Source organism: Selenomonas sp. FOBRC9 (assembly GCF_000287655.1).
Lineage (GTDB): Bacteria > Bacillota > Negativicutes > Selenomonadales > Selenomonadaceae > Centipeda > Centipeda artemidis.
This window is the reverse complement of the sequence record NZ_ALJR01000047.1, coordinates 1-45563: the sequence shown is the minus strand read 5'-3', so window position 1 is coordinate 45563 and position 45563 is coordinate 1. Positions and strand designations below refer to the sequence as shown.

Below are 45563 nucleotides of genomic sequence, written 5' to 3'. Positions count from 1 at the left end.
ACCGGTGGATAGGAGGGCAAAAATTTGTCCGCGCCGATATGGGTCTAGGTGTTTATATGAGCGCGTGGTTGTGGTAGAATGAGTATGGGACATGGCAGCACCTTCTGTTCTGTTTTTGTGGTGAAAACATTGTAACACATTGAGCGCTGCCTGTCCTTTTTTTCTGTCCCACTTCATTTTACCATGAACCCTCGGCTTCATCATGCCTCAAAGGCGCCCTTAATATGGCGCACCCGCCAATCGCCGTGGACGGCATATACCTCTATCACGTCAAAACGGCAGGGACGATCGTCGATCTGTCTCTGCCGCAGATACCAATATGCTGTTTGGACGATTTTATTTCTCTTGCGGAAGTCCACTGCCTGCGCCGGAGTGCCGTACTGCGTTCCGGTGCGCGTCTTCACCTCGACGAAGACCAGCGTGCCGCAATCGTCGGCGATGATATCGATCTCCCCTGTCTTCACACGGAAATTGCGCTCACATATGGTGCAGCCGTGTTCCGTGAGATATTCCGCTGCTCGCTGTTCGCCCTGCGATCCCAGTATCTTATTTCTCACGCTTATGAACTCCTGTCCCCCATATGCCGGTCAATTCGATAAACATGTGCGAGCACCTCTGCGATAGTGCGATAAAGTTCCGGCGGGATCTCCCGGTCGATCTCGAGCGCCATGAGCATATTGACGAGAGATTTATTTTGATAGACGGGAATGCCGTTCTTCTTTGCCTCGGCGAGAATGCGATCCGCGACAAGCGAACGTCCCTTTGCCGTGACGCGCGGAGCTCGATCTTTTTCCACATCGTAGCGAACCGCGACTGCTTTCTGCTCCTGTTCCTCGGACAAGTCGTCTGCCGGCGGAGCGTCCATCATCCAATTTTCCGGCATATCTCACCCATCCTTGCGTTGTAAATCCAATTGATATTATACGCCGTGTGTTCTTTTTTCGTCAAGACGCCGATATCGGCAAATTACAATGCTCCCCGCATTTAATTTGTAAAGAATCGCCGCTCGCCGATCGCACCAATCTGAATGCCCTCGATGACGATCGGCGTATCCTCGGCGGAGGCTCGAATGTCGTCCAGATGACTGCGGAACTCCCATGCGGCGTCCGGATCGGAGAAATAAAGCCGCATATCGACATGTGTTTCCTCATAGATGCGGTTGATCAGCTCCACCGTACCGATGTGATCGGTGAGCACACAGATGCGCAGCCACGTTTCTTTTTTGATTTGCTCGCTGCCCTCATCCTCGTGGGATTCGTCATAGACGTGGATATACGCGGGATACTCCGCCTCGCCCATGAAGAGCGGCATCACAAAGTTCATGGAGCGCTGTCCCGGCTGAGGCGCGGCGTTCTCCCCCTCGAGTGCGCCGCGCATGGAGAGCGCAAGCGCCGCGACGTTCCTGCCGGCGCGCTTATACTGCTCAGCGTTCATCTTGCGCGTGGTGACAATATCCGCCGTCTGCATGAACGCCCATAGGCGCGGCAGGTCGGGCATACGCTGTTCTGCCGCCGCCTGCCGAACCGTCCCCGGGACGTTCTGCTGCACGATCTCTATAAGCTGCTGCAGCTGCTTAGCATCGGCGTCGCTCAGCGTGCTGTTCCGGCTGTTCACGAAATTTTGCAGGAGCTGTACTTCCCGTTGGGAGAGATTTTCGTTTTGATAGAGCAGTGTCTGTGCGGCGGCGCGCATGGTCTGCATCGTCTGCGGCGTATTCTCTAACGGCTGCACCTGTGTGCCTGCGTTCGCCTGCCCGCCGGTCGTTTGTGCTGTACTCTGCGTGCGCTGCGCCGTCCGCTGCTGTGTCGTCACCGCGTCTTGGCGCCCGTTGGTCTCAGGGGCGGGCGTTCCGGCAGGAGACGTATTATCTTTCGGCATTTGCCGGGCAGTCTCTGCTGTCTGTGGACTGCCTTGTGTGCCCTGCTGCGCCGTCTGCGCGGCGGGGGCGGCGTTCTGTATGCTCGCCTGCGGACGCCCGTCCTGCATCCCGGGCTGTGCGGAATCCGTTGGAACTTGCGCAGCTCCGCGCGCGGCTGTACTTTGCTGCACGGGGGAGCCGTTTTCCGGCGTACCTTGCGGCTGTGCAGCTTGCCTAGAAGCCTGCCGCTCCCCCTGCTGTGGTTCTGTACGAACGGCTCCTTGTGCGGCGGCTTCTTGTCCTACGACGGATTGGCTAGGTGTTTCCGGTGTAGTCTGTCCCGCAGCAGTGCCTTGTGCGGAACCGCTGCCAGTTTGCACCTGCGGCGCGGGCTGCGCGCCCTGCTCTGCCTGAGATGCTGCGTTCGCCGACACTGTCGCGGGATTTGCCCCCTGCGACGCAGGTGTCGGCACTGTATTCGCCTGTGCCGGCATTCCGCTCGCACTCTGCGCGTTCCCGGTCTGCGGTGCGCCGGTATTCGTCCCCATAGGCTCACGCGGCATCAGGGACTGCACGAGGCGGCTTAGGAAGCCAAGCGGCGCAGCGCCGGATGCCTGCGTTCCCCCGGACTGCATATTGCCCCCCTGTGCGGACTGCATATTAAGATTTTCGAGAAATGCGCGCAGTTCCTTCGGCAGGAGCTGCGCGTTCCCGGTATCGAGCAGTTGAAACGCGGCTTTGGTCAGCATGACCGGCTCGAACGTGCCGCCCGTTTCCCGTGCAATCGCCGATTTCATCTTTGTCAAAAGAGCCGCAAGCTCGTCGCTCACCTGCGGCGCCGCCCCTGCCTCCGCGAGATTGCCCAGTTGATTGAGCATCCGCGAGAGCGTCGTCAGCTGATCCGTTGAAAACCGCTGACTTGCCGCCGTGCTGCCAAGCCCCTGCGCCAAGGTTGTCTCAAGGGAAAAGGACTGCCTGATGATATTTTGAATCACCGCCTTGAGCTCCTGCGGCATCTGCTCCACGCTCGACTGTTGGCGTCCGCTGATTTTCGACAGAACGTCTGCCAATGTGTCGATCGCCGTTTCAATCGACACGTTTGTCCGTTGACTGAATGCCGCCGACAAATCCCCGCCGCCGCGCTCCTGCACGCCCTGCACCGGACGCCCGTCCGAGATGCGGGAGGGCGCCGCGGGCATCACCGCAGAGACTGCTGCGGCATTCGCTTCCATCGGCATAACGGACACAACCTTCCTAAACTATATTGATTCCATCACCATAGATCGTATCGGTTCGAATGTGCGGCGGTGAATCGGCGTCACGCCCAACGCGCGAATCGCAGCGATGTGCTCCGCCGTCCCGTATCCTTTGTGACCGGCGAACCCATATCCGGGGTATTCCGTATCGTAGCGCTCCATCAATCGATCGCGCGTTACCTTTGCCAGAATCGACGCCGCCGCAATCGATGCGGACTTCGCGTCTCCCTTGATAATGGACTGCGCGGGCATCCTGAGCTGCGGCAGCTCCACCGCGTCGACGAGGACTTCCTCCGGCGCGGGCATGAGTGCCGCAATCGCTTCGTACATGCCGCGGCGCGTCGCCTGTAAAATATTGATGCGGTCGATCTCCGCAGCATCGATGAGCGTCACATGATAGGCAATCGCCTTCTCTTTGATCTCTTCAAAAAGTTCCGCGCGCACTTTCGCGCTGAGTTTTTTGGAATCATTCAGACGCGGTAAATAGAGTTCCTGCGGAAGAATCGCGGCGGCAACCGCCACGGGACCCGCAAGAGGTCCGCGCCCCGCCTCGTCCACGCCCGCGACAAGGATGTGCCCGCGCGCCGCCGCCGCACGCTCATACGCGTACATCGCGGCAAGACGTTCCCGCTCCCGGTACATACGCTCATAGCGGTGCAGGAGAGTTCCGACGGACGTTCGCGTATCCGCGCGGCACGACGCTAAAAAATCCTCCGTCACATCGCCGTGCAAAAACACGCTCTCTATTTCTTTTATCGTCAAATTCATCAAATCCTTCACCGTATACAGTCGCTTGAAGTATCTGTCGTCTCCGCCTGTATCGGCGAGTCAAGCGTCACGCGCCCGAGACGTCCGCTGCGAAAGTCCGTGAGCACAATCTGATCTGCCTTTTCATAGTCGATCCTGCCGCCGCGCACCAAACAGCCGCGTCGCCGCCCGATCTCCTCTAACAGTTCCACGCCCGTGGGCAGATTCTCTGCGAGACCATACCTCGCTCGCAGCGTCGCCGGATTATCCGCATGGAGAACCCGGAGGAGCTGCAAGACGACGCCCCCTACGTCGTAAACCGTATCGCTGATCGCCCCGGTGAACGCAAGACGGAGCGCGGCGTGCGCATCTTCGAATTTCGGCCACAAAATGCCCGGCATATCAAGCAGTTCGAGCTGTGCGCCGATACGAATCCACTGCTTTGCCCGCGTCACGCCGGGACGGTTCTCCACCTTTGTCCGCGCGCCGCCGGAAAGACGATTGATGAGAGAGGACTTCCCCACGTTTGGGATGCCGAGAATCATACAGCGCGCGGCACGCGGCTTCGCTCCGTGTTTTGCGAGCTTTTCCGTACGCGGCGCGGCAAGTTTTTGAATCGCCTGCACAAGTTCCTTCGTACCGCTCCCTTTCACCGCATCCACCGGCACGGCGACAATATCCTGCGATGCAAAATACTGTACCCATGCGCGCGTCGCCGTGGGATCGGCAAGGTCGGATTTGTTCAGCACAATAAGACGCGTTTTCCCCGCGACGATCTCACGCAGCACGGGGTTCGCCGAGCTCATTGGAATCCGCGCATCGAGCAGCTCCACCACCACATCCACGAGCTTCAGATTTTCCTTAACAAGCCGCTCCGCCTTCCGCATATGCCCGGGATACCATTGCAGGCGCGGCATATCGATTGTATTGTTGTTATCAGTCATTATGTGTATTCCTTCCGATGCCTGATTTCACTGGATTTTATCAGCATACGTAAATGTATAGAGCGAGAAAATCATAATTCATCATTATCAGTACTATATCATATTTTAAGTGAAAATCCCACAAACGGGAGACAAATGGGAGACGAGAGCGCAAAATGGGAGACAAAAAAATAAACCCCGAAGCCGAAGCCCCGGGGCGATGAACTACCACTCTATGATATTGTATGTGACGGTCGCGCCCTTGTAGCGCGAGCCGTCAAAGTGTGCAAGTGCCTCAAACCTGCCTTGCTCGTACCCAATCGACATGAGCGCCTTGCCGTCAATCACGGATGCGCCCGCCTTGATGCGGTGGTCTTTGCGCAGGTTGATTTTATACACGTCAACTTTCTGCTCCTCCGGTGGGAGGGGTTGCCCGTCCTTATCCTGCGTGATCGGCGTGACCACAGTCCGATCAGACTTCTCCCGTGCTGCCCGTGGCAGTGTCGGATCATCCTCCTTGATCTGACGCTCAACCACCTGCGCAGCACGCTCCACCGTAGGCGCTGTGACATGGTACGTCACCGTCGGCGCACGCTGTCCCGCTTGTACGTCCGCAAGACGCCGCTGCAGTGTCTCAGCGTTGCTCTTGGAGATGTCGAGCTGCGCCCGCAGTGCCTTAACGTCCTGCGTCTGTTCCTGCGTCATGACAGCAGGTTTCTCCGCCGCCGTCTGCTCCGAGGCGAAACTCCGTCCGAGCGCATACGCAGCGCCGAGGAGCACCACACACAGCATCACCAACAACGCCGCCCTGTATCTTATAACGACAGCCTTCGCCCGATATAGCATGAGCACCCACCCCCTACACATACACGCGCTCCACACCGTACGCGACCGCCGCCTCATGCTCGATACGACAACCGCGTGCCTCTGCATACCCCTGCACGAACACAGCAACATCCGCATCCGCGAGCAACATAAGACCCTTTCCAAGATATGCCAGCGCAACATTCTTAAAACCCGCCGTATGGAACTCATTGGGAAGAAAACTCTTGATCTCCTCTACATCCTCCCCATAAAAGCGCTCCGTAATCTGCGCCAAAATTGCATCACGTTCCGCACGAATCTCTTCATCCTTACGCCCACGCATCGGTTGCGAAATAAAAACCCTCTTCATAATTTTACCTCCAATCAATTACTGCGCCGCATAAAACGCTGCCTTGCCGACAATCGTATCCATCATCTCATAGAGGTTCTCCCCCGGACACGCCGTCGACATGAGCTCCCGATGCCCGACGATGTGATCTCTGTCAATCGGCAGTCCGTAGTCCGTACAGAGGTTGGCAAGCAGCATCGCCGTACTCTCGATCTGCGCATCCGTCGGCTCTGCCTCCTCGAAGTTCCCGCATACGTGGATGCCAATGGTGTGACTGTTGTGCCCGTAGGCATGTGCACCGACCGTCCAGTGCGGTCGTCCCTGCTCTACCGTGCCGTCCTTACGGATGACGTAGTGGTAGCCGATGCACGTCCATCCCTGCGCCTTGTGCGAGGCATCAATCTCTGCCGCCGAGAGGTCGTCATCCGTAGGATTGCCCGTGTGGTGGATGACGATCTGATCGGTCACGCGCCGCGTGGTGAGCTGGTTGTGGTCGATGTCCAGATAGGTCTCTACGATAGGGATGCGTTCCATGTTATTTTTCTCCCTTCTCATCGGGCTTATCGCCCGAAGATTTCACGATGCCGCCTTTGCGGCGTGCCATATCAACAAGTGCCCCCGCTTCCTCAATTCCTGAGTGCTGCATATTCTCGAGGATTGAGATAAATTCTGTGAGTGAGAGATATCCGATCACGAGCGTTGATGCGAACGCCGGGGCATGTGTTTTGAGCAAGATGAAGTCCAACGTCACCGCTGCTGCAACGACAGCGAGATAGGTCAGGATTTTCGGCACAAAACGCTTGCGCATCATATCGCTTTTAATGTATCCCTTACGCCCAGCGTTTCTGATGTTCCAAAATGCTTGCCAAACGGAAGGCTGATCGTTCCCCATATCAACGAGACACTTGCGCGAGAGTGACAGCCATTTTGTCACGAGATCCAGACAGACGAGCGCGACAAATGCGGCGAAGATCTGCGCATGATCTTCGTAAGCTATGGTAAGAGCAACAGACAAGCCTACCTTTGCCCCCCATCCCTCCGTAAGACGCTGAATAACCGGCATAAAATCCATACGTTATCTCCTTTCCGTGCACAGAAAAAGCCGCCACGTATTATGACGGCTTTTCTGCGCTCTTTGTTATCCTGCGGTGTGCTCCACAAGGTAGGCGGCTACGTCCTCACGGTAGACCTCGGGGACGACCTTCTGCCCTTCCTTCTTATCCTCCTCGGAGATTGCCCACGTTCCGCGACGTACGAGGTAGGCGTAAACGGGAATCATATAGCTCCACTTCTTCATTTCCCTTCACCTCCTTTCAATGTGGCTTCGAGCGCGGCGATACGTGCTTCCTGCTCCACGAGCCGCGCTTCCTGTGCTGCCGTCGCCTCAAATGCGGCAAGACGCTCCTCGTCAATAGGCGGCTCCTGTGGTGCTTCTTCGACAACAGGGGCTGGGGGCGCTGATACAGGCTTACCCGTCACGGCATCACGGATGTACCCCGTTCCGTGCTCCCCGCCGCCGCGATTGCCGACGTAGTGATGGTAATCCTCTTCTGTAATCGGGACGTAGCCGCCATCAAGATAGGATTGCCGCTCTTCGTCCGTTTGATAGTGGACGCCTTTGCATACGGTCGCAGTGCGGCGTCCTGCGTCGTCAAATTTTGCTAGATATTCCATAACTGGGTCCCCCTCCTTGTTAGTGACCTATCGCGATAAACTGAACCGGGTTTCCGTTCTGTGGGGTGCCAAGCTCGTCAGGCCACCACGCTGCAACAAACTGGGCATTTGAGGCAGTTTTAAGCGTGACCCCATATTCGTAGCTTACGCTACCCCCCGTTATCATGAATGCTTTATTAGGAAACTCAATGGGGAACGCATAGGACCTAGCGGCACTTGACAAGCCGTCAATCGTACCCCACTGTATGATGAGCCCATTTGCGAACTTGACCCAGCCATTCTGGGCGATCGAGCTTGCCACGATGCCACCCGTATTCTGTGCAGTGATTTTTCCGAGGATGTCAGCGAGCGACTTTCCACCAAGCTTGCTGGCATTATCGGCTGTTCCATTGAGGTTCCCTTCTACTCCTCCTTTTGTAATCACCTTCCCGTTCGTGAGGTAATTTCCCGTACGTGTGTCGATCCCGCAAGATACCTGCTTGTTACACATGTCGTAAAATCCAATGCCGAACCAACTTGCAATAATGAGATTTGCATCCTGTGCAGCGATCGGATCACCTACATCTTTCTGCCCGGGCCAAATCCCAGCGCTTGTAACCCCTCCCGTGAAATTTAGAGCTTTGCCCAGATTGAGGTTCCCGCTCATCGTGTCGCCGCTCTTGCTTACCTTCTCGGCGATCTTATTGAGGATTGTCGTCGCAAAGTTTGGATCGTTCCCGATTGCCTTTGCAAGCTCCTGCAAGGTGTCAAGCGCTGCGGGACTGGAGTTCACGAGAGCTGCGATTGCTTGTGCCACGAAGGCAGTGTTTGCAATCTGTGCGGTGTTCGTTCCACGTGCGGCGGTCGGTGCGGTCGGCGTGCCCGTGAGAGCAGGGGATTCGTACGCATCCGCATGCAGGTGCTTCTTGTGTACAGACTTCTCTGGATGATCGAGCTCGGCGGCGGTACGGTGATCATTTACCATTTTCGCCGTTGCCAGCCCCGTTGGCGTAATCACCGCCGTAACATTTGCAGTGTTGCTCGTTACGATGTCAAATTGATATGTCAGTGTAACGGGCGAGGCGACACGCTTATTCGGCATGGTATCCGGTACAGAGTCGATACACACAAGATACAGGATTTCGCCTATGTCTGGATCTGTTGCATAGATCCCCATCTCAGATACTAAAAAACTGTTTTCGACATTGGTCGATGATGCAATTCCGACCGTTTTACAAACAGTGCTGTCCTCCTCGCTGACTGTACAAGAGCTGATACCAAATACAAGCTGCGGGTTTTTGAGATCAGTCATACGATCAACCTCACCTGGCGTTACGCTGCCATTCCCAATTTTCATTTTTGTGAGAGCTAGCTTACACTTGCCCGCCTCGACTTTTGCGCGCAGCTCTGCCCCTTTGCGCGTGAATTGTTGTTCCGACCAATTACTCATGCAGTATGACCTCCTTATAAACTGACACCCCTGCACCGTGATACGTTCCACTACGGATGACCGAATCTTTTATGCGTGGCGGCGTGATGTTGTACACCTTGTTTGTTGAGATTGCTGCCCCATGGTACAAACCGATTTTCGCGGGGCGCGAAAATCCAATGCTCTCGAGCCAACTTCTCTCATTTTTGACAGCGTCGACAATGCGGATTACACGGTCAATATCCGCTGTGCGAACAATCGCCGGTCGCACGAAATGAATACGGAAATAATACGGTCGCCCTCCGTACTCAAACCACTCGCTGACCTCACCGCTCGCATAAACCATCCGCAGCGCTATCATGACCGCTTTTTTTGTTCCCTTGATACGATGCATCGCAATCGACTGTTTGACCGCACGCCGTTTTTCGTCAAGGTTCAATTCTACATCGTAAAAATCAACGCGCCACTGCCATGCAAGCATATCAATGATATTTTCCGGCAATTCGTCGATATGTGCGATGATCGCATCAAGGCGAAGTGTATTCGCAATCCCTTTCAACTGCGGGGCGATAGCCCTTGCAGCGGCCCTCACAGGTTCATGTTCCAACAGGTTCGATGGCATGATGTCGGAGAGACTTGTGTTTCGCACGTTTTTATCCACGCTCAAGTCCTCCATACGTTATTTTCTTTGTTCCGACGACTGCGATTGCCGTCTCAGTGACCGCCGCAAATTCAGGTGCCGTTATGACAGCTCTCTTCGCTCCTGCCGCACGAATGCAATACTGCAGTTCGGTGGGGTTGATATCCCGCCCAATCTTAGAGCGCTGCCAAACAACATAGTCCTCAATGGACTTCTCCACCTCGGACTTGATTGCGGCCTCACGCGCTGCGTCTGCCTCGTCAATGTAGTATGTGAGCTCAAGGTTATAGCTGATCGTTGTCGGTGCTGACACAGTGACCTTGTCCGTCAGCGGCCGTACATCATCGGTGTCAACAGCCTCTCGTACTTCGCGCAGCACCTCGTCCCCCGGCAGGGTTCCTTTCTGTAGGATTGGGTAAATATTGACCTCTCCCGGCTTCGGCGATGTTACAGCAACGTCAACAATGAGCGCCGATGCAGACTTTGTAAAATACGCATACGCCGCAGCTGGTCCCGCAACACTAAAATGTTCTGGTGCTTCCTGTATGCGCGTACGGAACGCCTCATCATCTTCCACATCTGCACCGCCCTCCGAGGTCGTTGTGTTGACGATAGTCTGCACATATGGCACAGGATCGACAATCGTTTTGATTTCCCCCGGGGCATAGCCATTGCCGCCCTCCCCTACATTGGCACACGTCCCGCTCACCGTCGCCGCAGTCTCCCCTGCAAGGATAACGATGTCTTTGTCCAGTGCAAAAAACACGCTCTCCGATGCGCTGATGCGCGTCCCCTTCGGGACAGTGACCGCATTCGGACGTGCCGCCGAGAGTGTGATCTTAAATTGTGCTGTAGCCGCCACGGCAGGAATCCGCCATGCCCCGACCAAGATACCGATATGATCGAGATATTCACCACGCGAATACAGAAGAAGGTTCATCTTCCCTGTATAATCGATGAGCGTCCTCTGATGCGCAATCACGCTTGCGATGCTCTCCAAAAAGAGCCGAACCGGATCGCCATGTGCGAGCGAGCGTTCCGCCGCGCGCTCATATTCGGCGATGACTTCCGCTTTGACCGTTTCGGTATCCGTCTCGACAAAGTCAATATCGCGAATACTCATACATGAATCACCACCTTTACACGAGGAACAATAACGCCCTCTACTCCATCTCCCGTAAAGTCTACAGAAACAACCTCGGCGCGCGGCTCATATCGTTCGACGTTCTCGATAATCTCCGTCGTGAGGATCGCATGGATACGGTTCACAGGTTGGTCAACAATCGACGTATCCATCCCAAAATTGCGGTCAAGTGGTACGGATCCGCGCCGCGTTGTGAGGATTGTCCGCACATTCTGTATGACCTCCTCTGTCTCGCTCCTCGGAGCAAAAGTGATGCCGGGCGAACCTGTTGCAATGATCTCGGCGATCGTCATAACTTACCTCCCAGATGTTTTTTTATAAGTTCAGCGGACTTATCCTCAATGACTTTCTCTATGTTGCCGTACTGCCTGATAACATTCGTCGCCTTTTCAATGAGCTTTCCTGCATCATCGTAGTACTTCACAGCTTTCTTGACCGCATCCATGAAGCGGTTTTTCTTTCCCGCCTTTTTCTGCTCCTGCGTCTGTTCCTCAAGTTGCTTGGTCACAACATACTCTTTCAGTGTCAGATCAACCTCTGTGGCAAGAATATTCCCGTGATTGTCGTAATACTTGATAGCTTCGCCGACAGATTCGACAAGCCACTTGTTCCTGCCCATCTTCTGCCCACCGACGGTAAAGGTCAGTACTTTCCCGCTCTCACAGTATTCAATCAGCTGTTCAACTTCCTCGCGCGGATTTACCCCTCTTTGCGCGTGGAGTTTGATCTTTAGGCTCAGCGTCTGGAGATCGGGACCGAGATATTCTGTGAACGGCTTCTGCCCGATAATCTCATGTCCAGCCGTCCGATTCTTTGCACTACGTGTGAGGTCGTCAAATGTGTGTACGTCATTCCACGCCGACACGCGAAAAGATATGTCGCCCAACGTACCGAGTCCGCCCGATTTTGCAATTGCAGTTCGGAGGGCAGATTGCAGCGAATCCCATATGCTCATCACTATCCTCCTACAAACACATTCCCGCTTCCCGTCGTATGACTTCCTGACTGCCCGCATGACTGACAAGTGGTTGCATCGCCAATACGTATCACAGGCTGACCATTGCAAAACACAGACGCGCTACCGACAACGCTCTCAAAGATACCTCCATGCAGGCAGTTCGTCGGGCCCGTGTCATGCAGACGATGCAGCCCCTTTCCGTTGACGAATACATTGCTGCTCGTCACGCTCGCTGTACCAGTTCGGCCATGCGGACAGCACGGCAATCCCTTGTTGCATACGCCTGTTGTCTCATCTCCGTCTCTTACTGCTGATGGCATTGCATTACCCCCTAGTTCAACGAGATTGTCCGCCCGTTGACGACAATATCCCCCGTACACCGGATGGTCAGGCCGCCCGTCGCACGGTCGAACTCCACAAAAGAACCGTCGCCGAAATCAATGCGACGTTTCTGCGCGTCGGCAATTGTCGGAGGATCACTCTCAGAATAGTACGAGCCGAGACAGATGCCCGCATTATGTCCGTTTGGCAGCATGAGACAGCAAACCTGCTCGCCCACATCCGGCAGCCAATAGTCGCGGTTCCCACTGCTCCCACGCACGAGCACGGGGAGCATGTCGGAAACAAGATTATCCTTGTCTTCGAATACGACCTTGACCGCCATCTCCGCCGGATGTATGGAAGATACGCGACCCATACGGATGAGGTTTTTGATATGCGGATCAGTAGCCATTCAGACACCTCCTTAGATCCACGCTCAGCCCGTAACCTCCGCCGATGCTGTGGCTTCCCTTCGTGATGATGTATTTACCGTCGACGGCGTGAAACCCCTTGAGTGTGACGGTATTGCCCGCCAAGAGATCGAACGAACCCATGAGCGTCAGTCCGATGGTTGTCTCCTCACAGTTCTTCTCGCGCAGTTTCTTTTTTGCCAGCTTTTCGGCGGCGGCGATGCTCTCCACCTGCTCATTGACCTGCAGCACCTTCCCCGTCTTTGACGCATCGGGGGTAAATGTATATTCAATGTTGATGCCCTTCTTCGGGTTCGCATACTTGACGCGGCACGCTTTATAGATATCCCGCGTCTTGGAGCGGATTTGATAGCTTTTGATATTCGAGCCCTCGCGTTGTATGGTTGCAATAGGCTCCTGCTGTTCATACTCCGCCTCATCGAACACGACAATCTTGCCATCCGTGATTTTCAGTGCAAGCCCTGCATCCTTGCAAAGCCGCAGGAGAAACGCAAGATCGGATTCCTCTGTCTGCTCCGCGCGGTCAAGTTCTGGGTCATCGTCAACACCATAGTACGGCTCCATTCCCGCCCCTGCAGCAACGTCGCGCAGGATGACCGAGAGTTTCGTCTTTTCCCAGCTCCGGTTGCGCTCAACGCCGCGCAGTGTGTTATTGTCCGGCACGGATACCGCCTTGATTTTGACCTCATGCGGCACCCCTGTCATCTCGATCTCGTCAATCTCAAAGATGCCAAGGTCAAGCTTTTTCTCGCCCTCATCATCCGCCGCCCAATTCTGCGAAATGAGGCTGATGGTGAGCGTCGCCCCTTTCTCCGGCAGCCAGTCGCCCTCCCAGAGCTCTGTCATGTCCTCGAGTGTGAGGCTTACATCGTCTGCGCAGCCACTCATAACGTCGTTGTAGGTGACGGCTTTCAGATATTTGGCGAGGTCTTCCGATATATCCTTTGCGTTGTAGAGTACCTTCACCTTGATGTTGCGCGCAATCATACAGCTATCTCCTCCACGGCGGCAGGCTACTCGGTATTGGTGTCGTGACCTCGGGAATAAGGAGAGTGACCCCTGCCGAGAATATGACGGTATTCAGATGGTCAGGATTCGCGTGCATGAGTAGCGCTGTATAACGCTCACTGCCAAGCTGATCTCTTGCGATCATGTCCCACTCATCGCCGGATACGGTCGTGTATGTCTTAGGCAAAGCTCACGCGCCCCCTCTCGTGCTGAATTCGTGCCAGCGCCTGCTTTACGGCGTCGTCGATTCCCTGCTGGATCTGTGCAATGACACTGCTGTCTGCGTTGCCGTTGATCGTGATCGGCGCGGAGATCGACAGGCTGACGCCTCCGCCACACTGCGGCAAAAGCCCCATCATTTCGCCCGTCTGCCGCCAGAGCGAAGCAGCGCGCGCAGAACCGTCGATCGGAATTGCCGCCTCGGGTGAATCCTCTGCAAAGGTTGTCAAAAATGCGCCATGTCCGTAGATGCCTCCGCGCGCATTTGCGGAGATATCAACACCGGATGCCGCTGCGGCGTTGCTGTCTCCGCCGCTGATAAAATTAACAACCGCATCGATTGGGTGCGACAGCACCTCTTTCAGCCCTTCCCATTTCTCTTTGACCCACTCGACCCCCACACCGATTTTCTCCTCCAAAAAATCAACGAACTGTATAACAGCTGCAGCAGGGTCATCCCAGAGGAGCGTGAACCAAGCCTTAACCGCTTCCCAGTTCGCTATGATGAGCGACACAGTATAGATCAGCGCGGTAATTGGTCCCCCTATAAAAGAGAGGATTGCGCCCGCAGGGCTCTCCCACATTCCAACGAAAAACGTTTTGACCTCTTCCCAGTGCATATAAAGTTCATACCCGATGGCAATCAGAGCGGCAACCCCCATGATGACAAGCCCGACGGGGTTAAGACTCATAGCAAGATTCAACGCTGTTTGCGCGAGTGTCATGGCGCGTGTCGACAAACTTGCAGCTTGAAGGGCCATGGAAAGCACCGAGATCCCTGCACCGACCTTGTATGCAACAAGCAGGAACGTGACTATTTTTGCCATCTCCGCCATCCCTGCAATGATTCCGGGATTCTCCTGCCCCCACGAAATAAGTCCATGCACAAGTTTGCTGATCGCCTCGGTGCCATCTTTGATGTACGGAAGCAGGACACTTCCGAGATTGATGGCAAGCTCTCCTGCCGCATTCTTCATAAGCTGCAGGGAGTTCTCTGTTGTCTCACACCGCGCCTGAAACTCCGCATTCATAGATCCGCCGTACTGTGCTGCATCAGCCACCTTGTTAAAATTCTCCTCCAGCCCCTCAAGATTGCTGAGAAGCGGAGCGATTGCACCGATGGATTCTTTACCAAACAAGTCTTTGAGCACGGTTGCCTGTTGATCTTTATCCAGCGCCCGAATAGCTTTCATTACGTCGATGATTGCATCTTTTGCGTCCACCTGCATCCGTTTTGCCATCTCCGTCGCATCCATACCTAGCGATGCGAATGCGTCAGCCTGTGTTTTTGTTGCGCCTTCTCCAGCAGTCATGCCGAGCACAAGATTCTTGATACCCGTCGCCGCAATCTCCGAGGAGACACCGGAGCCGACAATCGACGCGCCGAGCGCCGCAATCTCACCGGACGCAACACCGCCGACCTCGCCGAGCGGCCCGATGCGTGTAATAACTTCGGAGATAAGCGGCGCGGATGCGGCAGTCGTATTGCCAAGGTAATTGACCTTATCGGCGAGTGTAACCACCTCATCTTGATTCATCTTAAACGCCGTGCGCCATTTTGCCATCATGTCGCCCGCTTGTTCGGCGGTGATATCAAACGCAACGCCCATTTTTGCAGCGGATTCCGCAAATCCAAGCAGGTCTTCTTTCGCGATGCCCGCCTGTCCGCCCGAGGCGACAATCTTTGCAATATCCTCGGCGGTCATTGGCAGTGTGCGTGTCAGCTTTAGAATATCCTGCTGCATGTCCTTGAACTGTTGCGGCGTATCAAAGTCAACGACCTTGCGCACGTCCGCCATTGCAGACTCAAAATCAACGGCCGCACCGACAGCAGACTGAATCCCGCCCGCGATTGCCCCAAAGGAAACAGCCTTTGCCGCTACGCCCATCGCCTTAGAGAGCATACCGCCGCTTTTTCCGTCTGCCTGCTCCCCAATGTCCGCCCCCGCGGCCTTTGCGCGCAGATCAGCATTCTTGAGCAGCGCACTGTTGTACTCCATGAGGTTCTTTTTCATTGCCGCCATATTTGTTGCATAGGCTTTTTCGCTCGTAAATCCACTCTCAAAAGACTGATTCAGCAACTTCTGTGCGCGCTCGGTCTCTTTGACCGCCGCTTCCAGTTTCTTCGCCTCAGCTTTCAGCTGTGCAAGTGATTGCGATGCTTTTTGTGTAGAGCCTGTGAACGTCGAGCCGAGCTTTCCACTGATCGAAAATGCAAGCTCCATCAGCTTTCCCATAGACCCGCCTCCTTTCGTATGCTATAATATGTATATACAGATCGATGTGCGGAGGTGCTATTATGTTTGATGCATTGAACTCCTTCTTTCGTTGGATTCTTATGACACTGTTCTTGATCTTCTGTCTTGTGTTTGTTCTCGTCACAGGAGTATCTGATGTTCTCAAGACGGTTTTGTCAGAGCCGCTGCTCCTTGCATTCGTTCTCCTCGGTTCGGTCGGTGTTGTGCTCGCGGTCCGTCAGTACAGCAAGTACCAGAAAGCCTATTTTGAGAGGCATCCGGAACGTAAAATATAAATGATTCCATGATAAAAGCACTTGCTGTGAGCAAGTGCTTTTATCATTTCTCCATGCGGCGCCGGATCTCTTCACCCCAGTCGATGAGCTCTGCAAGTGTCAGTGACAACCAAAATTCAACAGGTGTGTATGTGACCTGTGACAGATAGAGGACCGCACCGCGAATCAGCGTGCTTGGACTGTGACCCCCATCAAGGTCAATCAGTCCCTGCCGAGCAAAAAATTCTGCACCTCAATCGTGACCTTCACGAAATCCGGTGCGCAGAGCTGATGGATGACCTCGATCGGCACGTTGGCGGCAAATGCCGCCACCTGCGCCTGATAGCCCATCGACAACGCCGGAACAACATTATCCGGATTGCCGCGCTGTGCGGCGTTTGCCTTCATGAGGTCGATGCCGTTCAGCCCATCGAGGTCAATGTCCAGCTCCTTATATTCCTGCTCTTTGTAGGTGACAGGCTTTGCCAGTGTGATTTTCATACGATCTCCCCTCTTACAGTCCAAGCGCTGCGCGAATCTCCGCCATGAAGTCCGTCCCGTTGATACGGAACACGCGCGCGAACTTGTCAATCTCAACGCGCGTTTTCCCGTCGACAGACACCTTGAGATAGACGCATTCCATCGTGTTGCTCGACCCCGTCGTTGCTCCCGTCTCGAACTTGCCGAGTTCTCCGGACTTCGGCAGGACGCGCACCTTGACAACGACAGGCACCTGACGGATACGCCCTGTGGCACTGTCATAATGCGCCTGTGCGCCGCGACACTCGAGGTCATGTGCACGCGGCGCCATGAGCTCCGTGAGATCTTCGTTGACCGTGCGCCAATTGAGTTTGACCTCCATGGAGCTCGTCATGCCCATAGTCGGCATATCAACTTCGCCCGCGATGCCCGGGCCCTTGATGGTATCCGTCAAGTACTCAATGCTCGGCAACTCAATGTCCGCCGTTCCGAGCAGCAGTTTGCCGTCCTTAAAGACAGCATAGTCGGTCAGTTTGTCCCGTACTACGTTATAAGCCATTTACGCTCCCTCCTCAGTCTCCGAACAGCGTCTTGATGTACGACGGATCATATTCCTGCACGAACTCAATATCACGTGCAGGCGACGGCGGTGAAAAATAGACATGGAAGCGCAGGATACCGTCCATGAGGTCCGTTGTTGTATTCTCATCCTCGCGGAACTCTACGCGCCCGCCGAGGATGTAGCCGCGTGCTGTGAGCCCGTTCAGCCAGATGTTCGCACTGTCGACGGTAGTCGAGATGAGACGCTTGTTCATCGGGTCGTCGATCTTGTTCCAGAATGTCGTGATCAGCGTGTTGTTGATCCAACAGAACATACGGCGAATCGGGATAAAACTGTCTTTGACATCGGTGTTGCCGGGATAGCAGCTCATACGATTGCCCCATGCGTGCCAACCGCCTTCGTTGATTGCGGTGACAATGCCCTGCCCGTTGAGGTAGGCGCCGGTCTCTACGTCAAGCAAAACCTCTGCCCCGCCATCAACTACCGTCGCATCACACTTGATGTTCTCGTTCGACGGCGACTTGTACGGCACATCGTCGTTCTTCGCATCCGTTGCACAGATCACGCCTGCAAGCTGCGTCGACATGTGGTACTGCGTCTTGGAGAGTGCTACCTTCGGCCAGCACGCAACGAGCTGCGGATCCACAAAGTTGTTCTTCCGCTTCCATGCGCTCACGTCCGTGTACTTCTTGGCCTCCTTGATGGAAATATCCGCAAGAGCAATCGCCTCAAAGCGTGCATTGATGCGCGTAGACTTTGCGATCATGGCCGCCGCGACCTTGCTGCTGTCCGACCAGCCCGGCGCAAGGGTGAGCCCCGGAATCAGTCCGAATTTCGGATAGACCTGCGCCACGAGCTCAAGCCCGGAATATGCACCCGTCTGCGTATCGACACCGCCAACAATGTCGTCCGCTGTGACTTTCTCCGGCGCAAGTTCGTCATAGTCGAGATAGAGCGTCGCCGCGTCATGCACCTCGCCGCCCGAGAGTGCCGTAATCACAAGTGCACCGTCCGCTCCGTATGTCGCCGTATAGTCAACGCCCGCCGTAAGCGGCTGCCCCGCAGATGCTTTCTTGACCTTCAGTGTCGAGAGAATCACGGCTTTTGCGAGTTTCCCGACGTGCTCCGTGAGCGTGACGGTCTGATCGGTGACAGCGTTCTTATGCTTCGCAGGGTCAAGGACATTCACGAAGACCACCGGTGCGACATTGTAGAGTGCAAACTGCGACTTCATGAACTCGCAGAGCGTATACTTCTGCCAATCGTCGGAATAGCCGAGGGCTGACACCGCCTCGTCATACTTATAGCAGAGAAGCGGCGTATTTGGCTTTGCCGCATCTGCCGCCAGATGCACCGGCGCCGTTCCGAACACGACAGGAAGCCCCGCGCCGATCTGGGTCATCGGGACGAGGGATGTCGGCACCTCCTGCCCGTAGATACCGTGTTTATAGCCTGTTGCCATTACCCTTCACCTCCCATAATCTGCTGTGCAGCCATATAGCACGCCGTCCCCGGCGTGTTTACGTCCGCCCGCGCCTTCACGCTGTCCCCGACAGGGACAACCAGCTGCATAATGAGCGGATATTTCTCCTTGAGCGGCGCAAACACCGCATCCGTATCACCGAGATAGACCCGATTCTGCACAAGCCCGAGGCTCGTCACACTCGGTCCCACATACATGACCTGCGTAGCACTCGCCCCTGCCGGCTCTTGTGCTTCCGAAACCTTGACTTCAGTCTCATCGTTTTTCTTTGCCATCGTTACACCTCAATTTGTTGTGTCAAATACTGGTTGATGCTCGCCCCGGGGCGGCCGAGCGTATAGGACAGTTCCATATACGCCCACCACTCCGGCCATGGTTGTTCCTCTGGTATCAGCGTCTTTACGGGGAGTTGAAGCATATACATGCCGTCGATGACTGTCTGTTGCTCCACTGACTGCCGTACGATCTCCGCCATGTGGTAAAGATCGAGGTGCCCCTTCTCCATATCTGCGCTGTACGTCATCATGAGGAGTTGGAGCTTCACCACAGAGCCTTCATCCGTGTCCGTGATTTCCACAGGTCGAATGACGATGTACGGATCTTGCTTTTTCTTCTCCTCATTACTTGTGACCTTTGGCAAAAAACCGTCACGGACGATAAGACGGTTCGTCGCGATCTTCTCATCAATCGGGCAGTACTTAATATCGTCGAAATGCTGTTGCAGGAAGTCCGCCAACGCTCGAGCACATCCGATCGGTGTCATTCCATCACCTCCAATCTACGCATGACCTCGTGTTCAAAGCGCGTCTGAAAGACCTCCTGCATACGCTCTTGCACACCTTTACTGACGTTTGTCTCCCCCGCCATCTGCGGAACAGACGGACCAAACTCACGCTGAATCGGTAGACGGGATTCGGATGCTCTATGATAGAGCCCCGCCTTGCCCACAGCCATGAAAAAAGAGCGAGGCAAAATACCGCCACCGCCCTTCTTTACTTGTGCATATGCGCCTCTGCGCGAAATCCGCACACGAAAGTTCGTGAGGTCAATCGGAGATCCACTGATTGTAACAGCGGCCTTGAGGCTGCTTTTTGCAGCGCGCTTGATGCACACCTGTCCTTTGATGTCGGATGCCCGAATTGTATAGTGCTCTCGAACCCCTTTTGACACGGCGGTTCGTCCTGCGATCACTGCGCGATTGAGTGCCGCCGCCGTCGCTTGTTCTACAGCATTCGGTACTTTCCCCAACGCTTTCACCGCTTTATCGATAACTCGCACGTCAACCTCTACGCTCATATCGCCCCCGCCTCCAGTGTCAATGTGAGGATGCCCATATCGTCCGTTACATCATCGATACGGTACATCTCGCCGTTGACCTCAATGACGTTGCCATGCACAACCGGCGGAATATCGGCTTTACGAATATGCAGAACCAATGTGCGCGCATCGATTCCCTCGAATGATGCGCTGCGCCCGGTACGCTGAACATATTCTTTCGTTGTCAGCCCCTCAAGGACGGCCTGCACCGCCATTCCATTGACTGTGTGCATCTCGGCGAACTCGTCCGAATTCAGAAACACGCCGAGGTCATCCGCAGCCTGCTCCCGAAAGGATTTCATGCCTTTTTGCCGCGCATCTTTTTCGCGGCGGCCGCAGGGTCCACAGAAGGAAGTTCGGCAGGTGCGAGATCTGTGTCCTCTGCTCCCGTATCCTCTCCGTCATTCTGCTCTGCCCCCGTATCCTCCCCGCTCTGCTCCTCCACAGGCATGGTCATGTCAGGAAGAGAGACGACGCCCTCCATAAGGAGTTTTTTTGCGGTACCTTCAGGAAGATCAAGCTCCACGCCCACAGCATGCAGGATGCTCCCGACAGTCACATAGCCGTTCGTTACAACAACCTTCATCGTCCGTCACCTCATTTCGCCTTGATGTATGCCCAGTCGTCGACAAACTCAGGAGCGAGCAGGAAACGGCTGTAGAGTGTGAGGCTCATCGTGTTCGCCGACTTCGATGCGGCATACTGCGGCACATAGAGACCGGAATAGGTCTCAAAGCCTGTTTCCGTGTCATTGATGAGCGTGACGGCCCCGTGCAGCTGACGCCCGCGCCCCGGTACGCCGATGATAACATCATTCTCACCAAGGAACGGGACGGTCTTGCCCGCATCGTTCGTGTATGTCTCCATGTAGCTGTAAACCTCGAGGTTCAGCGACTGGATGAGGCCGATGCGTGCAACCTGCGGACTCTCGATACGCGGCTGGATACTCGCCATAGAGAGATTCGCATTCGATGGAACAGCAAGCCACTTCATGATCTCATTGTTGCCAAGCATGTAGTCCGCGATGTTCTTGCCAACGATTGCAACGGTCGGAACAACCCCCGCATTCTCCTGAATGAGCGCCGATGCGTTCCGCAGGTCGCTGTAGATGCTCGCATTCGGCTGATCCCATGTGGTCGACGGCGTGATCTTCTGGCTCCAGTCAAAGGCAATCTTCGCAGTCTTCACCGTCGTGCCGTCGTCTGCATATCCGTTGATCGTGTATGCACCTGTCGTCAGAATCTCCGCCGCCATCTGATTCTTGCGGTTCATGATCATCGCCTGCATGTCGGCAAGGTCGTTCGCCTGAATCTCCGTGGCACGCTGGGCGGGCGTCTTTGTCGAGTAAACTGTCTCGCCAAAACCGCGTTGCTCAATATCCTCCGGACGTACCGTGCGGCGCGGCGCAACCATCGGCGGCTCGTAGATGTCCACTGTCGATCCCGTGCGCGCGACATTGATGCCGTGACCGCCCTCCACCACAAACGGCGCGAGACGGCGTCCGCCCTTGCGGTACTCGACGGCAATCTTCGTCGTGACCGCCGCCGTCGGAATCTGCGGGAAGAACGTATCGACCAGCAGTGTTGCCGGCGGCTTGATGCGCTCCATCGCCTGCATGAGCGAAATCGTGTCTTTCAGTCCAATAGCCATACTGTAACCTCCTTACTTCATGGACGTGAGGAAAATCCCCGCGTCGCGCAGTTCCTCTTCATGTGCTGTCACCGTGTCCCCCGATGCCGCAATCAGCTTCTCACGGTTGAAATAGCCCGTGATGTACGCCGTTCCTGCGGTATCCGCGCTCGTCGCGTTGATGTCCTCCGCCGCGACTGCGACCGCCTTGCCGCCCTTTGCGGCGACGGCGTACTTGCCGCCCGTCACGCCGAGCAGTGTTCCGCGCTTGACGTTCTGCCCCGATGCGAGCGTTACGTTGCGCGTGAGGACTTCGACCTCTGCACCGCCGAAAAGCCCGTCATAGGCGACACCCGCCATCGTCTCTTTGATTGCCATATCCTTTACCCCCTGTTCTTGTTCGCGATCGCAACAACTTCATCGATGTCGGCCTGTGTCTGCTCTTCCTTGTCTTTCGGCTGCGGCGACGGTGTGACGGCAGATGCGCCCGAGTTCAGATGGTCTTCGATCAGCTTGCGAATCTCATCTGCGACATTGCGCGTCTCTACCGCGCCCTTGACCGCTTCAACATATGGCTGGACCTGCTCCACCGTGCTGCCGTTCTCCTTCGCCAGATTGACAATCTTCGTCACCGCCGCATTTGTACGGTCATCGAGCGCGTCCAGCGCAAGAAGGCGCGCACGCTCAGCCTGCACGACATCATCCGCCGATACCGTCGGCGCGGGTTCTCTATCGCCCTGTTCCTTTGCCGTACCGCCGAGCAGGTCTTTGATCTTGTTCAGCAGATCATTTCCTCCTGTGTTTGCTCCCATAGGTATCACGCTGTCCTTTCTGTTCAAAAGTTCTCTCACCTTATCCGCGTGCCTGAATTTCCCCAGGTCGCAGGATACGGAATTGACGATCAACAGACCGTCTTTGACGCAGTTCGTCACTGTGCTCTGTTCGTCGATCTGGTCAACGAATCCATAGGCAAGTGCCTCCTGCGCCGTCATCCACGTCTCATCATCCATCATGGCGGTGAGCTCCTCTGCTGTCAGATGTTCGCCCGTGCGCTTTTGATAGACGTTTACGATTGTCTCGCGAACGGTGTCCAGCACATCCGCTGCCGTGCGCATCTCTGCCGCATCCCCCACCGTAACGGTTGCGGGGTTGTGGATCATATAGAGCGCGTTCGTCGGCATGATGACGGTATCTCCCGCACAGGCGACAATCGTCGCTGCACTCGCGGCAAGCCCGTCAATCCGCACCGTGACACGCCCACCATACGTACGCAGCTGATTATAGATGCTCTGCGCCGCGAATACGTCGCCGCCGGGACTGTTGATACGCACCGTGAGCGACTTCCCTCCGAGAGCATGAAGCTCCTCTGCGAAAAGACGCGGTGTCACATCATCACTGCTCCACGATCTATCCGAGATCGCACCATAGAGCAAAAGCTCCGCATCCGCGCCTGCATCGTTCTTGATCTCCCAAAATCTTCCCATCGTATCACCTCCTTTCATGGGAAATGTGCATCAAAAAACCCGCTCATTATTGAGCGGGTTTATTTTCCTCTTCCTCCAACAGTCCAAGTTTCTTCTGCAGCGATCTCTCATAGGCGATCTGTTCCAGATTCTCCTCATAGTCTGAGCCTGTCATCTCTGCCGCCTCGCGTTCGAGCGTGCTAAGTCCGTACTCTGTGCGCAGGCGTGAGCCGTTCACGTCCTTCACAGGGTCAAGGATGCTCATTGTGGGGCCGAACCATTCTGCATTGCACCATGCGGCACGCGTGAGCGGATCGTCGAAAAAGCCCGGTGCGTCAATGCGCCCAAGTGCGACCGCCTCCGCAAGCCATACCTCATAGACGGGCTGACAGAAATCGCGCGCGAACCACACGCGCCGCATCCGGTATTCGTCCCACGCCTGCAAGAGTGCTGCACGGCTCGCACTGTATGAGCTCGTGAAACTCTTCATGAGGACTTCGTAGGGCTGCCCCAGCGCCGCGCCGATTTGCTTGACAAGCTCCTGCGTGAATACGCCGAAGGTGCTCTGTCCGTCGCCTGAGTTGACTGATTTCACGTCCACACCGGACGGCAGAGCATTGAGCGTACCCGGTCCCAGTGCGTAATCATTGACATTCACAACAGGCTCGTTCGGATCTCCGTCATAGGCACTCCCGAGCATGCTGTTCAGTGTCCCTGATACGTTCGATGTCTGCGTGAAAAACAGTGCAAAAAATGATTTCACAATCGCGTTTGCAAGTTCCGCTGTCGTGAACCTGCTCATCTGTTTCAGGGTTTCGAGCACAGGTGCAAGGTACGGGACGCCGCGATATTGATCTGCGCGCACGTCATGGCAAATTTGCAGGATGTTCGGCAGTCCTGTTCCATCACCGAACGCCTTGATTCGTATCCATTCCGGTGCCCCCTGCGTGTCAATGTGGTCATACGGCACTTTGTTGCATACCCAGTATCCGGCAATGGCACCGTCTGCATCAATCTCCACTCCGGATATGATGCGATGCCCCGCCATCGGCGCACGCATCTCAACGCTTGTATAATTTGCAAGTCCAGTATCAAGCGGGTTGCTCACGCGGTTTGCTTCGATCAGTTGGAGACGCAGGCTGTACGGCGCAGTTTTTGCCGGTGGCTTTCGCCGAAAGAGCGCAAATGCATCGCCGTCGATCAGATAGGACAGATAGGCGATGTACTGCAGATCGTAGAAGTTGTTGCGGCGGTAAATGTCGCAGTCCTTCGAACTTGCCCACATCTGGAACTCCGCCATCACATCGCGAATCCACCGCCGCGCATCATCCGGACGCATGCCGAGTTGCTTAAAGCGCGGGCGCGGGAAGAGTGTGAGGCCTGTCCCAACGGCGTGCGTTGCACTGGACTGTATCGCCGCCGCGCCAATCGGCGTATTGATTGCTGTATCCGCTGCACGGTTGCGCAGCGGATTGAGATTCTGATCGATGTCGGACTTGCTTGACAGCTTCCAAGGGTTCCATGTTTTGAGGATGTTGTTCGTCTGCGATGCGCCGCCTTCGCTGTACCCGCTGTTCTGGATATTCGGACGCTGCGCCCCACTGATGCGGCGCTTTTTCCTTGCCATCTGTTCACCTCCCGTCTACAAACACAACACGCTTACTCATGCCGCGCATATCCGGCGCACTGCCGTCGAGCGTCGCTCCTCCTGCAATGAGGCTGTCAATCGCCGCACGAATCGTCGAGAGATTCGCCCTTGTCAGCGTACGGTTTCCGATGGTGTACGACTGCCCCGATAGGACGGCACGTTCTGCCTCGAGGTATTGCACAAGGCGCTCGTTCTGTATCTTATTTGCCATTCGTATCACCTCACCATATGTTCGTCTGCCGCGCCGTTTGTGTCGTTCTCTTTGCCGCTGTGTTTTTCTTTTTCTGCGTTTGCGGCGCTTCCTCTCCCCTCATTGCTGCTTTGATGTGCGCCCAATCCGGCGTACATGAGAGCATGCATGCAAGATTGTATACGCGCAGATCAAGAGGTTCGTTCCGTACGCCTTTGGTTGTCTCCCATATCGTTCGCAGCGCACCATTCCGGCGCACCTGCTTTTTGTGCTCCGATATGATGCCGCGAAAGTATATCTGATCATACCCTCGATACGGCAAACGTTCATCTCCATCGAGCGGAAAGTGGAAATACGATGCTCCCGGCGCATCAATCGACAGCCGATTCATAACCTGCTGCTTTCCATCATCGACGCCAAGCAAGACAAGCGGAACGCTTGCGCCCTGTGCTTTTCCGATTTTGTAAACGAGCGGGATGCCAGGACCGCCCTTACCCTTGATTGGGATGCGCTGTTTGTGATAGTTTCGCTGGCAGTAGGCGTACACATTCCCGGTATAGTGACCACCCGAATCAATAAAACTGCGCACGATATTAAGCCCAGAGCCGTCGCGGAAGAAGTACGTGCGATCAAGCACCTCATCGAGCATCTCCCACGTCCGCCATTGGTCCGGCGTTCCTGGAATTACACCGTAGAGAATTCCCCAACTCTCCTCCGCCTCGCCCCATCCGCATATCTCGTATTCAAGGCGGTTATCCTGCACGTCAACGGCTGCGGTCAGCATCAGTACACCATTCGGCAGTTCTGCCCCATACTGCTCACGTCGCTGAAGAAATACGGTGCCGTCGTCAAATGCTCCACGCTCTTGATACGGTTCCCCGAATCTCGTATTCACAATGACCTGCTCGCGTGTAGGGTCTCCAAGCGCTTCATGCCATTCTCGCATGATTTCAGACCATGTCATCCACGGCGATGAGAACGCATTGACGAAAAACGATCGAATTCCGTTCTTGACGGCAACAGGATTCTGCGCAACATACTTCTGCGGTGCTGCTTTCATCGTTTTTTCGTCAAAGGAGAATCCGCAGTCAGTGCACCGCCATTTCACATCTTCGATGATGACAATCTTCCGCCCTTGCACATCCTTATGTTCGGTGTGCTTTGCGTGGATGTTCGTGTAGCGGATCGTGTGATACTCTTTACAGTTTGGGCACTCATGCTGCCATTCCTCCTGCGTTCCTGCCTGATACTCCGCCGCAATGCGGCTGCTCCCCTCAATGGTCGGGGTTGAGAACAGGCCCATCACTCTGTTCCAGAATGTGGTCATGCGCTTTGATGCCAGATCAACAGGATCTCCTTCTGTGCCGGCGGATTCTGGAAAGCGGTCCACCTCATCGGCAAGCAGTATCCGAATCGGGCGCGATGCAAGCCCCGCCGGACTGTTTGCCCCGCACATGATGAGACGTCCTCCCGGAAATATCTTCGAGAGTATCGTATTGTTTCCGTCGCGTGTTTTTGGTGCGTTTTGCTGCGCTCCGTCCTTCACGTCATAAAAAATACGTGACAGCGCCTTTGTGTCACGTATCATCGGAGAGATGCGGGTCTTGGAGTAGTCCTGCGCCATCTCAATGGTCGGCTGTATCATCATGATTGCACACGGGTCTAGATGCGCAAAGCGCCCGATCACATTATTCATGATGTCCGACTTGCCGACCTGACTGGAGCTCATGACCACGACACGCCGAATGCCCGGCTGTGTAAATGCGTTCATGATTTCCTCTTGGTACGGTGCGCGGCTTGTTTTCCACCGCCCAGGCTCTGCGGACGTGTTTGAGAGGATGCGGTAATCATCCGCCCATGTGCTGACCGTCGTTTTTGGCAGTGAAGTGAGCCCCTTTTGTGACACGATGCGCCAGAGGTCAATCGCCGTTTTCATCATCCACCTCCGCCGCTATATCCTGCATGAACAGGCTCGGTTCATATTCGCTCAGTTCAGATAGCTTCTCCTCGATCTCAGCAATAAGTGTCTGGTAGATGTCATCTTTCGAACGCCCTTCCATCACCGGCGCAAGTTTTGCCGGAAGGCCGAGCAGCTGGGCCCGCAGATTGGATAGCATCTCAATCATGACCATCTCGACGGTACGCGCATCGTAGACGCTCGCCTCGTTCTGTGCAAGACGCAGTTCGCTGAGTTCACGCTTGACGCGCTCATGTTTCGCCTTCTCGGAGATATAGTCTGGGTCATCGTCATTTGTCCCGCCGTTTCCGTTTTTCAGCGCATCATAGTTGCGGATGCTCTGGACGAGGTACACCCCGCCGCGTGCGTCTTTGTCATCTCGCAGGACAACGCCCTCCTGGATAAGCTGATTGACACGCCCTGCCGTCACACCAATTGCGCGGGCAAAGTTGGTCTGCGACACGGTTATCTTTTTCGGGTCAGCCGTCACTTTCAACGAGGTCACCTCCTTTCTCGCTAAAAATTTTTCACCGCTCGTTTCACAGGTGTATTTAACGTAGTCGGTTTTGATTTGCATGCAAAAAAGTTTACTTAGCTATGATTTTTTGTTATATCTAGACGGTTTTTGGGCATTCGAAAGAACGCGCACGCGTTCAACTCTCTAGAAGGACCCGTTGCACTCCATAGAAAAAGGGCACCGCTCATGCTGTGCCCTCGCTGTTTTCTCAGCTTATATAATAGCACAGGTGAGTTTGTCTTTTTTTATCCATTTTGGATTTTTGGGAATTTTTTTAGCGCTGCTCCGTGCAATTTGTGCACATAGTAGTAGTCATATCCCATGGTGACCGCGACCTGCTCCCACGATTGCCCGCCGATATATCGCAATGTCAGAACCTCTCGATAGCGCCCGTCTTGCATGGTATCAATCTGCCGCTTTGCATCCTCGCGCAGCTTGATCAGTTTATCCCATTGCGCATTTAGCCGGCCGGCATACACCTCAATCGATGCAATCGCATCTGATAGGTCCCCGATTTTATTCCCGCTGACCTTATCTGCATCATACTGAATCGATCTCAGCTGCAGGATGTCTGCGCGCGCCTGCGCATATTCCTGCTCAAGGCGCTTCAGTTCCCTCTCCGCATCGCGTACCCGCCATAGATATTCTTTTGCTGTCACTGCTTTATGTCTCCTTCCCGCGTTCCCCTCTGGTTTGTGTTTTCTGCTCCACCTGTTCGAAATACGCAATAGTGAGCGGATAGCCCTCCGCCGTGTATGTGCTGTATGATAGCTCCTTGATGATGCAGTATCCTTTCGGCGGCTGTATCTCCGGCTTGTACGCCTCCGATTTTGTGACGGTCTCCGTTTTTGGTTCGGTGCGGATAAGGTTTTTGCTCGTCTGCAATCGTCCCGCATGTTCCGCTATTTTCTCTTTTGTGTAGTAATCCGCGAGCCGTTCCGCATCCGTGACATGCCCGCCATAGAGTTTGACTGCCACGTTTCCATGCGGCCACGCCTTTTTTATTTTCTCGAGTTCTTCGCCGCTGAGTGCAGGCAAGATTATATGACCATGTGGCCGTCCTGCTCCTGTTAAATTTTCAAGCACGGAAATATATTTCATCGGCGTGCTTTTCTTCCTGTAAATCGAGCGCACCTTCCGCTTGAATTTTTCAAAATCCTTCTGCACATTCTCTGCTTCTGGGTGTTCTCTATATGTACAGGTCAGGTACCAATCTCCGGCAGCAAAGTTATCCATGAGGAGCCTTGATAGTTTTTCAGCACGCAGGCGACGATTAACCGCTGCTTGTGTTTCCCTTGTGACATTTTGTCTTTTCGCTCTTTTCTCTCTGATTTCTGGTCTTAGCGGTAACGCACGGAAGGAGTAATATTTCTTCTCAATTCGAAAACGTCCGTCTTGAGATTCCCATCTAGATCTCTTGTATGCCATTTCTTCCTCCGCCATCTTTCTGCATGCATAAATATGTCGGTATATTAATTCCTTTATCGAGAGGGAAAAGGGTCCGCGCCCCCCCCTCGATGAAAAAACATTTATATATTATAGAAGGAACTTGTTTATATGCGCAGCAATCCTCGCCTCATTGCGCTATATTTCCCATAGCTGATGCCGGCAGCCTGTGCCGCTGTAATTTTTTCATCCAATGTCTGCTTTCCCTGTGTACGCATCTGCTCTGTCTTTGTTTTTGTTCTTTTCTTTGCGGCTTCCCTCTTTTTCCTATTTGCTTCTTGTAGGATGTTGTTGCATTCTTTGCAGTAACTGTGCTTATATTCCCCGATGATTTCATGCCCGCAGTGCGCGCAAATTCTTTTCCCATCATTGCGGCATTCTTGGCAGCATTTCGCATTTCTCGTCGCTTCGAACGTTCTGCCGCATGCAATGCATATCTTTTTCATGTGCTCACACCCCTGCCACAAATTTATTGACAAAGTACACTTGTCCTTTGCCTGTCACTTTCGGTGTCTTACTGATGGATGTATGCCCATCTGCATGTGAAACGGCTGTTTCTTTTATTGTGAACAGTCCCATCTCCATTGCTTTCTGTGTCGGCATGTTGTAATCCGTTCCTCGTCGCCCAATGAGATAACCGTTCTCCCGCATCCACTGAAAAAGCCGATTCTGTCCCATATTAACGCCGTTTTGTTTGATGATCTTGGCAAGCTCGCCGATGAGGATGGTCGTATGGCTTGTACTCACGGAATCTGCGAACAGAACTTTCGGACGGTCACGCTCGATCTGCTTCTGCGCGTCCGTAAGAAGTGCCTTTGTGTCGCTCAGAATCCGCTCGGAGAATCGCAGGGCACGCGCCATGACCCGCTCGGGCGTGTTCCATTCCTCCTCCACGCGGATGAAGTACAGACGCACCTCCTTGCCTTTGTCGGTGCGCTGGAGCATTGCCAGTTCCTTTGCCATGGAGAGCGTCATGAGATGGTCGATAAGTTCGCGCTTTACCTCACGCCCTCCCTCGTTTTGAACTTGGACATTTTTGTCCAAGTTGAAATCTACGTTTTCCGTAAAGCCGTATTCCGTCATACGGTCAAACCATTTCGTGTAGGGTGTCTGCACCTCCAAGAACATGTGAAGCTGCCGCCCGCTGATCCGTACTTCCCCGTTCTCGTTATCGAAAATCAGTGCGATTGCGTTTGTCATTTCTTCTCCTCCTTCACCCGTACAAACTCCTCAATGCAGAATCCCGTCAAAGAGACTGCCGAGGGTCATTGATCTTTTGCCCTCCTGTTCCATATTTTCACTGCGTCATTGACATCAAGAAAACTCCGCGTTGTGATACCACACTCAAGGCAACGAACGGCAAAGCGGTTCTGTCCCATTATGTAGTGTCTGCACACTCTGTTGCTCCCGCAAAAGGGGCAAGGTTTCAATCCTGTTTTGCGTATAGCATCCGGTCTTTCGGAAAATAATAACCTTCGTTTCACTATCACCGCACCTCCCGAAAGATAATATCCGTCTCCCTCATCATGTGCAGGAACAGCTTCTTGCGCAGCTGATAGTCCCGCGTCCGCACGCCCTTGACCTCAATCACCTCATTGCGCCCGTCGGCATACGTCACGAAGAAATCCGCTGTGTAGGTAATCGGCTTCTGATTCTTCCCCGTGTTGTCCTTGAACCCCGCAAGGAGCGTGTAGGACGGCTGCAAGCCAATGCGGATAATCTCGCCGTGCTGTTTTCGTGAGAGCAGGTCAAGATAGATCTCCGCTTCACGTTTGCTGTCAAACACATGCCCGCACATAACCGTCTTGCGGGCGTTGTACTTGTTCGGCTTCTTGCGCTGTGTACGCAAGATACGCATCACATTCCCGATTGCTTCCCGCGCCGTCGGGTCGGGTTTCTTGCAAGGCGTGTACTCGTCCATGTCGCCGCCTCCTTACTCAATCCATGGCCTCATCCCATGTCGCGACAACCACCATATAGCCTTGTCCTTATGGGGTTGTTTGATGTATGGCGATGTACTGCCAAGCAACGCTTTACAGGCACCTGCCATGAGTACGTTTTTGTCTTTTGGAAAAGCAATACCATATTTCCGCGCATATTTTTTCAACTTTTTCGCTTGTCCGTATACCACAAGGGATATTAGCGCCATATCCCGCTCTTTGATAAAAGCATTCATGTCCATCAGACGTACCCGCGTTTCTTGTTCTTCTCGTTCACGCGCCACTGCACCACACCACGAGCCTTCTCATCGTAGCCGAGTGCATCAAGCCACGAGACGCAGACCGTGATAACGTCCGTAAGTTCTTCGGCAAGATTGGTTTCTACCGCCTCAATCGCAGCCTCATCCTCCTCGCCGCACCGTGCGCAGTGCAAACAAAAAAGTTTTATTGCCTCCTGCGCCACCTCATGCGTCTCCTCGTACAACTTCGCCACCCACTCTGTTGTTGCCGCATCGCGGTACTTCGTGCACGGCTGCGGATTTGTCATGTCAATCTCTGCCATCTCAGCACGCTCCTTTAAAATGGAATGTCATCGTCCGATACAATATGACCTGGAATTTCTCTGCCATCATCATCCATGCTCCCGGTGTATCCTTTCGGCTTTTCCCCGAACTCTACTTCACGCGCGATGATCTCGATTGCAGACCTTTTCATGCCATCTTTCTCATAGCTGTGCTGCGCAATCTTCCCGGCAATCGTCACCTTCTGTCCCTTGACGAGACTGCGGCTGCATACCTCGCCGAATTTATCCCAGACCGTGACTGGTAGGAAATACGTTTGCTTTTTCTCTCCATATCCGTCATCTACGGCTATATTCAGGCGGCAGACGCAGGTCCCCGCTTTCGTATACCGCACTTCCGGCTCTTTTGTAAGCCGTCCCGATCCTGACCATATATTCATTTGTTCCCTCCATATTCTTGAGGTCTTGGCAAAAAGCAAAGCTCTCCACGCTCTGTGCATCCGCGGATATGCATTCCCCGCTCCTCTGCAATCCCAAGTTCCGTTTTGCAGCCCTTGCTCTCAAGGTAGTTCCCCGTCATGATGATCCCATCACATGCAAGCAACACCTCTATGCAGCAGTCCATTACCTGCTCATATGGCAGGTCCTTCAGCGGTTGGAACATAGCAAGCGGATTGATAAAAAGCATATCCGGATACAGTTCTTGAAGCTTCCGGTGTATCTCCGCCGCATCCTCCCTGTTCTGCTCCTCGTTTCCCGTATAGGGATGCGAGATATAATACCAATTGTTCATGATGCCGCCTCCTCTTCTCCGTCCTCGAGAAAGTCAAACAGTGTTGGCGCGCTGCGCCTTGCATCTTCCGCTTTGAGATAACCAACACCATCACGGAAATAATCTGCATTGAGTTCCGTCGCCATGCCACGCCGCCCCAGTTTCAACGCGTAGAGCGGGACGGTCATCAGTCCTCCGAACGGGTCAAATATGAGATCACCCTTGTTGCTGTACCGCTCGATCAGGCGATCGACAATATCAAATTGCAGTGGGCATACATGGAGCTGTTTGCCCTTCTGCGCCTGCAGTGTGTTCATCGTCCGCATCCGGTTGATATCGTCCCACACATCATCAGACCAACTGCCGGGCGCGACGACCATAAATGTCGCGGGCAGTTTCTTGTCCTTGTCGAGGCTCTCCGCCATCGCGACGTGCTCCTCGTAGTTATAGACGCTCTCACGGCTATACTTCCGATATACGCGCTGGAGGTCACTCACAGGGAAGCTCATTACCTCCTCTTTCGTGAGCGAGCGGTCTCCGCTGCTGCGCCAATATCCATGCGCATCGATCTGCCACCGTCCACGGGTATACTCCTCTTTTGTCTTTGTGACAGGTGTATCTGCATAGGCCTTTGATGTATCGGACGGCAGTTTTCGGAATAGCAGGATGTACTCAGGACATCCGACGCCCATCTTGCTGCCGTCTTTGCACTGTTCCGTCCAGCCGAGGCGATAGGTCTGATTGTTCTCGCGCACAACGTCCGTCACCACGGTAATCATGCCGAAATACTGAAACCCATGCCGCATATAGTGCTCAATGCAGAGCGCATGGAACGGCTCGATGGTCGGCATCCCCGTCCCCGTCGCATTTCCAAAGAGCACGCGATCTTTGACGTGACAAGCGAACACGCGCCCCGGCTTTAGGATGCGCAGGAGCTCGGGGCTCAGATAGTCCATCTGCTCGAAGAATCGCGTCGTGTCCTCGTTATGCCCGAAATCGTTATAGCTTGCCGTGTACTCATAGTGATTGGAGAAGGGGATAGAGGTCACAATCTCATCAACGGAATCATCCGCCATCCGCTTTGTCTCCTCGATGCAGTCATTATGGATTGCCGTCCATCCGTCGCCTTTTACTTCCACGCGATCAACTCCTATGCTTCGTCCCATCTCAGCCGCCGCCTGTGCGCCGCCAAGCCCATATTCTTTGATGATCTCCGCCATCTTTTGCGTCAGGTGATTGTACTGCGTCCACTTGTGCTGCAAGACCTTGAGTATTTCCTGCTCGCTGTCCATGTAGATGATGTCCACGATGACCTTATGCGGCTGCAGGAATCTGTGACAGCGATGAATCGCCTGTATAAAATCGTTGAACTCGTAGTCAATCCCAAGGAAGATCATCCTGTGACAATGCCGCTGAAAGTTGCAGCCGCTCCCTGACAGCTCCTTTTTCGTCGCAAGGATGCGGAATTTGCCGTCAGAGAAGTCGATCGTGTTCCGCTCACGCACGTCCATATCCTGTGACCCATAGATTTCCCGCGCTTCCGGCAGTGCCTTTTTGATTGCCTTCCGCTCATCCTCGAGGTCGTGCCAGATGATAAAATGATCGTCCGGCGCAGCGTCGACAATCTCCTTTGCCTTTGTCATGCGTGCGGCGATACTGTCCCGCTTTTCCCGCGCCGCCTCAGATAGCCCCTGCGCCGCATCGTGAAACATCTTGATCTGCCCGTCCTTCTCTTCGCTTATTTCGGGCGGCCGTCCAAGCTTGTGATAGCGCACTTCGAGTTCGGGCAAGTCGTAGCCCGTATCGTCATATCCGATGTTCGACGGTTTTTGAATAAAGAGTGCCCAGGTCGATAGCCAGAGCCAGAACTCTTTTTCCTTGTGCGGGTAGAGCGTCAGATTGTTCGCCTTCGTACTGTCACGCTTGAAAAACCGTGTGAGTGCTTGCCCCGTGTCCATGATCTCAAGATAGCCCGCATAGTGGATGAGTTCCTTGTACTTGTTCGGCGATGGTGTCGCCGTGGATACAAGCTTGTACGGCACACCGCGAAACTTGCCGAGGAACGTCTGATAGGTCTTGCTCCCGAACGAGCGCAGGACAGCTGCCTCATCAAGGCTCGTGCCCGCGAATGCGTCGGGGCGGATGTCGCCGTCACGTACGCGCTCATAGTTCGTGATCATGAGCCAACCGGGCGCATCCGTTACCTCCTCCATGTTGCGGACGTAGACAGGCGCATCCATGTGGAGGAGTGTCACAGCGTCACGCATGAACTCCTGTTTGACACCCAGCGGGCACACAATGAGCATCTTGCCGCCCTTGTGTTCGTGGATGAGACGGCACCATTCGAGCTGCATAACGGTCTTTCCGAGGCCGAATGCTGCGAAGATTGCCCTGCGCCCGCCCTGCACTGCCCACATGACCGCGTCGCGCTGGTGCGGCTTAAGTACAGGACTTATCTCCCCCGGATCAATGGCAATGCCCGTCTTTTTGGCAATGACCATTTTGGAGGCAAGGAAGTCTTGATATGTACTCTTCATATATCTTCCTCCTCTTGCACATACTGTTCGATCGGTGCCTTCTTTTCCGGAATCGGTGCCAGTTTTACAAATCCTAACATTTCGATCAACCGCACGATTCCCTCATGCATTGCGATTGCATTTTCTTTGCTCCGCAGCGTGATTCCGATGTCCTCCTCTCCCTCCGGCGATGTCGCTGTAATGTATGTCCTCCATGATATTTCAACGATGGAATCCCGCTGATATGTTTCGATTTTGATTTTGATGCCATCTTTTGGTTGGAAGGCGGTTCGCTCGATTTGTCGCGTTCCAAAATCCATCATTTTATGCTCCATTCGTGTATCCTTTCCGCAGTATCTTAAATTCTTTCAGTCCGATCATACGGATGATGTCTGCCGCCATGTCGTGCATTTTGTATGCGTCTTTGCGCGTCTGCGATGGAATCACAATGCCGCCCGCACTGTCATTGCAGTCTCCTGCGATTACAGTCTCCCAGAATACTTCGTTCGGTGTCTCCTGTTCATAGGTCGCCACCATTACGCGGATGTTGTCTTTCGGCATGAATACGGTGCGGCGCAGGCGTCGCCCGCCCGCCATCTGTTTTCCTTGATTCATTGTGGCGTTCCTCTCTTTATTGTGGTATACTGATGTTGCATGTTGTCCACATGTTCTTTAGCGCTCGGAGGGTTGCACCTCTCTGAGTGCTTTTTCTTTGCACAGATATATCTCATTCCTGCGTCTCCTTGTTCAGTTTCTGTGCAAGCGCCATAGCTTCGCGCTCATCGTGCAGCAGTCCACCCGCATATTCACGATTCCCGCTGTGGTCTACGCGCGTCATGTCCTTGATGCGATAGACCTGGTACACCTTCTTACCGCCGAGATACATGCTTGAGATTTTCCACTCACCCTTCACTGCGTATCTCCTTTCACCCAATAGGTCAAGACCAACTGATCCCCTGGCTGGATTAGCCCCTTTCGCTCTACGAGCCAGGGGTTATTTTCGTAGATGCCTTCTTTGTATTCCAAGATGTACCGCCTTGTCGCGGTATTCTTCTGGAGGTACATTTCCGAGATCCCCCAAAGCGTATCGCCATTCTGGACGACGTAGACTTCCTCGACGAGGACGGCGTTCTTGCCGTCCTCCCATGGATTGACCGCGCCAGAGCAGAGGATCGCCGCTCCTGCGATGCAGCATCCGGCAATGACCTTCCTCGCATCCATCATGCAACTGCCTCCTTTCTCTCGATCGGGACTGGATTCCGAGGATCCTCCAGATCCATCCCGTCCATTGCGGCCATCCAGCGCTCAAGCTCACGCCTACGCACCTTCATGCCGTTCAGCTTGATGCCTCGGATAATCCCGGACTGCACCAGCATATTTGCATAGTTCTTACCAACGCCGAGTACTGCGGCAACCTCGACCACCGTCAGGAGTTCGTCTGGTGTTTGACATTCCCGCACAACAGCGACCGATCTGCTTGCGCGCTCGATCGCACTGGCGATGATGGACTCCATTGCTGCGTTATCCATCATTGCACCTCCGTTCTATCTGTTTAGCCTCACATCATCCTTTACCGTCCGGCGAATTATTGCTGTGGCATCCCTCCTCTCACCGCAGGGCATCAACAGAGGAAATCATTTTCGCCCACTTGTGGTCGAAAGCGAAATTCCTCGAGATAGGCATTCACTCGCGCCCACCTGATGCTCTCATATGTCTTACCATCTTTGACTTCCGTCTTTACGAATCCCCATCCGCGCGCAACGTCCTCGGCGTTCAGCCAAGCATGGCCGATCGTCATGATATTTGCCATTCGTTATCTCCTTTCGGTGGGCACTCCGCGAAGAACAACCGGCTTGATTGCAGTCATGTCGATGCCGTATGCCTGTTCCGCAAGGCATATCGCCTTGGTAAGCGCAGTAGGGGCATCGATTCCTGAGTGTGTTGAGCGGATGAAAGACAGGAAACTCGCGCTGATCGCCGCCATCAGTGGAAGCATTGCTGCTATTGCTAGCGTAGCATCCCTCCTACGTTGATTGCCGTACACACAATAGCGATAGATATGAATAAGATGTTGAGTATGAGCATGATTCCCTGATTTTCAAGCGTCCAATCATCAAGTCGCTCAATCATTTTCTTTATCCTGCTAGACGTGATTTTCACCTTCCTCCGTCTCAATCCACAGCCCGCTCATGCGGGCTGTTTTTCTTTGCCGTCATCGGCGGCGGTATCATCCGCCACTTTTGCGCTGTGTCCGACCTCAAGCCCGCGCATGAACGAAAACGCCGCCGCACGCAGGATTTTCTCCCCTCCTTGCCCGCCATCACAGGCGTTTTCTCTCACTCCTCACCGTGCTATAATGAGTACGGAAAGGAGCTGATTCACATGATCCCTGTGAACGAATTAACCGACCTCGACTATGAAATCCTTGAAAAACTCGCCCTTGCACCAATGACGGAAACTGCACTCACTGATTCATTCCCAAAACAATCCGCTGTGAAACATCGCATCCATCTCCTTATGGATTATGATTACGATGATTCCATGGTTGCTTTTGGAGGAGTTCTTTTCCCAAAATCAGATACATACTATATTCAGTATTCCCCAACAAACGCAGATCTTCTTGAATTATCCTCTCACGGTCTGAAAGCTTGGGAAGATTGGAAATGGCAGAAAAAGCATGACCGTCAAAAGGTACTAGAAGATCGTGCGTTGAAAATTATCCCTATCGTCATTTCTATCAGCGCCCTCATTGTGGCGACCATATCGCTATTACAAGCGTTGCACTGGATAGACCTAGCGCGATAAGCGACATAATCAATGCCAATGCGTCCTCTGGATGGGCGCGATAATAGCGATACCCTCTTGTCAATATACCCAATCTCCTCACCTCCCTCGCCCTATGCGGGCTGTTTTTCTTTGCCGCCATCGGCGGCGTATAAATTTGTTGCTCTCCTCCTCGCCGTGCTATAATGAGTACGGAAAGGAGGCGATCTTGATGATGTCCAAAGAACAGATGGATGATTTCGCCCAAAATTTCTATTGGGCGTACAGGCAAGCCCAAGAAGATAACACGCACGCGCTCTTCAAGCCGGAGGTTATTCTTCACAACAGCCTCGGCATCTTGGCAATTCACATTCTCGAAAGCCGCCAAGACTTGAGCAAAATGGACACCTACGCAATTCTCAAGGCTTATGTGGAAGTTTTGAGAGAAGTTGAAGATGTCTACGATGCCCGTCGTGACTCCTTGGAAAGCCTTTGTAATTGAATCCGATTGTTCGCTTTAATTACAAAGTCTCTTTGGCAATCTCGCTGATGCTAAGGGCTTCAACGAGATTGCCGCTTTTTTTCCTGTAACGATATGACAGATCGTCCAGAACCCGCCGTGCTTCTCCATAGGTGCATCCACTCTCTATAAGCGTTGCTTCCACTTTTTTTGCCAAGGCGCCTCTGCGCTCTTGCAGCTCCTGAACTTCCTTTTTCCAATCCTCCATCCCCTCACCTCCTCTCTATTGCGCGGATGCCGCGTGCCTCCGCGTCGTTGTTGTCCACCTCTCAGTGTGTTATAATATATTTACAATCTAGCATTCATTACACGGAAAGGACGATTCAAATGGATCCTGTTGTCACATCTGCACTCGTATCAATTGGTACTACTTGGCTAACCAGCGGTGCCAAAGCACCCGCACATACGCTAAACCTCCTATGGCAAGTAACATTAGGTCGATGGGATCCTCTACTGGAAAAGATAGTTAGAGAGAACGTAGAGAAGTATGCCAAGGACATCGACAACGAACTGAGCAAAATCCCACCAGAGAACATCAATCCTGAGCCAGACATCAGCCTCATTGGTCCCGCCTTGGAGGCCTCGAAGTACTACGTAGCAAAAGAGAAAGCCCGGCAGATGTTCGCCAAACTGATTGCTGCTGAGATGGACGTCACCAAGTCCGATCAGGTTCATCACGCGTTTGTCGAGATCATCAAGCAGATGAATCCGCTAGATGCTCGGGTTTTATCGTCCTTTGAGAACCCAACAACCTTGCTCTATTGCCGTTTTCGGGACAAAGAAGACCCAAAAGCCGATCAAATCATCTCCGACATATACATCTCTGATGACTTCCCCGCATATGACCGCAACGTCTCTCTCGCAATAGGAAACCTGTCACGTCTCGGGCTAATCGACATCCCAACGCGCAATCTCGGCAACGTATCCATCGGAGGACAGAACGCCGCTCTGATTGCGCGTTTCAAGGAAACACAGCTTTACAAAGTGATGGAGAGGGATTTCCGCTCCTACGCCGCAGTCTGGGAAGAAATCCAGACCACATCCTTCACCGCATACTTAACCGCGCTCGGGCTTACCTTTCGCCGCGTTTGCTTGTAACTCGTGATGTAACCCACGAAAATGCGGATCTGTTAGCAGATTCATCCAGACGAACCGCCCCAACTGCAGGGCTATATACCCTGCTGCGGTGACATTGATAAGCGTAGACACCAAGAACATCAGGACGAGAAATACATAATGCTCCATATCCATGACCTCACCTCCTCTCTGTTGCGCGGATGCCGCGTGCCTCTGCACTCTGGTTTGTCTACTATATTAGACATCTGGCGCAAAAATATCACCAACCTTGCACCCCAAAGCCTCTGCAAGTTTCGCAAGTGTAGCTGTCGTGGTATTAACAACCTCACCGCGCTCAAGATCAGATATAGTCTGCCTCGATACCCCAGAGGCTTTGCTGAGTTCATCCTGTGAAATATTTTTTGCAAGGCGGACTTCTTTGACTTTAAACCCCATACTCTCCCTCCTTTCATTCCATTCTTCGTCTAGTATAATAGACGATTATATTTTTGTCAACTATATTTGACAACTTTCTTTTTGTAATGTAAAATATAATTGACATTGAATTGAGGTGCGTACTTATGAAGATTGGTGAGTGGCTAAAGTTATATAGAGAGCAGCATAACTTGTCCATGCAGGCTTTGGCAGACTTATGCGGCTTTAGCAAGGCGTATATCAATGTTCTTGAGAAAGGCATAAACCCCAAAACAGGTAAACCCATCTCTCCCACGATGCAGACCTTCGAGAAGATCGCTCGCGGGACGAAAACCGATGTGGACACTCTTTTGAAAATATTGGACGGCGATCAACCGATAACGCTGAACGCCCCCGCATCCGACGATCTGCCCGCGCTTACGCAACGCGATGAACGGCAGATTGCAAAAGACCTCGAGGATATGCTGCACTCGCTCAAGGGTTCTGCTGCGATGGGTGAACTCGAGGACGAGGAGGATATGGAACTGCTGAAAGCCTCACTCCTACAGGCAATGACCCTCTCGAAGCGTATCGCAAAGAAGAAATTCACGCCGAAGAAGTACCAAAAATAACCTTCCGTGAGCAGAGGGAATGATATGGATATAAGGGAAATCGTTTCAACGCTCGTTGCAAAATACAACACACGGAATCCGTTTGAGATTGCAGAATACCGAAACATCGAGATCATCCACAACGAGCTAAAGTCAGTTCTTGGCTATTATACCAAGTATCATAGAGTACAGAGCATTATCCTAAATAGCGATCTGCCGGAACACCTTGAGAGTTTTGTATGTGCACATGAACTCGGGCACGCGATCTGTCATCCCGACATCAACGTGCAGTGGCTCTGTGAGGGCACCTTTTACTCCAAGGGCAAGTTTGAACGGCAGGCAAACATATTCGCTGTCGAGCTTCTTCTCCCTGACGATCTGCTGCGAGTGTATCCGGAATGCACAGTATACCAACTCGCACGATCCGCCGGCGTGCCGGAGGAGTTTGTGGAGCTGAAGAGTGTGTAAAAACCCTCCATAAACGATAGGAAGGAATGATATTTTGGAGATACAGAGATTGATAGCAGATGCACTACAACCATTACGGGATTTTCTGAATGATTGTCTCTCCTCAAACGACACACGCGAAAACAAACGTGCTTCCCTGCTTTCGTACTGGATTAAGAACTATATTCAAATGCTGCGCCATGAACGCCCGCAATCATATCGCAGGTTTCAGCGCGGCGATGTTGTAAAAGTGGATTTTGGGTTTCGTATCGGCTCGGAGCACGGAGGTCTTCATTATGCCGTGATTCTGAACTCCAACGATTCCAGACGCGCCCCTGTTGTGACTGTAGTACCTCTCACGTCTCTAAAATCTGAAGAACAACGTAACTCCCTGCATTTTGGAGAAATTGACCTTGGCGATCAGCTCATTCAGAAGTTGCGCAGCAAACTGACACAATCACCGACACCTGCGCTGCAAAGAGAGGTTGACCGCCTTAAAATAGGCAGCATCGCTCTGACAAATCAGATTGTCACAATCAGCAAAGTACGAATCACCGATCCTGTGCGGGGAAGCTCGCCGCTTTCGGGCATCCGTCTTGATTCAGATGCGATGGAAAAGATCGACACTGTTTTGAGAGCGTTTTTGTTCACCAACAACTAGTCATTTCCGCTTGACGGATTCTCCCTGTTCGTGTATTATAATAATACACATGCTCTTCGCGGGCTCGGTCGTATGACCGCTAGGACACAGGAGAACCCAGTCAAGTTTGACTGGGTTCTTTCTTTTTCCTATAAAAAACCGCCCACCGTGCGCCAACACGATGGGCAACGGAGCTATCGCCTTTCAGAGCGATATAGAGTAGGCGGTAGATTGGCAGAGTGAGAGTCCGCCAATAGAGCTGCCGGAACCGCCGGAGGATCCGCCTGATTTTGATATTTTTGGATAGAGGTGTGATCTCTCTAAAATACAAAAAGCTGTCCTAAAAGGACAGCTATATTCGGATAAAACAGGAAAAGCAACCGTCTAGCACACTTTTTTCTCCCACGCTGCGCTGCATAGGTTCATAAAAGTGCTGCATGCCCCAGCACGATTGCTTAACGATTTCATTATATCAAAAATCTATGTGAAAGGGAATATCTATTATGAAATTAACCAGTTTTAGAGTAAAAAACTTTCGTTCCATAGATGATAGCACATGGGTTGATGTGAACGACATCACAAATATTATTGGTGTGAATGAATCTGGCAAGTCAAACATCCTATTAGCTCTTTGGAAGTTAAACCCGGCTACTGATGATGGAAAGATAAATTTGCTTGCTGATCTTCCGCGAGAAAGATATGCTGAGCTCAAGGATTCATGCCAAAAGATGGACTTTATAGAGACATATTGGGATTTATCAGAGGACGAAGGCCTTTTAGAGAAGCTAGTTGAATACGGCCCTTTCGAGGAAGAAGAATTTTACACATTACATTTTGGTAGATACTATTCCGGTCGTTACTTCTTTAATTTCCCCAACTTAAATATCCAAGAAAAACGTCCTTCAAAAAAGATACAGGCAGCGCTACATCAATTTTTGGATAGTTTCAGTAAAGATAATATTCCAGAGGAATTACCTGCCGAGCAACGAGAAGCATTGATTTCCTGTGTAAAGAAACTGTCTTCAAACATCGCCAAAACAGAAACACTAACAAAAGAAGCTGCGATAAATCTGTATAACGAACTCTCTGCATTTTCAGAAGTAAATTATGGAGATTCTTTTGATACGCTGCTTGATATTTGCGAAACGGAAAAAACCATTTTAACTAAAAAAGATATAATTTATAGTGGAGATTTTTTTTCAAAAACACTCAAGCCCGCCATTCCCCACTTCGTTTATTATTCGAACTATGGTAATCTGGACTCTGAAATCTATTTACCAACTGTAATAAGCGATATGAATAGAACCGATCTGACTGGAACCACTGCCGCCAAAGTTAGGACACTGCGTATTCTGTTTTCTTTTATCAATTTGAAACCTCAGGAAATCCTTGAGCTTGGAAAAGACATTATGCTTGATGGTTATGGAAACCCAGTATCCAACCCTAGCAATGAACAGTTAAAAGACTTCTCGGCAAAGAAAAATGAGCGAACTGTTTTATTAGACTCTGCCTCCGCAAAATTAACTGCAAAATTTCGTGACTGGTGGAAACAAGGAACCTATGATTTTTTGCTTCGTGCAGACGGATATTCTTTCAAAATCTGGGTATCAGATGAGAAGCGCCCTGCCAAAGTTGATTTAGAGTCTCGAAGCACAGGCTTGCAGTGGTTTCTAAGTTTTTACCTAACGTTTTTAGTGGAGACAGCAGAAACTCTCTCAAATACTATTCTTCTTTTAGATGAAGCAGGGCTCTCCCTGCATCCGTTGGCTCAAAAGGATCTAGTTCATTTTTTTCAAAGTTTGGCAGAAAACAATCAAATTATACATACCACTCACTCCCCCTTCTTAGTTGATACAGACAATATTGATAATGTAAAGTTAGCCTATGTCGATGATAGCGGGCACACTGTATTATCAGATGATCTAAGGGCAACACAAGATCCCAAACATTCGACATCAATATATGCGGTTCATGCCGCATTAGGGCTGAGGGTCTCAGATATATTGCTCCAAGGATGTATGCCTATCATTGTTGAAGGTGTATCTGATCAATATTATCTAAATGCGATAAAGTTATTCCTTATTAGAAATAAAAAGCTCGCCCCTCAAAAAGAGATTATTTTTATCCCTGTCGGCGGAGTAAAGTCAATTCGTCCAGTGGCAAGCTTAATGTCTCCCGGAAATGATGGCTTGCCATACATTGTTGTTGATTCAGATAAATCTGGACAAGATTACAAAAAAGCGCTCCTTAAAGAGTTATATGCGGGATCAGAAAAGAAGATCATCGAGATAAAAGATGTATCTGATCTAAACGATTCTGAAATAGAGGATATTATTCCATTCAGGTGTCTAGAACAAGGCATTACTCGATTGTTCAGGGATATAGAAGATGATTTTATCCCAGATCAAAATATGCCGCTTATTCCACAACTAGAAAGTTTTGCTCAGAAATATAACATTCAATTACCTAAAGGCTATAAGGTTCCTTTAGCTAAAGGGGCTAAGCGAAAGATTATTGATACAAATAAGACTGATGCGATCGTTTCAGTATGGGTAAACCTTTTTAAGAAATTCAAATAATATGGATATAGATCCAATGTAGAAAGGAGGCTCACGATGACATACTCACCCGAATATCTCAGTGATCTCATGGTGCGAATGGCGCATCACTCCACCGCGATCGAGGGCAACACGCTGACGCAGGGCGAGACAAAGAGCGTTCTCGTTGATGGCTATGTCCCGCGTGCAATGGATATGCGCGAGCTGAACGAGGTGCTGAACTATAAGGCGTTCATGACTTTTCTCGTCGAACAGTCGACATCTGGCACACCGCTCTCCCTCTCTCTGATCCGCGAGGTGCACGCAATCCTGTGCAAAGATGCAATTGAGAGCGTCCCGGGGCAGTTCAAGCAGCGCCCGAATATGATCATCGGCGCAGCCTTCACCCCTACGCCGCCCTACCTTGTCCCTTCTGCACTGACGGACTGGATCGACAATCTCGCTGCACAGATGGACGCCGCTGCATCCGATTCAGATAAGGTACTCGCTATCTGTCGCCAGCATATCGCATTCGAGCATATTCATCCATTCCCGGACGGCAACGGGCGTGTTGGCCGTGCTCTGATGGTGTATAGCTGCTTCCTCGATGAGATAACGCCGATTGTGATTCCCGTGGATCGACGTAAGGAGTATATCAACTATCTCAATACAGAGGATTTGCAGGGATTCGCAACATTTGCAGAGCAGCTGCAGGAAGATGAACGGAATCGTATAGAGATGTTTGTAAAATAAAAAACCGCCTAGAGTTGCCTCTGAGCGGTCGAAGGTATAAACAAACTTATTCGATTCCGTAATGCTCCATGTACTGCATAAGCAGATCAGTGATGTTGTCCCAATCATCATCTGATACTTTCCCGAGTTTCTTCAAAAAGTCAGATACGGGAATGACGATTGTCTTGCTGATCCGCGCCGTTGAGATATGATTCAAAGGGATTTCTGCCCAATCAAACACCTCAATGTCATATTCATCTCGCGGTGCTGCAGATGTAATCGGGACGGACATTACGACAGCTTTATCGCCATCAACATCAATGACCAATACAGGGCGATACTTCCCCTCTTCGGGACGATCCTCATACCGAACCCAAGCAGACCACACTTCGCGTTCTTTAATTCGCTGCTGCAATGTACCGCGCCCCTTGGTGATCGCTTTCGTGCTGATCGGCATCCCACACCGTATCATTCATCCAAGGGTCATCCTTCGGGAAGATACAATGCCCCTCCTCATCGTGCTGGCAGTTGCCATACGCCACTGCATACATCTCACGACGATTCTTTTCAATAAATTTCTGAAAATCTCGCATTGTGTCCACCTCCTCTGATTACCCCTATTATATCAGATTTATTCGGATAATGATAGATAATTATAGGGTGAATTGTCAAGTCAAGTGCAACACTTTATTGAAAAAGACTTCATAAGGAGTTCTCCATCCTAAGCATTTACGCGGACGCATGTTAAGTTCATGCACGACTCTTTGCACATCCTCCTCACGTACCTCGTCAAGTGATCGGTCTTTTGGGAAGTATTCGCGCAGGAGCCCGTTTGTATTTTCATTGGTTCCGCGCTGCCATGGCTGATGTGGTGGTGGAAAGTAGTAGGGCACATGCAGTGCCTCAGTCACTTGTCTATGTTTGGCAAACTCCTTGCCCCTGTCCGGCGTAATCGTATGTACGGGATAGACCTTCAAGGCATCAATCGTTGCGTCCCTTACTGCCTCACTCGTCTTTTTAGGCAGCTTTCGTCCAATTAAGAACCGGCTCTTTCGATCTGCTTTCGTTAGCAGACACGCGCCACCTGTCCTTCCTGCAACCGTATCACCTTCCCAGTCGCCAATGCGACCACGGTTGTTTGCGATTGCCGG

Annotated in this window: 69 protein-coding genes; 9 read left to right on the top strand and 60 right to left on the bottom strand. The window is 52.6% G+C overall.

Going from position 1 to position 45563, the window contains the following annotated elements:
• The 22 genes from HMPREF1147_RS12350 to HMPREF1147_RS11065 form a co-directional block, all read right to left on the bottom strand.
• Positions 1-204: hypothetical protein (locus HMPREF1147_RS12350; protein ID WP_232208092.1), on the bottom strand; the 204-nt coding region annotated here is incomplete at its 3' end.
• Positions 201-557, bottom strand: a complete 357-nt coding sequence (locus HMPREF1147_RS11160; RefSeq protein ID WP_009348946.1) for a YraN family protein — start codon at positions 555-557, stop codon at positions 201-203. The genes HMPREF1147_RS11160 and HMPREF1147_RS12350, both read right to left, overlap by 4 nt.
• A gap of 2 nt (positions 558-559) precedes the next feature.
• A complete protein-coding gene (locus HMPREF1147_RS11155) occupies positions 560-883 on the bottom strand; it encodes an EscU/YscU/HrcU family type III secretion system export apparatus switch protein (RefSeq protein ID WP_009348947.1) in 324 nt (107 codons plus the stop codon).
• A 101-nt stretch (positions 884-984) separates the two neighbouring features.
• The gene (locus tag HMPREF1147_RS11150; RefSeq protein WP_009658924.1) at positions 985-3096 is read right to left on the bottom strand and encodes a hypothetical protein; all 2112 of its coding nucleotides are present in this window, start codon (positions 3094-3096) and stop codon (positions 985-987) included.
• A 21-nt stretch (positions 3097-3117) separates the two neighbouring features.
• Complete coding sequence (locus tag HMPREF1147_RS11145; RefSeq protein WP_198003000.1) at positions 3118-3882, bottom strand: ribonuclease HII; 765 nt, start codon at positions 3880-3882, stop codon at positions 3118-3120.
• Positions 3883-3890: 8 nt separating this feature from the next.
• Entirely contained in the window at positions 3891-4805 is a 915-nt protein-coding gene (gene ylqF, locus HMPREF1147_RS11140) for a ribosome biogenesis GTPase YlqF (RefSeq protein WP_009658965.1), read from the bottom strand.
• Between the two features lie 204 nt (positions 4806-5009).
• Entirely contained in the window at positions 5010-5576 is a 567-nt protein-coding gene (locus tag HMPREF1147_RS11135) for a hypothetical protein (RefSeq protein WP_009658914.1), read from the bottom strand.
• Positions 5577-5643: 67 nt separating this feature from the next.
• On the bottom strand, positions 5644-5931 hold the full coding sequence (locus HMPREF1147_RS11130) for a hypothetical protein (RefSeq protein WP_198002999.1): 288 nt from the start codon (positions 5929-5931) through the stop codon (positions 5644-5646).
• Between the two features lie 45 nt (positions 5932-5976).
• Complete coding sequence (locus HMPREF1147_RS11125) at positions 5977-6471, bottom strand: peptidoglycan recognition family protein (protein WP_009658972.1); 495 nt, start codon at positions 6469-6471, stop codon at positions 5977-5979.
• 1 nt (position 6472) lies between these two features.
• Positions 6473-7009, bottom strand: a complete 537-nt coding sequence (locus HMPREF1147_RS11120) for a phage holin family protein (RefSeq protein WP_009658954.1) — start codon at positions 7007-7009, stop codon at positions 6473-6475.
• Between the two features lie 66 nt (positions 7010-7075).
• Positions 7076-7234, bottom strand: a complete 159-nt coding sequence (locus HMPREF1147_RS11115) for a CD1375 family protein (protein ID WP_009658966.1) — start codon at positions 7232-7234, stop codon at positions 7076-7078.
• Positions 7231-7611: a hypothetical protein gene (locus tag HMPREF1147_RS11110; protein ID WP_009658927.1), complete on the bottom strand. Its 381-nt coding sequence runs from the start codon at positions 7609-7611 to the stop codon at positions 7231-7233. Before HMPREF1147_RS11110 ends, HMPREF1147_RS11115 begins: the two co-directional genes overlap by 4 nt.
• A gap of 19 nt (positions 7612-7630) precedes the next feature.
• The gene (locus HMPREF1147_RS11490) at positions 7631-9040 is read right to left on the bottom strand and encodes a tail fiber protein (protein ID WP_009658923.1); all 1410 of its coding nucleotides are present in this window, start codon (positions 9038-9040) and stop codon (positions 7631-7633) included.
• Positions 9033-9695 (bottom strand): phage tail protein I, encoded by a 663-nt coding sequence (locus HMPREF1147_RS11100; protein WP_232208091.1) that lies wholly within the window; start codon positions 9693-9695, stop codon positions 9033-9035. Before HMPREF1147_RS11100 ends, HMPREF1147_RS11490 begins: the two co-directional genes overlap by 8 nt.
• Positions 9673-10782: a baseplate J/gp47 family protein gene (locus HMPREF1147_RS11095; protein ID WP_009658961.1), complete on the bottom strand. Its 1110-nt coding sequence runs from the start codon at positions 10780-10782 to the stop codon at positions 9673-9675. The genes HMPREF1147_RS11100 and HMPREF1147_RS11095 overlap by 23 nt, the downstream gene beginning before the upstream one ends.
• Positions 10779-11096 (bottom strand): GPW/gp25 family protein, encoded by a 318-nt coding sequence (locus HMPREF1147_RS11090; RefSeq protein ID WP_009658934.1) that lies wholly within the window; start codon positions 11094-11096, stop codon positions 10779-10781. Before HMPREF1147_RS11090 ends, HMPREF1147_RS11095 begins: the two co-directional genes overlap by 4 nt.
• Positions 11093-11758, bottom strand: a complete 666-nt coding sequence (locus HMPREF1147_RS11485) for a phage tail protein (protein WP_009658946.1) — start codon at positions 11756-11758, stop codon at positions 11093-11095. Before HMPREF1147_RS11485 ends, HMPREF1147_RS11090 begins: the two co-directional genes overlap by 4 nt.
• A 2-nt stretch (positions 11759-11760) precedes the next feature.
• Positions 11761-12081 carry a PAAR domain-containing protein gene (locus HMPREF1147_RS12455; protein ID WP_037351560.1) on the bottom strand — a complete coding sequence of 107 codons (321 nt, stop codon included), beginning with the start codon at positions 12079-12081 and terminating at the stop codon, positions 11761-11763.
• A gap of 11 nt (positions 12082-12092) precedes the next feature.
• Positions 12093-12494 carry a phage baseplate assembly protein V gene (locus HMPREF1147_RS11075; RefSeq protein WP_009658926.1) on the bottom strand — a complete coding sequence of 134 codons (402 nt, stop codon included), beginning with the start codon at positions 12492-12494 and terminating at the stop codon, positions 12093-12095.
• Positions 12484-13500 (bottom strand): phage late control D family protein, encoded by a 1017-nt coding sequence (locus HMPREF1147_RS11070; protein WP_009658955.1) that lies wholly within the window; start codon positions 13498-13500, stop codon positions 12484-12486. The genes HMPREF1147_RS11075 and HMPREF1147_RS11070 overlap by 11 nt, the downstream gene beginning before the upstream one ends.
• Positions 13501-13504: 4 nt before the next feature.
• Positions 13505-13708, bottom strand: a complete 204-nt coding sequence (locus HMPREF1147_RS11820) for a hypothetical protein (RefSeq protein ID WP_071530723.1) — start codon at positions 13706-13708, stop codon at positions 13505-13507.
• The gene (locus HMPREF1147_RS11065; RefSeq protein ID WP_009658916.1) at positions 13701-15977 is read right to left on the bottom strand and encodes a phage tail tape measure protein; all 2277 of its coding nucleotides are present in this window, start codon (positions 15975-15977) and stop codon (positions 13701-13703) included. Before HMPREF1147_RS11065 ends, HMPREF1147_RS11820 begins: the two co-directional genes overlap by 8 nt.
• A gap of 62 nt (positions 15978-16039) precedes the next feature.
• Between HMPREF1147_RS11065 and HMPREF1147_RS11060 the strand changes: the two genes are divergently transcribed.
• Positions 16040-16273, top strand: a complete 234-nt coding sequence (locus HMPREF1147_RS11060) for a hypothetical protein (RefSeq protein WP_009658967.1) — start codon at positions 16040-16042, stop codon at positions 16271-16273.
• A 201-nt stretch (positions 16274-16474) separates the two neighbouring features.
• On the opposite strand, the gene HMPREF1147_RS11055 is transcribed toward HMPREF1147_RS11060, so the two are convergent.
• The 32 genes from HMPREF1147_RS11055 to HMPREF1147_RS12120 all read right to left on the bottom strand — a co-directional run bounded on the left by HMPREF1147_RS11055 (position 16475) and on the right by HMPREF1147_RS12120 (position 37032).
• Positions 16475-16753 (bottom strand): phage tail assembly protein, encoded by a 279-nt coding sequence (locus tag HMPREF1147_RS11055; RefSeq protein ID WP_009658947.1) that lies wholly within the window; start codon positions 16751-16753, stop codon positions 16475-16477.
• Positions 16754-16766: 13 nt separating this feature from the next.
• A complete protein-coding gene (locus HMPREF1147_RS11050) occupies positions 16767-17291 on the bottom strand; it encodes a phage major tail tube protein (RefSeq protein ID WP_009658933.1) in 525 nt (174 codons plus the stop codon).
• 13 nt (positions 17292-17304) lie between these two features.
• On the bottom strand, positions 17305-18756 hold the full coding sequence (locus tag HMPREF1147_RS11045) for a phage tail protein (RefSeq protein WP_009658971.1): 1452 nt from the start codon (positions 18754-18756) through the stop codon (positions 17305-17307).
• A complete protein-coding gene (locus tag HMPREF1147_RS11040) occupies positions 18756-19052 on the bottom strand; it encodes a hypothetical protein (protein ID WP_009658952.1) in 297 nt (98 codons plus the stop codon). The genes HMPREF1147_RS11045 and HMPREF1147_RS11040 overlap by 1 nt, the downstream gene beginning before the upstream one ends.
• Positions 19053-19054: 2 nt before the next feature.
• Positions 19055-19540, bottom strand: a complete 486-nt coding sequence (locus HMPREF1147_RS11035; RefSeq protein WP_037351558.1) for a hypothetical protein — start codon at positions 19538-19540, stop codon at positions 19055-19057.
• Complete coding sequence (locus HMPREF1147_RS11030) at positions 19537-20073, bottom strand: phage tail protein (RefSeq protein ID WP_009658948.1); 537 nt, start codon at positions 20071-20073, stop codon at positions 19537-19539. Before HMPREF1147_RS11030 ends, HMPREF1147_RS11035 begins: the two co-directional genes overlap by 4 nt.
• A complete protein-coding gene (locus tag HMPREF1147_RS11025; RefSeq protein ID WP_009658959.1) occupies positions 20070-20396 on the bottom strand; it encodes a sugar ABC transporter ATP-binding protein in 327 nt (108 codons plus the stop codon). The genes HMPREF1147_RS11030 and HMPREF1147_RS11025 overlap by 4 nt, the downstream gene beginning before the upstream one ends.
• A complete protein-coding gene (locus HMPREF1147_RS11020) occupies positions 20393-20680 on the bottom strand; it encodes a hypothetical protein (RefSeq protein ID WP_009658921.1) in 288 nt (95 codons plus the stop codon). Before HMPREF1147_RS11020 ends, HMPREF1147_RS11025 begins: the two co-directional genes overlap by 4 nt.
• Before the next feature lie 11 nt (positions 20681-20691).
• Positions 20692-21744 carry a major capsid protein gene (locus tag HMPREF1147_RS11015; protein ID WP_009658917.1) on the bottom strand — a complete coding sequence of 351 codons (1053 nt, stop codon included), beginning with the start codon at positions 21742-21744 and terminating at the stop codon, positions 20692-20694.
• A gap of 12 nt (positions 21745-21756) precedes the next feature.
• Positions 21757-22101, bottom strand: coding sequence for a head decoration protein (locus HMPREF1147_RS11010; protein ID WP_009658930.1), 345 nt, complete (start codon positions 22099-22101; stop codon positions 21757-21759).
• 5 nt (positions 22102-22106) lie between these two features.
• Positions 22107-23207 (bottom strand): head maturation protease, ClpP-related, encoded by a 1101-nt coding sequence (locus HMPREF1147_RS11005; protein WP_009658941.1) that lies wholly within the window; start codon positions 23205-23207, stop codon positions 22107-22109.
• A gap of 46 nt (positions 23208-23253) precedes the next feature.
• Positions 23254-24813: a phage portal protein gene (locus HMPREF1147_RS11000; protein WP_009658945.1), complete on the bottom strand. Its 1560-nt coding sequence runs from the start codon at positions 24811-24813 to the stop codon at positions 23254-23256.
• Between the two features lie 4 nt (positions 24814-24817).
• Positions 24818-25045: a DUF6148 family protein gene (locus HMPREF1147_RS10995; RefSeq protein ID WP_009658937.1), complete on the bottom strand. Its 228-nt coding sequence runs from the start codon at positions 25043-25045 to the stop codon at positions 24818-24820.
• A gap of 10 nt (positions 25046-25055) precedes the next feature.
• Positions 25056-26960: a phage terminase large subunit family protein gene (locus tag HMPREF1147_RS10990; RefSeq protein ID WP_009658936.1), complete on the bottom strand. Its 1905-nt coding sequence runs from the start codon at positions 26958-26960 to the stop codon at positions 25056-25058.
• Entirely contained in the window at positions 26944-27558 is a 615-nt protein-coding gene (locus HMPREF1147_RS10985) for a hypothetical protein (RefSeq protein WP_198002997.1), read from the bottom strand. The genes HMPREF1147_RS10990 and HMPREF1147_RS10985 overlap by 17 nt, the downstream gene beginning before the upstream one ends.
• A 185-nt stretch (positions 27559-27743) precedes the next feature.
• Positions 27744-28157, bottom strand: coding sequence for a DUF1492 domain-containing protein (locus HMPREF1147_RS10980; protein ID WP_009658944.1), 414 nt, complete (start codon positions 28155-28157; stop codon positions 27744-27746).
• Between the two features lie 4 nt (positions 28158-28161).
• A complete protein-coding gene (locus HMPREF1147_RS12125; protein WP_156791347.1) occupies positions 28162-28941 on the bottom strand; it encodes a hypothetical protein in 780 nt (259 codons plus the stop codon).
• A gap of 453 nt (positions 28942-29394) precedes the next feature.
• A complete protein-coding gene (locus tag HMPREF1147_RS10965; RefSeq protein ID WP_009658938.1) occupies positions 29395-30144 on the bottom strand; it encodes a phage antirepressor KilAC domain-containing protein in 750 nt (249 codons plus the stop codon).
• A gap of 65 nt (positions 30145-30209) precedes the next feature.
• Entirely contained in the window at positions 30210-30428 is a 219-nt protein-coding gene (locus HMPREF1147_RS12450) for a Lar family restriction alleviation protein (protein ID WP_071530722.1), read from the bottom strand.
• A gap of 2 nt (positions 30429-30430) precedes the next feature.
• On the bottom strand, positions 30431-30865 hold the full coding sequence (locus HMPREF1147_RS10960; protein ID WP_009658973.1) for a DUF1064 domain-containing protein: 435 nt from the start codon (positions 30863-30865) through the stop codon (positions 30431-30433).
• Positions 30866-30877: 12 nt separating this feature from the next.
• Positions 30878-31126: a hypothetical protein gene (locus HMPREF1147_RS10955; protein WP_037351187.1), complete on the bottom strand. Its 249-nt coding sequence runs from the start codon at positions 31124-31126 to the stop codon at positions 30878-30880.
• Positions 31126-31446 carry a hypothetical protein gene (locus HMPREF1147_RS10950; RefSeq protein ID WP_009658969.1) on the bottom strand — a complete coding sequence of 107 codons (321 nt, stop codon included), beginning with the start codon at positions 31444-31446 and terminating at the stop codon, positions 31126-31128. The genes HMPREF1147_RS10955 and HMPREF1147_RS10950 overlap by 1 nt, the downstream gene beginning before the upstream one ends.
• A 14-nt stretch (positions 31447-31460) precedes the next feature.
• On the bottom strand, positions 31461-31844 hold the full coding sequence (locus tag HMPREF1147_RS10945; protein ID WP_037351554.1) for a single-stranded DNA-binding protein: 384 nt from the start codon (positions 31842-31844) through the stop codon (positions 31461-31463).
• A complete protein-coding gene (locus HMPREF1147_RS10940; protein ID WP_009658963.1) occupies positions 31841-32197 on the bottom strand; it encodes a DUF4406 domain-containing protein in 357 nt (118 codons plus the stop codon). Before HMPREF1147_RS10940 ends, HMPREF1147_RS10945 begins: the two co-directional genes overlap by 4 nt.
• A complete protein-coding gene (locus HMPREF1147_RS10935; RefSeq protein ID WP_009658960.1) occupies positions 32194-34713 on the bottom strand; it encodes a DNA methyltransferase in 2520 nt (839 codons plus the stop codon). The genes HMPREF1147_RS10940 and HMPREF1147_RS10935 overlap by 4 nt, the downstream gene beginning before the upstream one ends.
• On the bottom strand, positions 34710-35015 hold the full coding sequence (locus HMPREF1147_RS10930; protein WP_009658943.1) for a hypothetical protein: 306 nt from the start codon (positions 35013-35015) through the stop codon (positions 34710-34712). The genes HMPREF1147_RS10935 and HMPREF1147_RS10930 overlap by 4 nt, the downstream gene beginning before the upstream one ends.
• Position 35016: 1 nt before the next feature.
• Complete coding sequence (locus HMPREF1147_RS10925; RefSeq protein ID WP_009658919.1) at positions 35017-35307, bottom strand: hypothetical protein; 291 nt, start codon at positions 35305-35307, stop codon at positions 35017-35019.
• 112 nt (positions 35308-35419) lie between these two features.
• A complete protein-coding gene (locus tag HMPREF1147_RS10920) occupies positions 35420-35605 on the bottom strand; it encodes a hypothetical protein (RefSeq protein ID WP_009658925.1) in 186 nt (61 codons plus the stop codon).
• Positions 35602-35913: a LysM peptidoglycan-binding domain-containing protein gene (locus HMPREF1147_RS10915; RefSeq protein ID WP_037351569.1), complete on the bottom strand. Its 312-nt coding sequence runs from the start codon at positions 35911-35913 to the stop codon at positions 35602-35604. The genes HMPREF1147_RS10920 and HMPREF1147_RS10915 overlap by 4 nt, the downstream gene beginning before the upstream one ends.
• On the bottom strand, positions 35913-36221 hold the full coding sequence (locus HMPREF1147_RS10910) for a helix-turn-helix domain-containing protein (RefSeq protein WP_232208090.1): 309 nt from the start codon (positions 36219-36221) through the stop codon (positions 35913-35915). The genes HMPREF1147_RS10915 and HMPREF1147_RS10910 overlap by 1 nt, the downstream gene beginning before the upstream one ends.
• A 92-nt stretch (positions 36222-36313) precedes the next feature.
• Positions 36314-36502, bottom strand: coding sequence for a hypothetical protein (locus HMPREF1147_RS10905; RefSeq protein WP_009658942.1), 189 nt, complete (start codon positions 36500-36502; stop codon positions 36314-36316).
• 377 nt (positions 36503-36879) lie between these two features.
• The gene (locus HMPREF1147_RS12120; RefSeq protein WP_009658974.1) at positions 36880-37032 is read right to left on the bottom strand and encodes a hypothetical protein; all 153 of its coding nucleotides are present in this window, start codon (positions 37030-37032) and stop codon (positions 36880-36882) included.
• A gap of 51 nt (positions 37033-37083) precedes the next feature.
• Between HMPREF1147_RS12120 and HMPREF1147_RS10895 the strand changes: the two genes are divergently transcribed.
• Complete coding sequence (locus HMPREF1147_RS10895; RefSeq protein ID WP_156791343.1) at positions 37084-37497, top strand: hypothetical protein; 414 nt, start codon at positions 37084-37086, stop codon at positions 37495-37497.
• A 190-nt stretch (positions 37498-37687) separates the two neighbouring features.
• Complete coding sequence (locus HMPREF1147_RS10890) at positions 37688-37957, top strand: hypothetical protein (protein WP_009658932.1); 270 nt, start codon at positions 37688-37690, stop codon at positions 37955-37957.
• 19 nt (positions 37958-37976) lie between these two features.
• On the opposite strand, the gene HMPREF1147_RS10885 is transcribed toward HMPREF1147_RS10890, so the two are convergent.
• Positions 37977-38183, bottom strand: a complete 207-nt coding sequence (locus HMPREF1147_RS10885) for a hypothetical protein (protein WP_009658956.1) — start codon at positions 38181-38183, stop codon at positions 37977-37979.
• Between the two features lie 119 nt (positions 38184-38302).
• On the opposite strand from HMPREF1147_RS10885, the gene HMPREF1147_RS10880 reads away from it, so the two are divergent.
• Positions 38303-39073, top strand: coding sequence for a DUF4393 domain-containing protein (locus HMPREF1147_RS10880; protein ID WP_037351547.1), 771 nt, complete (start codon positions 38303-38305; stop codon positions 39071-39073).
• Here HMPREF1147_RS10880 and HMPREF1147_RS11810 read toward each other — a convergent pair.
• Entirely contained in the window at positions 39032-39226 is a 195-nt protein-coding gene (locus tag HMPREF1147_RS11810; RefSeq protein WP_071530721.1) for a hypothetical protein, read from the bottom strand. The two genes, HMPREF1147_RS10880 and HMPREF1147_RS11810, sit on opposite strands and share 42 nt — an antisense overlap.
• Before the next feature lie 63 nt (positions 39227-39289).
• Positions 39290-39487, bottom strand: coding sequence for a helix-turn-helix transcriptional regulator (locus HMPREF1147_RS10875; RefSeq protein WP_037351544.1), 198 nt, complete (start codon positions 39485-39487; stop codon positions 39290-39292).
• Between the two features lie 125 nt (positions 39488-39612).
• On the opposite strand from HMPREF1147_RS10875, the gene HMPREF1147_RS10870 reads away from it, so the two are divergent.
• The 5 genes from HMPREF1147_RS10870 to HMPREF1147_RS10850 all read left to right on the top strand — a co-directional run bounded on the left by HMPREF1147_RS10870 (position 39613) and on the right by HMPREF1147_RS10850 (position 44433).
• The gene (locus tag HMPREF1147_RS10870) at positions 39613-40077 is read left to right on the top strand and encodes a helix-turn-helix domain-containing protein (RefSeq protein ID WP_037351541.1); all 465 of its coding nucleotides are present in this window, start codon (positions 39613-39615) and stop codon (positions 40075-40077) included.
• A gap of 24 nt (positions 40078-40101) precedes the next feature.
• Positions 40102-40524: an ImmA/IrrE family metallo-endopeptidase gene (locus HMPREF1147_RS10865; protein ID WP_009658939.1), complete on the top strand. Its 423-nt coding sequence runs from the start codon at positions 40102-40104 to the stop codon at positions 40522-40524.
• A 34-nt stretch (positions 40525-40558) separates the two neighbouring features.
• Positions 40559-41164: a type II toxin-antitoxin system PemK/MazF family toxin gene (locus tag HMPREF1147_RS11805; protein ID WP_198002996.1), complete on the top strand. Its 606-nt coding sequence runs from the start codon at positions 40559-40561 to the stop codon at positions 41162-41164.
• A gap of 482 nt (positions 41165-41646) precedes the next feature.
• Positions 41647-43722, top strand: a complete 2076-nt coding sequence (locus HMPREF1147_RS10855; protein WP_009658949.1) for an AAA family ATPase — start codon at positions 41647-41649, stop codon at positions 43720-43722.
• A gap of 36 nt (positions 43723-43758) precedes the next feature.
• Positions 43759-44433, top strand: coding sequence for a Fic family protein (locus HMPREF1147_RS10850; protein ID WP_009658968.1), 675 nt, complete (start codon positions 43759-43761; stop codon positions 44431-44433).
• Positions 44434-44479: 46 nt separating this feature from the next.
• On the opposite strand, the gene HMPREF1147_RS10845 is transcribed toward HMPREF1147_RS10850, so the two are convergent.
• From HMPREF1147_RS10845 to HMPREF1147_RS10835, 3 genes are all read right to left on the bottom strand, one after another.
• On the bottom strand, positions 44480-44827 hold the full coding sequence (locus tag HMPREF1147_RS10845) for a type II toxin-antitoxin system PemK/MazF family toxin (protein WP_232208089.1): 348 nt from the start codon (positions 44825-44827) through the stop codon (positions 44480-44482).
• Positions 44811-45005, bottom strand: a complete 195-nt coding sequence (locus tag HMPREF1147_RS10840; protein WP_009658964.1) for a hypothetical protein — start codon at positions 45003-45005, stop codon at positions 44811-44813. Before HMPREF1147_RS10840 ends, HMPREF1147_RS10845 begins: the two co-directional genes overlap by 17 nt.
• A 75-nt stretch (positions 45006-45080) precedes the next feature.
• Positions 45081-45563 (bottom strand): IS30 family transposase (locus tag HMPREF1147_RS10835; protein ID WP_037351356.1); only part of this gene is annotated, 483 nt, incomplete at its 5' end.

Excerpts from the sequence above, each read along its gene's own strand:
- HMPREF1147_RS11155 (WP_009348947.1), bottom strand. The coding sequence starts at position 883 with ATGCCGGAAAATTGGATGATGGACGCTCCGCCGGCAGACGACTTGTCC.
- HMPREF1147_RS11150 (WP_009658924.1), bottom strand. The coding sequence starts at position 3,096 with ATGCCGATGGAAGCGAATGCCGCAGCAGTCTCTGCGGTGATGCCCGCG.
- HMPREF1147_RS11145 (WP_198003000.1), bottom strand. The coding sequence starts at position 3,882 with ATGAATTTGACGATAAAAGAAATAGAGAGCGTGTTTTTGCACGGCGAT.
- ylqF (WP_009658965.1), bottom strand. The coding sequence starts at position 4,805 with ATGACTGATAACAACAATACAATCGATATGCCGCGCCTGCAATGGTAT.
- HMPREF1147_RS11135 (WP_009658914.1), bottom strand. The coding sequence starts at position 5,576 with ATGCTGTGTGTGGTGCTCCTCGGCGCTGCGTATGCGCTCGGACGGAGT.
- HMPREF1147_RS11130 (WP_198002999.1), bottom strand. The coding sequence starts at position 5,931 with ATGCGTGGGCGTAAGGATGAAGAGATTCGTGCGGAACGTGATGCAATT.
- HMPREF1147_RS11125 (WP_009658972.1), bottom strand. The coding sequence starts at position 6,471 with ATGGAACGCATCCCTATCGTAGAGACCTATCTGGACATCGACCACAAC.
- HMPREF1147_RS11120 (WP_009658954.1), bottom strand. The coding sequence starts at position 7,009 with ATGGATTTTATGCCGGTTATTCAGCGTCTTACGGAGGGATGGGGGGCA.
- HMPREF1147_RS11115 (WP_009658966.1), bottom strand. The coding sequence starts at position 7,234 with ATGAAGAAGTGGAGCTATATGATTCCCGTTTACGCCTACCTCGTACGT.
- HMPREF1147_RS11110 (WP_009658927.1), bottom strand. The coding sequence starts at position 7,611 with ATGGAATATCTAGCAAAATTTGACGACGCAGGACGCCGCACTGCGACC.
- HMPREF1147_RS11490 (WP_009658923.1), bottom strand. The coding sequence starts at position 9,040 with ATGAGTAATTGGTCGGAACAACAATTCACGCGCAAAGGGGCAGAGCTG.
- HMPREF1147_RS11100 (WP_232208091.1), bottom strand. The coding sequence starts at position 9,695 with ATGGAGGACTTGAGCGTGGATAAAAACGTGCGAAACACAAGTCTCTCC.
- HMPREF1147_RS11095 (WP_009658961.1), bottom strand. The coding sequence starts at position 10,782 with ATGAGTATTCGCGATATTGACTTTGTCGAGACGGATACCGAAACGGTC.
- HMPREF1147_RS11090 (WP_009658934.1), bottom strand. The coding sequence starts at position 11,096 with ATGACGATCGCCGAGATCATTGCAACAGGTTCGCCCGGCATCACTTTT.
- HMPREF1147_RS11485 (WP_009658946.1), bottom strand. The coding sequence starts at position 11,758 with ATGAGCATATGGGATTCGCTGCAATCTGCCCTCCGAACTGCAATTGCA.
- HMPREF1147_RS12455 (WP_037351560.1), bottom strand. The coding sequence starts at position 12,081 with ATGCCATCAGCAGTAAGAGACGGAGATGAGACAACAGGCGTATGCAAC.
- HMPREF1147_RS11075 (WP_009658926.1), bottom strand. The coding sequence starts at position 12,494 with ATGGCTACTGATCCGCATATCAAAAACCTCATCCGTATGGGTCGCGTA.
- HMPREF1147_RS11070 (WP_009658955.1), bottom strand. The coding sequence starts at position 13,500 with ATGATTGCGCGCAACATCAAGGTGAAGGTACTCTACAACGCAAAGGAT.
- HMPREF1147_RS11065 (WP_009658916.1), bottom strand. The coding sequence starts at position 15,977 with ATGGGAAAGCTGATGGAGCTTGCATTTTCGATCAGTGGAAAGCTCGGC.
- HMPREF1147_RS11060 (WP_009658967.1), top strand. The coding sequence starts at position 16,040 with ATGTTTGATGCATTGAACTCCTTCTTTCGTTGGATTCTTATGACACTG.
- HMPREF1147_RS11055 (WP_009658947.1), bottom strand. The coding sequence starts at position 16,753 with ATGAAAATCACACTGGCAAAGCCTGTCACCTACAAAGAGCAGGAATAT.
- HMPREF1147_RS11050 (WP_009658933.1), bottom strand. The coding sequence starts at position 17,291 with ATGGCTTATAACGTAGTACGGGACAAACTGACCGACTATGCTGTCTTT.
- HMPREF1147_RS11045 (WP_009658971.1), bottom strand. The coding sequence starts at position 18,756 with ATGGCAACAGGCTATAAACACGGTATCTACGGGCAGGAGGTGCCGACA.
- HMPREF1147_RS11040 (WP_009658952.1), bottom strand. The coding sequence starts at position 19,052 with ATGGCAAAGAAAAACGATGAGACTGAAGTCAAGGTTTCGGAAGCACAA.
- HMPREF1147_RS11035 (WP_037351558.1), bottom strand. The coding sequence starts at position 19,540 with ATGACACCGATCGGATGTGCTCGAGCGTTGGCGGACTTCCTGCAACAG.
- HMPREF1147_RS11030 (WP_009658948.1), bottom strand. The coding sequence starts at position 20,073 with ATGAGCGTAGAGGTTGACGTGCGAGTTATCGATAAAGCGGTGAAAGCG.
- HMPREF1147_RS11025 (WP_009658959.1), bottom strand. The coding sequence starts at position 20,396 with ATGAAATCCTTTCGGGAGCAGGCTGCGGATGACCTCGGCGTGTTTCTG.
- HMPREF1147_RS11020 (WP_009658921.1), bottom strand. The coding sequence starts at position 20,680 with ATGAAGGTTGTTGTAACGAACGGCTATGTGACTGTCGGGAGCATCCTG.
- HMPREF1147_RS11015 (WP_009658917.1), bottom strand. The coding sequence starts at position 21,744 with ATGGCTATTGGACTGAAAGACACGATTTCGCTCATGCAGGCGATGGAG.
- HMPREF1147_RS11010 (WP_009658930.1), bottom strand. The coding sequence starts at position 22,101 with ATGGCAATCAAAGAGACGATGGCGGGTGTCGCCTATGACGGGCTTTTC.
- HMPREF1147_RS11005 (WP_009658941.1), bottom strand. The coding sequence starts at position 23,207 with ATGGGAAGATTTTGGGAGATCAAGAACGATGCAGGCGCGGATGCGGAG.
- HMPREF1147_RS11000 (WP_009658945.1), bottom strand. The coding sequence starts at position 24,813 with ATGGCAAGGAAAAAGCGCCGCATCAGTGGGGCGCAGCGTCCGAATATC.
- HMPREF1147_RS10995 (WP_009658937.1), bottom strand. The coding sequence starts at position 25,045 with ATGGCAAATAAGATACAGAACGAGCGCCTTGTGCAATACCTCGAGGCA.
- HMPREF1147_RS10990 (WP_009658936.1), bottom strand. The coding sequence starts at position 26,960 with ATGAAAACGGCGATTGACCTCTGGCGCATCGTGTCACAAAAGGGGCTC.
- HMPREF1147_RS10985 (WP_198002997.1), bottom strand. The coding sequence starts at position 27,558 with ATGCAAATCAAAACCGACTACGTTAAATACACCTGTGAAACGAGCGGT.
- HMPREF1147_RS12125 (WP_156791347.1), bottom strand. The coding sequence starts at position 28,941 with ATGGCGGAGGAAGAAATGGCATACAAGAGATCTAGATGGGAATCTCAA.
- HMPREF1147_RS10965 (WP_009658938.1), bottom strand. The coding sequence starts at position 30,144 with ATGACAAACGCAATCGCACTGATTTTCGATAACGAGAACGGGGAAGTA.
- HMPREF1147_RS10960 (WP_009658973.1), bottom strand. The coding sequence starts at position 30,865 with ATGGACGAGTACACGCCTTGCAAGAAACCCGACCCGACGGCGCGGGAA.
- HMPREF1147_RS10955 (WP_037351187.1), bottom strand. The coding sequence starts at position 31,126 with ATGGACATGAATGCTTTTATCAAAGAGCGGGATATGGCGCTAATATCC.
- HMPREF1147_RS10950 (WP_009658969.1), bottom strand. The coding sequence starts at position 31,446 with ATGGCAGAGATTGACATGACAAATCCGCAGCCGTGCACGAAGTACCGC.
- HMPREF1147_RS10945 (WP_037351554.1), bottom strand. The coding sequence starts at position 31,844 with ATGAATATATGGTCAGGATCGGGACGGCTTACAAAAGAGCCGGAAGTG.
- HMPREF1147_RS10940 (WP_009658963.1), bottom strand. The coding sequence starts at position 32,197 with ATGAACAATTGGTATTATATCTCGCATCCCTATACGGGAAACGAGGAG.
- HMPREF1147_RS10935 (WP_009658960.1), bottom strand. The coding sequence starts at position 34,713 with ATGAAGAGTACATATCAAGACTTCCTTGCCTCCAAAATGGTCATTGCC.
- HMPREF1147_RS10930 (WP_009658943.1), bottom strand. The coding sequence starts at position 35,015 with ATGATGGATTTTGGAACGCGACAAATCGAGCGAACCGCCTTCCAACCA.
- HMPREF1147_RS10925 (WP_009658919.1), bottom strand. The coding sequence starts at position 35,307 with ATGAATCAAGGAAAACAGATGGCGGGCGGGCGACGCCTGCGCCGCACC.
- HMPREF1147_RS10915 (WP_037351569.1), bottom strand. The coding sequence starts at position 35,913 with ATGGATGCGAGGAAGGTCATTGCCGGATGCTGCATCGCAGGAGCGGCG.
- HMPREF1147_RS10910 (WP_232208090.1), bottom strand. The coding sequence starts at position 36,221 with ATGGATAACGCAGCAATGGAGTCCATCATCGCCAGTGCGATCGAGCGC.
- HMPREF1147_RS10905 (WP_009658942.1), bottom strand. The coding sequence starts at position 36,502 with ATGGCAAATATCATGACGATCGGCCATGCTTGGCTGAACGCCGAGGAC.
- HMPREF1147_RS10890 (WP_009658932.1), top strand. The coding sequence starts at position 37,688 with ATGATGTCCAAAGAACAGATGGATGATTTCGCCCAAAATTTCTATTGG.
- HMPREF1147_RS10885 (WP_009658956.1), bottom strand. The coding sequence starts at position 38,183 with ATGGAGGATTGGAAAAAGGAAGTTCAGGAGCTGCAAGAGCGCAGAGGC.
- HMPREF1147_RS10880 (WP_037351547.1), top strand. The coding sequence starts at position 38,303 with ATGGATCCTGTTGTCACATCTGCACTCGTATCAATTGGTACTACTTGG.
- HMPREF1147_RS11810 (WP_071530721.1), bottom strand. The coding sequence starts at position 39,226 with ATGGATATGGAGCATTATGTATTTCTCGTCCTGATGTTCTTGGTGTCT.
- HMPREF1147_RS10875 (WP_037351544.1), bottom strand. The coding sequence starts at position 39,487 with ATGGGGTTTAAAGTCAAAGAAGTCCGCCTTGCAAAAAATATTTCACAG.
- HMPREF1147_RS10870 (WP_037351541.1), top strand. The coding sequence starts at position 39,613 with ATGAAGATTGGTGAGTGGCTAAAGTTATATAGAGAGCAGCATAACTTG.
- HMPREF1147_RS10865 (WP_009658939.1), top strand. The coding sequence starts at position 40,102 with ATGGATATAAGGGAAATCGTTTCAACGCTCGTTGCAAAATACAACACA.
- HMPREF1147_RS10855 (WP_009658949.1), top strand. The coding sequence starts at position 41,647 with ATGAAATTAACCAGTTTTAGAGTAAAAAACTTTCGTTCCATAGATGAT.
- HMPREF1147_RS10850 (WP_009658968.1), top strand. The coding sequence starts at position 43,759 with ATGACATACTCACCCGAATATCTCAGTGATCTCATGGTGCGAATGGCG.
- HMPREF1147_RS10840 (WP_009658964.1), bottom strand. The coding sequence starts at position 45,005 with ATGCGAGATTTTCAGAAATTTATTGAAAAGAATCGTCGTGAGATGTAT.